Origin of the sequence: Cryobacterium sinapicolor, assembly GCF_004403465.1 — a bacterium.
GTDB lineage: Bacteria > Actinomycetota > Actinomycetes > Actinomycetales > Microbacteriaceae > Cryobacterium > Cryobacterium sinapicolor.
Genome location: NZ_SOGQ01000034.1, coordinates 114657 through 172327 on the forward strand (window position 1 = coordinate 114657; position 57671 = coordinate 172327).

At 70.2% G+C, this 57671-nt stretch carries 46 protein-coding genes and 1 tRNA gene (2 of these 47 cut by a window edge); 12 read left to right on the plus strand and 35 right to left on the minus strand.

Annotated features, from left to right (window positions below; translation table 11 throughout):
- Positions 1 to 385: the 3' portion of a 6,7-dimethyl-8-ribityllumazine synthase gene (gene ribH, locus E3T28_RS07715; RefSeq protein WP_134429477.1), read on the plus strand. It extends 98 nt beyond the left edge of the window; the window shows 385 of its 483 coding nt (coding positions 99-483); its start codon lies off the left edge, out of view; it ends in the stop codon at positions 383 to 385.
- 186 nt (positions 386 to 571) lie between these two features.
- Here the strand turns inward: ribH and E3T28_RS07720 are convergent, their stop codons facing one another.
- Genes E3T28_RS07720 through E3T28_RS07730 form a run of 3 tightly spaced genes read right to left on the minus strand, consistent with a single transcriptional unit; the run spans position 572 to position 3176 of the window.
- The gene (locus E3T28_RS07720; RefSeq protein WP_134429478.1) at positions 572 to 1396 is read right to left on the minus strand and encodes an ABC transporter permease; all 825 of its coding nucleotides are present in this window, start codon (positions 1394 to 1396) and stop codon (positions 572 to 574) included.
- Positions 1393 to 2253 carry an ABC transporter permease gene (locus E3T28_RS07725; protein ID WP_134429480.1) on the minus strand — a complete coding sequence of 287 codons (861 nt, stop codon included), beginning with the start codon at positions 2251 to 2253 and terminating at the stop codon, positions 1393 to 1395. Before E3T28_RS07725 ends, E3T28_RS07720 begins: the two co-directional genes overlap by 4 nt.
- Complete coding sequence (locus tag E3T28_RS07730; RefSeq protein WP_134429481.1) at positions 2250 to 3176, minus strand: ABC transporter ATP-binding protein; 927 nt, start codon at positions 3174 to 3176, stop codon at positions 2250 to 2252. Before E3T28_RS07730 ends, E3T28_RS07725 begins: the two co-directional genes overlap by 4 nt.
- Positions 3177 to 3333: 157 nt before the next feature.
- Here E3T28_RS07730 and E3T28_RS17320 point away from each other — a divergent pair, with 157 nt between their 5' ends.
- A complete protein-coding gene (locus E3T28_RS17320; protein WP_241979233.1) occupies positions 3334 to 5691 on the plus strand; it encodes an ABC transporter transmembrane domain-containing protein in 2358 nt (785 codons plus the stop codon).
- Between the two features lie 227 nt (positions 5692 to 5918).
- Here the strand turns inward: E3T28_RS17320 and E3T28_RS07750 are convergent, their stop codons facing one another.
- Together E3T28_RS07750 and E3T28_RS07755 are read right to left on the minus strand one after the other, a co-directional pair.
- On the minus strand, positions 5919 to 9044 hold the full coding sequence (locus E3T28_RS07750) for an alpha-mannosidase (RefSeq protein ID WP_134429482.1): 3126 nt from the start codon (positions 9042 to 9044) through the stop codon (positions 5919 to 5921).
- A 132-nt stretch (positions 9045 to 9176) separates the two neighbouring features.
- Positions 9177 to 11030, minus strand: a complete 1854-nt coding sequence (locus E3T28_RS07755; protein ID WP_134429483.1) for a phosphoenolpyruvate carboxykinase (GTP) — start codon at positions 11028 to 11030, stop codon at positions 9177 to 9179.
- A 154-nt stretch (positions 11031 to 11184) separates the two neighbouring features.
- Between E3T28_RS07755 and E3T28_RS07760 the strand changes: the two genes are divergently transcribed.
- From E3T28_RS07760 to E3T28_RS07775, 4 genes are all read left to right on the plus strand, one after another.
- Positions 11185 to 12627, plus strand: coding sequence for a helix-turn-helix domain-containing protein (locus tag E3T28_RS07760; RefSeq protein WP_134429484.1), 1443 nt, complete (start codon positions 11185 to 11187; stop codon positions 12625 to 12627).
- Between the two features lie 80 nt (positions 12628 to 12707).
- Entirely contained in the window at positions 12708 to 13076 is a 369-nt protein-coding gene (locus E3T28_RS07765) for a hypothetical protein (protein WP_134429485.1), read from the plus strand.
- 226 nt (positions 13077 to 13302) lie between these two features.
- A complete protein-coding gene (locus E3T28_RS07770) occupies positions 13303 to 13815 on the plus strand; it encodes a DUF1269 domain-containing protein (RefSeq protein ID WP_134429486.1) in 513 nt (170 codons plus the stop codon).
- A 3-nt stretch (positions 13816 to 13818) separates the two neighbouring features.
- Positions 13819 to 14964: an SUMF1/EgtB/PvdO family nonheme iron enzyme gene (locus E3T28_RS07775; protein WP_174844002.1), complete on the plus strand. Its 1146-nt coding sequence runs from the start codon at positions 13819 to 13821 to the stop codon at positions 14962 to 14964.
- A 200-nt stretch (positions 14965 to 15164) separates the two neighbouring features.
- Here E3T28_RS07775 and E3T28_RS07780 read toward each other — a convergent pair whose 3' ends face one another.
- The 7 genes from E3T28_RS07780 to E3T28_RS07815 all read right to left on the minus strand — a co-directional run bounded on the left by E3T28_RS07780 (position 15165) and on the right by E3T28_RS07815 (position 23635).
- Entirely contained in the window at positions 15165 to 16280 is a 1116-nt protein-coding gene (locus E3T28_RS07780; RefSeq protein WP_134429488.1) for an ABC transporter ATP-binding protein, read from the minus strand.
- Positions 16277 to 17854, minus strand: coding sequence for an ABC transporter permease (locus E3T28_RS07785; protein WP_134429572.1), 1578 nt, complete (start codon positions 17852 to 17854; stop codon positions 16277 to 16279). The genes E3T28_RS07780 and E3T28_RS07785 overlap by 4 nt, the downstream gene beginning before the upstream one ends.
- A 76-nt stretch (positions 17855 to 17930) precedes the next feature.
- Positions 17931 to 18980 (minus strand): iron ABC transporter substrate-binding protein, encoded by a 1050-nt coding sequence (locus E3T28_RS07790; protein ID WP_134429489.1) that lies wholly within the window; start codon positions 18978 to 18980, stop codon positions 17931 to 17933.
- Between the two features lie 113 nt (positions 18981 to 19093).
- Positions 19094 to 19969, minus strand: a complete 876-nt coding sequence (locus E3T28_RS07795; RefSeq protein WP_134429490.1) for an SDR family NAD(P)-dependent oxidoreductase — start codon at positions 19967 to 19969, stop codon at positions 19094 to 19096.
- A 1-nt stretch (position 19970) separates the two neighbouring features.
- On the minus strand, positions 19971 to 21176 hold the full coding sequence (locus E3T28_RS07800; RefSeq protein WP_134429491.1) for a thiolase family protein: 1206 nt from the start codon (positions 21174 to 21176) through the stop codon (positions 19971 to 19973).
- Positions 21177 to 21496: 320 nt separating this feature from the next.
- A complete protein-coding gene (locus E3T28_RS07810) occupies positions 21497 to 22294 on the minus strand; it encodes a TrmH family RNA methyltransferase (RefSeq protein ID WP_134429493.1) in 798 nt (265 codons plus the stop codon).
- 531 nt (positions 22295 to 22825) lie between these two features.
- Entirely contained in the window at positions 22826 to 23635 is an 810-nt protein-coding gene (locus E3T28_RS07815) for a hypothetical protein (protein WP_134429495.1), read from the minus strand.
- Between the two features lie 528 nt (positions 23636 to 24163).
- On the opposite strand from E3T28_RS07815, the gene E3T28_RS07820 reads away from it, so the two are divergent.
- The 4 genes from E3T28_RS07820 (at position 24164) to E3T28_RS07835 (ending at position 28945) form a co-directional block, all read left to right on the plus strand.
- On the plus strand, positions 24164 to 25045 hold the full coding sequence (locus E3T28_RS07820; RefSeq protein WP_134429574.1) for an IclR family transcriptional regulator: 882 nt from the start codon (positions 24164 to 24166) through the stop codon (positions 25043 to 25045).
- A gap of 247 nt (positions 25046 to 25292) precedes the next feature.
- Positions 25293 to 26648: an MFS transporter gene (locus E3T28_RS07825; protein ID WP_134429496.1), complete on the plus strand. Its 1356-nt coding sequence runs from the start codon at positions 25293 to 25295 to the stop codon at positions 26646 to 26648.
- Between the two features lie 15 nt (positions 26649 to 26663).
- Positions 26664 to 28193: a fumarylacetoacetate hydrolase family protein gene (locus E3T28_RS07830; protein ID WP_134429497.1), complete on the plus strand. Its 1530-nt coding sequence runs from the start codon at positions 26664 to 26666 to the stop codon at positions 28191 to 28193.
- Positions 28190 to 28945 (plus strand): GntR family transcriptional regulator, encoded by a 756-nt coding sequence (locus E3T28_RS07835; RefSeq protein ID WP_134429498.1) that lies wholly within the window; start codon positions 28190 to 28192, stop codon positions 28943 to 28945. The genes E3T28_RS07830 and E3T28_RS07835 overlap by 4 nt, the downstream gene beginning before the upstream one ends.
- A gap of 125 nt (positions 28946 to 29070) precedes the next feature.
- Here E3T28_RS07835 and E3T28_RS07840 read toward each other — a convergent pair whose 3' ends face one another.
- The 18 genes from E3T28_RS07840 to topA all read right to left on the minus strand — a co-directional run bounded on the left by E3T28_RS07840 (position 29071) and on the right by topA (position 51304).
- Complete coding sequence (locus tag E3T28_RS07840; protein WP_134429499.1) at positions 29071 to 29940, minus strand: anti-sigma factor domain-containing protein; 870 nt, start codon at positions 29938 to 29940, stop codon at positions 29071 to 29073.
- Positions 29927 to 30583 carry an RNA polymerase sigma factor gene (locus tag E3T28_RS07845; RefSeq protein WP_338145393.1) on the minus strand — a complete coding sequence of 219 codons (657 nt, stop codon included), beginning with the start codon at positions 30581 to 30583 and terminating at the stop codon, positions 29927 to 29929. The genes E3T28_RS07840 and E3T28_RS07845 overlap by 14 nt, the downstream gene beginning before the upstream one ends.
- 29 nt (positions 30584 to 30612) lie before the next feature.
- Positions 30613 to 31278 carry a class F sortase gene (locus tag E3T28_RS07850; RefSeq protein ID WP_134429500.1) on the minus strand — a complete coding sequence of 222 codons (666 nt, stop codon included), beginning with the start codon at positions 31276 to 31278 and terminating at the stop codon, positions 30613 to 30615.
- 18 nt (positions 31279 to 31296) lie between these two features.
- Positions 31297 to 32133, minus strand: a complete 837-nt coding sequence (locus E3T28_RS07855; RefSeq protein ID WP_134429502.1) for a DUF4397 domain-containing protein — start codon at positions 32131 to 32133, stop codon at positions 31297 to 31299.
- A gap of 155 nt (positions 32134 to 32288) precedes the next feature.
- On the minus strand, positions 32289 to 33710 hold the full coding sequence (locus tag E3T28_RS07860; protein WP_134429503.1) for an MFS transporter: 1422 nt from the start codon (positions 33708 to 33710) through the stop codon (positions 32289 to 32291).
- Between the two features lie 226 nt (positions 33711 to 33936).
- Positions 33937 to 34770, minus strand: coding sequence for an alpha/beta fold hydrolase (locus E3T28_RS07865; protein WP_241979225.1), 834 nt, complete (start codon positions 34768 to 34770; stop codon positions 33937 to 33939).
- Between the two features lie 2 nt (positions 34771 to 34772).
- A complete protein-coding gene (locus E3T28_RS07870; protein ID WP_134429504.1) occupies positions 34773 to 35363 on the minus strand; it encodes an isochorismatase family protein in 591 nt (196 codons plus the stop codon).
- 28 nt (positions 35364 to 35391) lie between these two features.
- The gene (locus E3T28_RS07875) at positions 35392 to 36810 is read right to left on the minus strand and encodes a D-alanyl-D-alanine carboxypeptidase/D-alanyl-D-alanine-endopeptidase (RefSeq protein WP_241979226.1); all 1419 of its coding nucleotides are present in this window, start codon (positions 36808 to 36810) and stop codon (positions 35392 to 35394) included.
- A gap of 146 nt (positions 36811 to 36956) precedes the next feature.
- The gene (locus tag E3T28_RS07880) at positions 36957 to 39251 is read right to left on the minus strand and encodes a putative bifunctional diguanylate cyclase/phosphodiesterase (RefSeq protein ID WP_166786957.1); all 2295 of its coding nucleotides are present in this window, start codon (positions 39249 to 39251) and stop codon (positions 36957 to 36959) included.
- Positions 39252 to 39339: 88 nt separating this feature from the next.
- Positions 39340 to 41655: a putative bifunctional diguanylate cyclase/phosphodiesterase gene (locus E3T28_RS07885; RefSeq protein ID WP_134429506.1), complete on the minus strand. Its 2316-nt coding sequence runs from the start codon at positions 41653 to 41655 to the stop codon at positions 39340 to 39342.
- Between the two features lie 141 nt (positions 41656 to 41796).
- The gene (locus tag E3T28_RS07890) at positions 41797 to 42795 is read right to left on the minus strand and encodes a Gfo/Idh/MocA family protein (protein WP_134429507.1); all 999 of its coding nucleotides are present in this window, start codon (positions 42793 to 42795) and stop codon (positions 41797 to 41799) included.
- Between the two features lie 51 nt (positions 42796 to 42846).
- Complete coding sequence (locus E3T28_RS07895) at positions 42847 to 43440, minus strand: nucleotidyltransferase family protein (protein ID WP_134429509.1); 594 nt, start codon at positions 43438 to 43440, stop codon at positions 42847 to 42849.
- Positions 43441 to 43736: 296 nt separating this feature from the next.
- Positions 43737 to 43812: transfer RNA gene (locus E3T28_RS07900), tRNA-Thr, on the minus strand.
- A 47-nt stretch (positions 43813 to 43859) separates the two neighbouring features.
- The gene (locus tag E3T28_RS07905) at positions 43860 to 44498 is read right to left on the minus strand and encodes a TetR/AcrR family transcriptional regulator (protein ID WP_134429510.1); all 639 of its coding nucleotides are present in this window, start codon (positions 44496 to 44498) and stop codon (positions 43860 to 43862) included.
- Between the two features lie 90 nt (positions 44499 to 44588).
- Entirely contained in the window at positions 44589 to 46142 is a 1554-nt protein-coding gene (locus E3T28_RS07910; protein WP_134429511.1) for an alpha/beta hydrolase, read from the minus strand.
- A gap of 61 nt (positions 46143 to 46203) precedes the next feature.
- Positions 46204 to 47367: a DNA polymerase III subunit delta' gene (locus tag E3T28_RS07915; RefSeq protein WP_134429512.1), complete on the minus strand. Its 1164-nt coding sequence runs from the start codon at positions 47365 to 47367 to the stop codon at positions 46204 to 46206.
- 164 nt (positions 47368 to 47531) lie between these two features.
- The gene (tmk, locus tag E3T28_RS07920; RefSeq protein WP_241979235.1) at positions 47532 to 48149 is read right to left on the minus strand and encodes a dTMP kinase; all 618 of its coding nucleotides are present in this window, start codon (positions 48147 to 48149) and stop codon (positions 47532 to 47534) included.
- A gap of 125 nt (positions 48150 to 48274) precedes the next feature.
- Positions 48275 to 51304: a type I DNA topoisomerase gene (gene topA, locus E3T28_RS07925; protein WP_134429515.1), complete on the minus strand. Its 3030-nt coding sequence runs from the start codon at positions 51302 to 51304 to the stop codon at positions 48275 to 48277.
- Positions 51305 to 51442: 138 nt separating this feature from the next.
- Here topA and E3T28_RS07930 point away from each other — a divergent pair, with 138 nt between their 5' ends.
- Positions 51443 to 51682, plus strand: a complete 240-nt coding sequence (locus E3T28_RS07930; protein WP_134429517.1) for a hypothetical protein — start codon at positions 51443 to 51445, stop codon at positions 51680 to 51682.
- A gap of 72 nt (positions 51683 to 51754) precedes the next feature.
- Here E3T28_RS07930 and E3T28_RS07935 read toward each other — a convergent pair whose 3' ends face one another.
- The 5 genes from E3T28_RS07935 to E3T28_RS07955 form a co-directional block, all read right to left on the minus strand.
- Complete coding sequence (locus E3T28_RS07935) at positions 51755 to 52126, minus strand: Rv3654c family TadE-like protein (RefSeq protein ID WP_241979227.1); 372 nt, start codon at positions 52124 to 52126, stop codon at positions 51755 to 51757.
- Positions 52123 to 52533, minus strand: coding sequence for a TadE family type IV pilus minor pilin (locus tag E3T28_RS07940; RefSeq protein WP_134429519.1), 411 nt, complete (start codon positions 52531 to 52533; stop codon positions 52123 to 52125). Before E3T28_RS07940 ends, E3T28_RS07935 begins: the two co-directional genes overlap by 4 nt.
- Complete coding sequence (locus E3T28_RS07945) at positions 52514 to 52702, minus strand: DUF4244 domain-containing protein (RefSeq protein ID WP_370259878.1); 189 nt, start codon at positions 52700 to 52702, stop codon at positions 52514 to 52516. The genes E3T28_RS07940 and E3T28_RS07945 overlap by 20 nt, the downstream gene beginning before the upstream one ends.
- Positions 52703 to 52961: 259 nt before the next feature.
- Positions 52962 to 54002 (minus strand): type II secretion system F family protein, encoded by a 1041-nt coding sequence (locus tag E3T28_RS07950; RefSeq protein ID WP_134429521.1) that lies wholly within the window; start codon positions 54000 to 54002, stop codon positions 52962 to 52964.
- Between the two features lie 77 nt (positions 54003 to 54079).
- Positions 54080 to 55393 (minus strand): TadA family conjugal transfer-associated ATPase, encoded by a 1314-nt coding sequence (locus E3T28_RS07955; RefSeq protein ID WP_134429523.1) that lies wholly within the window; start codon positions 55391 to 55393, stop codon positions 54080 to 54082.
- A 446-nt stretch (positions 55394 to 55839) separates the two neighbouring features.
- On the opposite strand from E3T28_RS07955, the gene acs reads away from it, so the two are divergent.
- Positions 55840 to 57671, plus strand: partial view of an acetate--CoA ligase gene (acs, locus tag E3T28_RS07960; RefSeq protein ID WP_134429525.1) — the 5' portion only. Its footprint extends 124 nt past the window's final position; 1832 of the gene's 1956 nt are visible here — the first part of the coding sequence; its start codon is at positions 55840 to 55842; the stop codon falls past the right edge of the window.

Genomic DNA, 57671 nt, shown 5'->3' on the forward strand with positions numbered 1-57671 from the left:
GATCGCCGGCGCGACCCGGGTGCTCGAGGCATCCGGTGCCCGGTACTCGCTCGTGCGGGTGCCCGGCAGCTTCGAGTTGCCGGTGGCGTGCAAGGTGGCCCTCGACAACGGCGCCGACGCGGTCGTCGCGCTCGGCGTGATCATTCGTGGCGGCACGCCGCACTTCGAGTACGTGTCGTCGGCGGCGACGGATGGCCTCACCCGGGTGGCGCTGGACACCGGCAAGCCGGTCGGTTTCGGCGTGCTCACCCTCGACGACGAGCAGCAGGGCCTGGACCGTGCCGGCCTGCCCGGTTCGAAGGAGGACAAGGGCGAGGAGGCGGCCGCGGCGGCGATCGCGACCGCTCAGCTGCTGCAGAAGCTGCGCGCGTGCACGTTCGAGTGATCCCATTCCGGCCGAGAGTGCCCGTTCCGCGGGTCACTCTCGACCGGAACGGGCACTGCGCGGCGGCATCCGTGTACCTGCGCAGGCAGATGTTGCCGCATCGGACAACAGTTGCCGGCGTGCCAGCAACAGTTGTCCGAACGGGCAACAGTTGCGTCGCGCACGGGAGCTAGTCGCGCACGGGAGCTAGTCGAGGAAGAGGGTGCGCAGGCGCCGGGTGGTGAAGATCAGGCCGAGCAGGATCATCACCAGATAGTAGAGCACGTGCCAGAGCATCCCGGCGTCGACTTGGCCGGTGGTCAGGCCGCGCACGAGCTCGACACCGTGCCAGAGCGGGAGCGCCTGGATCACGTACTGGATCGGCTGCGGGTAGACGCTGAGCGGGTAGAACGTGGCCGAGAACAGGAACATCGGTAGCAGCAGGAAGGTGATCCAGTCCATCTGCTGGAACGTCTTCATGAAGCTCGTGACGGCCATCCCCACGCTCGCGAAGCCGAACGCGATCAGGAGCACGGCCGGCAGGGCCAGCAGCGCCCACCAAGACAGGTTGAGCCCGAGCGCCTGCATCACGACCAGAAAACCGGTGGCGTAAAGCGCCCCACGGAGCAGTGCCAGCGAGATCTCGCCGAGCGCGACATCCAGCGGGCCGAGCGAGGTGGCCAGCATGCCCTCGTAGAGCTTGGCGAACTGCATCTTGAAGAACACGTTCCAGGTGGAGTCGTAGATGGCTCCGTTCATGGCGGCGACGGCGAGCAGCGCGGGTGCGATGAACGCCGCGTACGGCACCTCCTGGCCCGACTCGGTCGTGATCGTGCCGACCAGGGCGCCCAGGCCGAGGCCCATCGAGAGTAGGTAGAAGATCGGCTCGAAGAAGCCGCTGACCACGACCAGCCAGTTGGTGCTCCGGGTCGCCTGCCAGCCCCGGAGCATGACGCTGCGGGCGTTCCCGGCGTAGAACGCGCCGAGCGGGCCGGATGCCCGGGCACCCGTTCGCTGGTCGGTGCCGGTCATTTGTTCAGCCGCCTCGCCGTGATGCGGCGGGCCCAGGCCCAGCCGACAGCGAGCAGCACCGCCAGGTAGAGCACGTGCAGCACGCTCAGCCAGAGCGGTTCGCTCAGCCCGTAAGCGAAGACGCGGGCCAGCTCGGTGCCGTGCCAGAGCGGGGAGATCCAGCCGATCCACTGCAGCCAGACCGGCAGCACAGCAAGCGGGAAGAAGGTGCCGGAGAACAGGGTCATCGGCAGGATGACGAAGCGCATCACCATGGCCAGCTGGCCGGTGTCCTCGGTCAGGGTGGCCGTGTACGCCATCAGCAGCACGCCGAAACCGAGCCCGGTGAGCACGGCGACGAACACCGCGAGAAACCCGGTCGCCGAGGGGACCGCGCCGAACAGCAGCATGAAGGCGTAGAAGATGCCGCAGGTGACGAAGATGCGCACGAAGACCGCGATGACGATGCCGTTGATGATCTGGCCGGGCTGGATCGGGGCGGCGTTCATCGCGAAGAACACCGGGTTCCACTTGAAGCCGATCATGATCGGGTAGGTGAATTCGTCGCTGGCCACGGCGATCGCCGCGCTGCAGAGGAGGGCGGGAGCGACGAACGCCAGGTAGCTGACCCCGCCCACGGCATCCGTGCCCAGGTTGGCGTCGACGAGGGTGGCCAGGCCGACCCCCATCGCGTAGAGGTAGATGATCGGGTTGCCGATCGCGGTCACCGTGACCGTCTGGGCGTAGGCGCGCAGTGACAGGAAGCGGTGCTCGGCCACATACCAGGAGCCCCAGCGCCGGGTGCGCCGGGTGGAACGGATGGCCCGGTCGCCGACGGAGCCGGGCGGCGGGGCGGCGCCGGTGTGCTCGGCTGTCATTCGATCAGGGTCCGTCCGGTCAGCCGCAGGAACACGTCTTCCAGGCTGGAGCGGCGCACCAGGCTGGTGATCGGGGTGAGGCCGGCGTCCACGATGCGCACCAGCTCGGACTCGCCGTTCTCGCTGTAGATCAGGATGCGGTCGGGCAGCACCTCGATGCGGTCGCCCATGCCGGCGATCTGCGCCGCCACATCGGCGTTGAGGTCGGAGCCGAACCGCACCTCCAGCACCTCCCGGGAGGAGTAGGTGCGGATCAGCTGCGCCGGGGCACCCTCGGCCATGATCACACCGTTGTCGATCACAACCAGGCGGTCGCAGAGCTGCTCGGCCTCGTCCATGTAGTGGGTGGTGAGCAGCAGGGTCGTGCCTTGCTCCTTGAGCCGGAACAGGCGGTCCCAGAGGATGTGCCGGGCCTGCGGGTCGAGGCCCGTGGTCGGTTCGTCGAGCAGCAGGATGCTCGGGTCATTGATCAGGGCGCGCGCGATCGTGAGGCGTCGCTTCATGCCCCCGGATAGCGCGTCGACCTTCGACTTCGCCTTGTCCTCCAGCTGCGCGAACGCCAGCAGCTCGTCAGTACGCCGGGCCACCTGCGCCCGCGGCAGGCCGAAGTAGCGGCCGTAGACGAGCAGGTTCTCACGCACCCGCAGCTCGGTGTCGAGGTTGTCGGCCTGCGGCACCACGCCGAGGCGGGAGCGAATCTCCGGGCCGTACCGGTTCGGGTCGAGGCCCAGGACGCGCAGGTCGCCGCCGGTACGGGTGGAGACGGCCCCCACCAGGCGCATGGTGGTCGATTTGCCGGCCCCGTTCGGGCCGAGCAGTCCGAACGATTCGCCGGGTGCCACCTCGAAGGAGATGCCGTCGACGGCGGCGAAATCCTGGTACTTCTTGACGAGATTCTGGGCAACGATAACTGGCTCCGGCACAGTTCCTCACTGTAGACCGCCGGGCCGACACGCAGCGGGATGCGGTTAAGCTCATTCAGTGAGTACCCCCCGCAGCCCCCGTTCCACCGCCCGACCGACCGACCGACCGACCGCCGGCCCGACCGCTCATCCTGCCGCCCGTGGTCGCCTCGGCCGGATGGGGCGCCGCGGCGCCGATGCCGGCGGACCCCGCGCGACGTTCAGCCAGCTGGTCCCGTATCTGCTCGAGCACAAGAAGGTGCTCAGCTTCGTGGTCGTGCTCAGTATCCTCGGCGCCGCCGCCAGCCTCGCCCAGCCGCTCCTGGTCAGCCAGGTCATCACCATCGTGCAGGAGGGCGACGCGCTCGGCGGTCTGGTCTGGGCCCTGGTAGCGCTCGTCGTCATCTCCGCTCTGATCAGCGGTTACCAGCACTACTTGCTGCAGCGCACCGGCGAAGGGGTGGTGCTGTCCAGCCGCCGCAACCTGATCGGGCGGATGCTGCGCCTCCCGATCAGCGAATTCGATACCCGCCGCACGGGCGACCTGGTCTCCCGGGTGGGGTCGGACACCACGCTGCTGCGGGCCGTGCTCACTCAGGGTCTCGTCGAGGCGATCGGCGGGTCGCTGACGTTCGTCGGCGCGCTCATCGCCATGCTCGTGATCGATCCGGTGCTGCTCGGGCTGACCGTGCTGGTGATCGCCGTGTCGGTGGTCACCGTCACACTGCTGTCGCAGCGCATCCGGACCGCCAGCCTGGCCGCGCAGGCCAAGGTCGGCGACCTCGCCGCCAGCGTCGAACGCGCCATCAGCGCGGTGCGCACCGTGCGCGCCTCGAACGCCACCGACCGGGAGATCGCCGCGGTCGAGGAGGACGCCATGGGTGCCTGGCGGATGGGCATCCAGGTCGCGAAGATCTCGGCCCTCGTCGTGCCGATCGCCGGAATCGCCATGCAGGTGTCGTTCCTGGTCGTGCTCGGAGTGGGCGGATTCCGCGTGGCCAGCGACACCATCACGATCGCGGACCTGATCGCGTTCATCCTGTTCCTGTTCCTGATGATCGTGCCGCTCGGCCAGGCGTTCGGCGCGATCACCTCGGTGAACGCCGCGCTCGGTGCCCTCGGACGCATCCAGGAGATCATCGACCTGCCCGCCGAGGACCAGTTCGACCGCGACATCGCGCCGCTGGCCATCACGGTCGGCGCCGCGAACGAGTCGGTGCGGCCCGATGCCCCGGCGATTTCGTTCGAGAACGTTCAGTTCGGCTATTCGGTCGCCCCCTCGGCGACGGATGCCGCGAGCGCGGAGGCCGAGTCGGCCGCCGGCGATGATGCTGGTGCTGGTACTGGTGCTGGTGCTGGTGCTGGTGCTGGTGCTGGTGCTGGTGCTGGTGCTGGTGCTGGTGCTGGTGCTGGTGCTGGTGCTGGTGCTATCGGTTCTGCTGCCACCGTTCCGTCCGGTGCCGGTCGTTCCGCTCACACGGCTTCCGACGCCGAACTCGTCGCCGCGGAGAACGCGATGATCGAGACCGCCGTCGCGGCGCCGTTCGTGCTCGAGACCGCCATCGTGGTTCCGGCCGTGATGGAGGCCGCTCCGGCCGTGATGGAGGCTGCTCCGGCCGAACCCGATCTGGCCGAGGCCGATGTCGCGGCCGCGGACCGCGCCGACACGGCACGCGGCACCGCTCCCGATGCCACTGCCACTGCTGCTGCTGCCACCGACCGGATGGCCCCGCAGGCCGCCGAACGCGCCGCTGCCGCCACTGCCGACGCTTCCGACCGGGCCGTCGAGCAGGCGTCCGAGCAGGCCGCCGAACGCGCGACCGGGCGCAGCGACGCCGACGCCGCCGGTGAGCCGCGCCCGGTGCTCCGCGGGGTCACCTTCGACGCCCCGCGCGGCAAGCGCACCGCCCTGGTCGGCCCGTCCGGAGCCGGCAAGAGCACCATCCTGGCCCTGATCGAGCGGTTCTACGACCCGACCGACGGCGTTGTGCGCATGGGGGGACTGGATATCCGTACCCTCGATCGCACGGCCCTGCGCTCCCAGATCGGCTACGTCGAGCAGGACGCCCCCGTGCTGGCCGGTTCGCTGCGGGACAACCTGACCCTGTCCACGCCAGACGCCACCGACGAGGAATGCATCGCCGTGCTCCACGCCGTGAACCTCTCCGAGGTGCTCGAGCGCGACCCGGCCGGTCTCGGCGCGGCGGTCGGCGAGTCGGGTGTGATGCTCTCCGGCGGCGAACGCCAGCGGCTGGCGATCGCGCGAGCCCTGCTGGCCGCGCCGCCCATCCTGCTGCTGGACGAGTCCACCTCGAGCCTCGACGGCGTCAACGAGCAGAAGATGCGGGCCGCGATCGACGCGGTCGCCGTGGACCGCACCCTGATCGTGATCGCGCACCGGCTGTCAACCGTGGTCGACTCCGACCAGATCGTGGTGCTCGACCACGGGCAGGTCATCGGCACCGGAACCCACTCCGAACTGGTGGCCTCGACGCCGCTCTACCGCGAACTCGCCAAGCACCAGCTGCTCGTCTAGCCAGCTGCTCGTCTAGCCAGCTGCTCGTGAAGCCCGGGCTGCCGCCCCTGTGGCTAACTCAGGACATCCGTCGCCCCGGTTGCCCGGACGCCGCGGGCCAGTGCGGATCGAGTGCGGATGTCCAGACCGGCCGGACGGATCTCCTGAGTTAGCCACGCAACCCGCCGCCTGCGCGGCAGCGCTTCTCCGGTTCAGAATCAGAGGCGGACAGGGGCGGTCAGAGGCGGTCAGGGGCGGGTGAAGCGCAGGGTGACCAGTTGGAAGGGGCGCAGCTCGAGGGTCAGCGCGCGGCCCTCGGCGGCGAACGGCGCCCGCGAAGCGGCCAGGGGGCGTTCCAGCAAATCGGTTTCGGTGACATCCGTCGCCTCGAAGTGACGGATGACTCGCGCCCGCACCCGCGATCCGTGCGCCTCGTAGAGCCGCACGATCAAATCCCCGCTGCGGTCCTCGGCCAACTTGACCGCCTCGACCACGACCGCCGGGTGGTCGACCTCGATCAACGGCTCCACGCGGGGCGCACCGACGCCGGCCACCGTGCGCAGCGTCAGGTTCAGCCGGTAGCCCTCCGCGACCGCCTCCGGGATGCCGGCGCCCACCCGCAGCGACACCCGCAGCCCGTGCCGGCCCTGATCGGCCGTGGGGTCAGGGAACACCGCGGCGCGCAGCAGCGAGAGCCGCACGGTCGTGACGGAGCGGCCCGCCGCATCCGTCGCCCGGCCGATGTCATGGCCGTAGGTGGAGTCGTTGGCCACGGCCACCCCGTAGCCGGGCTCGCCCACGTGCACCCAGCGGTGCGCGACCGTTTCGAAGCGGGCGGCGTCCCAGGAGGTGTTGGTGTGGGTGGGCCGGAAGACGTGCCCGAACTGAATTTCGGATGCCGCCCGGTCGGCGTGCAGATCGAGCGGGAACGCCAGCTTGAGCAGCTTCTGCCGCTCGTGCCAGTCGATGTCGAGGTGCACGTCCACCGCCGACGACCCGGCCGCCAGGGTGATCTCCTCGACCACTCGGGAGGACCCGAAAGCACGCGTCACCCGCACCCCGACCTGTTCTGGGGTGTCCTGGCAGACCTCGACCGACTCGGCCGCCACCAGATCGACGGTGTTCCGCTTGTAGTGCTCGTCGATGTCCCAGGCGTCCCACTGGGTGGGGGTGTCCCGGTGCAACTGCAGCAGGTTGCCGCGGGCGCCGGCCGGGATCAGTTCGCGCCCGAAGACCAGGTCGCGCACCGAGGCGAAGAGCCCGTCGGCATCGATCGTGACGGCCACGAGGCCGTTGCCCAGCACAAGCCCGGCCGGTGTGCGGCGCACCGAGGCGCGCGGATGGCCCGACCCGGCGGCGGGACCGGCGTCACCGCCAGCCGAGACGCCAGGCGAGACGCCAGCCGAGACGCCAGCCGAGACCCCAACCGCAACCGGAACACCGACCGCGCCTCCACCCAACCCGGGTATGCCGGCAACGGCATACGGCCCTGCGTTGAGCGTGACCGCGTGCTCGCCCTCCCCGCAGAGCTGCCGCGCCGCCGCCTCGATCAGCCCCGTCAGGGTCTCGGCGACGGCGGCATAATTGCGCTCTGCCTCCTGATGCACCCATGCGATCGACGACCCCGGCAGAATGTCGTGGAACTGCTGCAGCAGCACCGTCTGCCAGGCCTGCTCCAGCGCCTCGTACGGGTAGTCCGCACCGTGTGAAACGGATGCCGCGCTCGCCCACAGCTCGGCCTCCCGCAGCAGGTGCTCGCTGCGCCGGTTGCCGCGCTTGGTGCGCGCCTGCGAGGTATACGTGCCGCGGTGGAACTCCAGGTAGAGCTCACCCGACCAGACCGGCGGCTCCGGGTACTCCGCCTCGGCGGCCTCGAAGAAGCGGCGTGGCGTGGACAGCTCCACCGTGGGCGAGCCCTCCAGCGACGCGGTGCGGAGGGCGGCCGCGATCATCTCACCGGTCGGGCCTCCCCCGCCGTCCCCCCAGCCGAACGGCACAAGCGAAGTGTTGGCCGCGCCCTTTTCGGCATACTGGCGCTCCGCCCGGGCCAGCTCCTCCCCCGACAGCTGTGCGTTGTAGGTGTCGACGGGAGGGAAGTGCGTGAAAATCTGCGTGCCGTCGATCCCCTCCCATCGGAAGGTGTGGTGCGGCATCAGGTTGGTCTCGTTCCACGAGGTCTTCTGGGTCAGGAACCAGCGCGACCCGGCTGCCTCCACGATCTGCGGCAGTGCTGCCGAGTAGCCGAACGAGTCCGGCAGCCATACCTCGAGCGGCTCCACCCCGAACTCTTCGAGGAAGAAACGCTTTCCGGCCACGAACTGCCGTGCCAGCGCCTCGCCGCCGGGCATATTGGTGTCGGACTCCACCCACATCCCGCCGACCGGCACAAAGCGGCCGGCCGCCACCTGCGCCTTCACCCGCGCGAACAGCTCCGGGTAGTGCTCCTTCAGCCAGGCGTACTGCTGGGCGGATGACGCGGCGAACGCGAAATCCGGATACTCGTCCATCAGGGCGAGCACGTTCGAGAACGTGCGGGCCACCTTGCGCACGGTCTCCCGTACCGGCCAGAGCCAGGCGCTGTCGATGTGAGCGTGCCCGACCGCATGCAGCCGGTGTGCGGTGGCATTGGCCGGGCGAGCGAGCACACCGGCCAGCGCCGCGCGGCCTCGCCCGGCGGTGCCGGCCACGTCATCGGGGTCCATCACGTCGAGGCAGCTCTCCAGCGCCCGCAGGATCTCCGCCCGGCGTGCCTGCCCGGCAGGCAGCTCGCGCATCAGCCCGGTCAAGGTCCAGACGTCCTGCACGAGTTCCCAGACGGTCTCGTCCCGCAGGGCGAGGTCCACCTGCCGCAGCCGGTAGATCGGCTCGGTGCCGGCCGTGGCCGGGTCGCCCTGACTGGTGGCCACGAACGTGAAACCGGTCGTCACGTCCGGATTGGCGGCCGCCTCGATATACAGCTCGACCTGCCCGCCGGGTGCGACCGGCAGCGGCACGCTGCGGTTGCGGGGCTCGACCGCCTTCAGCACCACGCCCTCCGGGGTCCAGACCAGTCCCTCGGCCTGGAAGCCGGGCGTCGCCCTGCTGAACCCCAGGTCGACGACCAGTTCGAGCCGGGTGCCGACCTCGGCGGCCCAGGCCGCGGGCACGGTCCCGGTCACGTGGAACCAGGTGGTTCCCCACGGATGACCCCAGGCGCGACCGATTCCGAACGGGGCATACGTCTGGCGCTTGGCCTCGCGAAACGGCACCGGGGCATCCGTCACCGACCAGGCCTCGACCCTCAACGGCGCGGATGTCCGGTGCACCGCCGGTCGCAGCCGTTCCCGAACGAACCGGTCGATGCGTTTCTCCACGAGCGCGCTGTTGTCATGCATGCCGGCATCCTACGACCCGATCCACCCTCACGGGAGCGTGCGGAATGACCGCCCCCCGGGAGTGCCGTGGGGGCATTCCGATCCACCCTCGCGGAACGGATCTTCGCGGGGCGGTGGCGCAGCGCGGCCGCGCTACGCGTTGCGCAGGTTGTAGCGTACGCTCGCGAGCTCGGAGAGCAGCGCCGGCGGCACCCGGTCGCCGAACTTGGCGAAGTACTCCTCGGTGAGGTCGCACTCGGCCAGCCAGGAGGCAGGGTCGATCGCGAAGAGCTGCTCGACATCGGTCGACGAGAGGTCAAGGCCCTTGAGGTCGAGCCCGCCCTCGACCGGGAGGTGCCCGATCGGGGTGTCCATGGCGCCCGCGGAGCCCTCGACGCGACGCACGATCCACTCGATCACGCGGGAGTTCTCGCCGAAACCGGGCCAGAGGAAGCTGCCGTCGGCGCCCTTGCGGAACCAGTTCACCTGGAAGATCTCCGGCGCCTTGCCGCCGAGGCCCCGGCCGACCTTGAGCCAGTGCGCCCAGTAGTCGGCCATGTTGTAGCCGCAGAACGGGAGCATCGCAAACGGGTCGCGGCGCAGTTCGCCGACGGTGCCCTCGGCGGCCGCGGTCTTCTCCGAGGAGATCGTCGCGCCCATGAACACGCCGTGCTTCCAGCTTCGGGCCTGCGCCACCAGCGGCACGTTCGTCGCGCGGCGTCCGCCGAAGAGGATGGCGTCGATCGGCACGCCACCGAAGGCCTCCCAGTCGTCGGCGATCGACGGGCACTGCGCGGCAGCGACCGTGAAGCGGGAGTTGGGGTGGGCGGCCGGGCGGCCGGAGGCGGGCGTCCAATCGTTGCCCTCCCAGTCGATCAGGTGGCTGGGGGTGGTCTCGGTCAGCCCCTCCCACCACACGTCGCCGTCGTCGCGCAGCGCGACGTTCGTGAAGATCGTATTGCCCCAGACGGTGGCCACGGCGGTCGGGTTGGTGACCTCGCCGGTTCCGGGGGCCACGCCGAAGAAGCCGGCCTCCGGGTTGATCGCGTAGAGGCGGCCGTCGGGGCCGGGGCGGAGCCAGGCGATGTCGTCGCCGATGGTCTCGACCTTCCACCCGGGGATGGTCGGGCGCAGCATCGACAGGTTCGTCTTGCCGCAGGCGGAAGGGAACGCGGCCGCCAGGTGCTTCACGCCGCCCTCCGGGGAGGTGACTTTGATCAGGAGCATGTGCTCGGCCAGCCAGCCCTCGTCACGGGCCATCACGGATGCGATCCGCAGCGCGAACGACTTCTTCGAGAGCAGCGCGTTGCCACCGTAGCCCGAGCCGAACGACCACACCTCCCGGGCCTCCGGGAACTGAACGACGTACTTGGTGTCGCTGCACGGCCAGGACACGTCCTTGCGGCGGCGTCCCTCGGCGTCGACCAGCGGGTAACCCACGCTGTGCACGGTGTGCACCCAGGGGGCTCCGGCCTCGATCATGTGCAGCACCTTCTGGCCCATGCGGGTCATGATGCCCATGTTCAGCACCACGTAGGGCGAGTCGGTGATCTCCACGCCGAGCTGGGAGATGGGGCCGCCGAGCGGGCCCATCGAGAACGGCACGATGTACATCGTGCGGCCGCGCATGCTGCCGGCGAAGACGCCCTGCAGCTCGCCCCGCATCGCAACCGGATCGGCCCAGTTGTTCGTGGGGCCGGCGTCTTCACGCTCGACCGAGCAGATGAAGGTGCGGTCCTCGACGCGCGCCACGTCCGACGGGCTCGTGCGGGCCAGGTAGCTGTTGGGGCGCCACTCCGGGTTCAGGTGGATGAGCTTGCCCTCGGCGACGAGCTGCTTCGCGAGCACGTCTGCCTCGCGCAACGACCCGTCGCACCAGACGACGGCGTCGGGCTGGGTCAGCCGCGTGATCTCGTCCACCCAGGCCTGAAGGTTGGGGTCGGTGGTGCCGGCAACATTGCGGGACTCGCCCCCGCCGGTCTCAACTCGGGAATTCGCGATGGTCATCTCCTGGCCTTTCGTGGTCAATCCGGCGTGAACCAGTGGTCTGCAGTCGTGGGGAGGCATAATTTCGGCCTCTAAATCCAGAATGATCCATCAATGGTGCCGGTGCGGAAGAAACGCGCGTTAAGAACAGCCGATCTTTCGCTATCGTTAAGGAATGTCGACACGCGCCGCTGATCTGATCACCCTGGGACTTCGCATCCGTCATTTCCGGGCCGAGCGCGGCTTCACCCTCGACCAGCTCGGCGAACGAGTCGGCATGGCCGGCAGCCAGCTCTCCCTGATCGAGAACGGGCGCCGTTCGCCCAAGCTCTCGACGCTGCAGGACATCGCCACCGCCGTCGACGTGGAGCTCACCGACCTGCTCAAGAACGAGGCACCCAACACGCGGGCCGCACTCGAGATCGAGCTGGAGCGCGCGCAGCGCAACCCGCTCTACGGCGCCCTCGGCCTGCCCCGGGTGAAGATGACCAAGGGAATGCCGATGGCGGCGCTCGAGTCCCTGCTCGGCCTGCACCGGGAGCTCGCCCGCCGCGCCAGCGAGGCCATCGCCACGCCGGAGGAGGCCCGCCGCGCGAACACGGAACTGCGTGAACGGATGCGCGAGCAGGACAATTTCATGCCCGACATCGAACAGCTCGCCGAGGACCGCGTGCGGGCATCCGGGCATGTGTCGGGCGCGCTCACCCACCGGGAGGTGAGCGTGATGGCCGAACAGCTCGGCTTCAACCTGATCTACGTCAACGACCTGCCCGGCTCGACCAGGTCGGTCACCGACCTGGTCAACCACCGGATCTACCTGCCACCGGCGTCCATCCCCGGCGGCCACGGCCTCCGCTCGATGGCGCTGCAGGCGATGGGGCACCGGTTGCTCGGCCATGAGCGGCCGAGCAGCTACGCCGAGTTCCTCTGGCAGCGGCTGCAGATCAACTACTTCGCGGCCGCCTGCCTGATGCCGCAGGCGGCATCCGTCGCGTTCCTCGCCCAAGCCAAGCGGGAACGCGAGCTCTCGGTCGAGGATTTCCGGGACGCCTTCGGGGTGACCCATGAGGCCGCGGCGCTGCGGCTGACGAACCTGGCCACCTCGCACCTGGACATGCCGCTGCACTTCCTGCGGGTCACCGGCGACGGCGCCCTGCAGAAGGGCTACGAGAACGACGACCTCCCGCTGCCCGCCGACGTGACGGGCTCGATCGAGGGCCAGTTCGTCTGCAAGCAGTGGAGCGCCCGCAGCGCCTTCACCCACACCAACCGCACCACCGAGTTCTACCAGTACACCGATACGCCGGCCGGCACCTTCTGGTGTGCCACCCAGACCGGGGCGACGGATGCCGGCGAGTTCTCGATCAGCGTCGGCGTGCCCTTCGTGCAAGCCAAGTGGTTCCGCGGCCGGGAGACCACCCAACGGGCGGTGTCCCGCTGCCCGGACGAGTCCTGCTGCCGCCGCCCGGCCTCGGAGGTCTCCTCCCGCTGGGCCGGCAGGGCCTGGCCGAGCGCCCGACTGCACGCGCACGTGCTGTCGCCGCTGCCCAGCGGCACCTTCCCCGGCGTCGACGACACCGAGGTCTACGAGTTCCTTGAGGCGCACGCGGCGGAGTAGTCGGTCGACAGGCACCGCGGTGCCGGCGCTACAGCGCTATCATCTGCTCGACATCGCACGCTGAGTCGAGGAGGACATGCATGGACATCTGGGACATCATCTGGCTTTTCTTCTGGAGTTACGTGTTCATCGCGTATCTCACCGTGCTGTTCTCGGTGCTGGCCGACATTTTCCGCGACCCGGGACTCTCGGGCTGGGCAAAGGCGCTCTGGGTGCTGTTCCTCGTCTTCGTGCCCATCATCACCGCGGTCGTCTACATCGGCACGCGCGGTTCCGATCGAGTCCAGTCGCTGCCGGCGACGGATGCCTCGGCGCCCCGGAATGCCGCCCGCTCGGCCGCGAGCATGGGGTCCGTCGACGAGATCGCGAAGGCCCAGAAGCTGCTCGACACCGGCTCGACCACCGCCGACGAATACGCCGCGCTCACGGTCAAGGCCCGCGGCTACTAGCGCCGCGGGATCGGTTGACAGTGCCGGGGAGCCTGAGTACTGTCCTTATCGTTCTGCCGGCCCGACCTCGACGTCACCTCGATCTCGGCGGGTCTCGGCGGGGTCTCGGCGTGATCTCGGCGGGGCGACGCTCCCGATCGGCGGGGCGACGCTCCCGATCTGCGATCTCCCCCGCACGCCTGTTCGCTGACTCATGTTCACTCGTCCACTCATGGAGGCATTCGACATGTCCAAAGAAAAAGAACCGGTCTTCCTGTTCCTCGGCACCTATGACGATCCCGACATCGCCCGCGCCGACCTGTCCATCGTGCGAGACCTGCACGAGGCCAAGATCATCGGCACCTACGACGCCGGAATCGCCACCAAGGATGCCTCCGGCGACATCAAGATCAACCGGGCCGGCAGCGGACACGGCGGCTGGACGGGCATTGCCGCCGGCGCGGTCGTGGGCCTGCTTTTCCCACCGTCCATCCTGGGCATGGCCGCCGTCGGCGGCGCGACGGGCGGTCTGATCGGCCACTTCACCCGCGGCCTGTCCCGCTCCGACGTGAAGGACCTGGGCGACCTCCTCGACGAGGGACAGGCAGCCCTCATCGTGCTCGGCAAGAACCGCCTCGTCGACGAACTGGACCGGGCCGGAATCCGGGCGGCGAAGCGCACCGAGCGCAAGCTGGAGGTCGATGCCTCCGACCTCGACACCCAGCTCGCTGCGGCCGCCGCGGAGCTCGACACGCACTGAGCCATGGCCGACGGCAGCCTCAGCAACGCCAGCCTCAGCAACGCCGACCCCGGCAACGCGGTCCTGAGCGCCACGATCGGACCCGCCCGGGCGCCCCTTTCGGAGCCACCCGGGCGGTGCTGCGCGCCGACACGGGACAACGGCAGCCCCGGCGATTCCGGGACGGCCGCGTCGGCGCATCCGCCGCCGGCATCCGTGCCCCCGCTCACATCCGGGGAAGCGCCGGCCTCCGGGAACCTGCCGGCCTTCGGGCACGTGCCCACATCCGGGAAAGCGCCGACATCCGGGCACGCGCCCGCCCGGCATCGGATCGGCCAAGTGTCCATTCCCCGGCAGACGTTTCTGATGGGCGACTCCCTCGGGGTGGGCAACCGCGGCGACGGGGAGACCCCGGCTCACCCGGTGTGGGTGGATGCCTTCCAGCTGGATGCGACGAGCGTCACCAACGCCGCGTTCGCCCGGTTCGTGGCTGACACCGGTTATCGCACCGAGGCGCAAACCTTCGGCTACTCCGCCGTGTTCCACCTGGCGCTGGAGGCCGACCTCGAGGACATCCTCGGCCAGCCGCCGCAGATCCCCTGGTGGCTGGGCGTGCTCGGCGCCGACTGGGCGCATCCCGGCGGCCCGCGATCGTCCCTGGCCGGGTTGGATGAGCATCCGGTGGTCCAGGTCAGCTGGAACGACACGCAGGCCTACTGCGCCTGGGCGGGCCGGCGGCTGCCCACCGAGGCGGAATGGGAATGCGCGTCGCGCGGCGGGCTCAGTGGACGCACCTTTCCCTGGGGCGACGAGTGGGGTGATCGGCACCGCTGCAACATCTGGCAGGGCGTGTTCCCCGCGGTGAACACCCGCGAGGACGGCTGGCTGACCACTGCCCCGGTGCGCACCTTCGAGCCGAACGCGTACGGCGTCTGGCAGAGCGTCGGCAATGTGTGGGAGTGGTGCTCCGACTGGTGGAGCGAGGCCTACTACGCGCACTCCCCCGCGCGGAACCCGGCGGGCCCGGGCACGGGCGACCAGCGCTCGATGCGTGGGGGCTCGTATCTGTGCCACGACTCGTATTGCAACCGCTACCGCAACTCGGCCCGCGCCGCGAACACGCCCGACTCCTCGGCGGCGAACATCGGCTTCCGCACGGTCGCCCTCTAGCAGGTCCGCCCCTCAAACACCTCTACCCCTCACGAATTCGACGGAGATTTTGCCAATATCGGCCTGGAACAGGCCGGAAAAGGCGTTTTTCGGGAGAATCTCCGTCGAATTCGTTCGATACCGGATGCGGGATGCCGGGTGCGGGATGCCGGGTGCGGGATGCCGGGTGCGGGTCCGTGGCCGGCCTGGTCAGGGGCAGGCTATGGGCGGGCGGCGAAGGCGGTGGCGGTGCCACGGGCGGTGAGACTGACCCGGCTGCCCACGATGGTGCCGATCGTGCCGTGCTGCCGCACGTGGACCAGCGTGCCTGCGTCGGCGGCAGACGGCGACGCTGCGGCGCCGCCGGAGAACAGGCGCACCGCCAGCTGCACTTCGGGGCCGTAGAAGTCGACCGCTTCGACCTGGCCGGTGCAGGATGCGACGGTGCCGGCATCCGCCCCGCCGGTTTCGCAATGCTCGACCATGATCTGCTCCGGGCGCAGCATGATGCACGCGTCGCCGCGCAGGCCGGTCGGGGCGACGGCGACCCTGCCGAGCGCGCAGGCGGCGAATCCGTCCGAGATGGTGGCCGGCAGCACCACCGCGTCGCCGAGGAACCGGGCCGTGAACAGGTCGACGGGGCGCCAGTAGACCTCGCGGGGCGGCCCCACCTGGCAGAGGTTGCCGTCGCGGAGCACCGCGAGTTGGTGGGCGAAGCTCATCGCCTCGGCCTGGTCGTGGGTGACGAGCACCGTGGTGATGCCGGCGCGCTCCAGGGTCTCGGCGACGATGTCCCGGGTGACCGCCCGGAGCCCGGCGTCGAGGGCGGAGAACGGTTCGTCGAGGAGCATCACTCGCGGCTGGCGGGCGAGGGCCCGGGCCAGGGCCACGCGCTGCTGCTGACCGCCGGAGAGTTCATCGGGACGGCGGGCGGCGAAGTCGGCCTTCAGCGACACCATCTCGAGCAGTTCGTCGACGGCCCGCGCCCGCTGCTTGCGGGTGCCGCCGCGGAGGGCCGGGCCCAGGCCGAACGCGATGTTCTGCCCCACCGTGAGGTGCGGGAACAGCGCCCCGTCCTGCGCCACGAAGCCGATCCCGCGCCGGTGTGCGGCCACGGCGATGCCCGGCCCCGCCACAGTGCGGCCGAGCACGGTGATGGTGCCCGAGTCGGGCAGCTCGAAGCCGCTGATCAGGCGCAACAGGGTGGTCTTGCCCGATCCGGACGAACCCACCACGACCGTGCGACTGCCCTCCGGCACCGAAAGCGCGATGTCCTCGAGGATGCGGGTGCTGCCGAAGCTCTTGTTGACCCCGGCGAGTTCGATGGCCGAGGTCATGACACGCTCGTCAGCCGGGAGCGGGCGAACAGCAGGTACGTGACCGGCAGGCTCAGCACGATCATCAGCAGGGCATAGGGGGCGGCGCCGACGTAGTTGATGTCATTCACTTTCGACCAGAACTGGATCGCGAGGGTGCGAGTGCCGCTGGGGGCCAGCAGCAGGGTGGCGGTGAGCTCGGTGACGATGCCGAGAAACACGAGGGCCCCGGCGGCCAGGGCGGACGGCGCGAAGAAACGGGTGGTGACACCGAGGAACGCGGCGAACGGATGCTTGCCGAGCGACCGCGCGGCCTCCTCCAGTCCGACCGGGACCTGCGCGAGCCCGGCCCGGAGGTTCACCAGCGCGCGCGGCAGGAACATCAGCAGGTAGGTCACGATCACCAGAACGGCGGTCTGGTAGAGCGGCTGCACGAAACGGATGCTGATGGTCACCAGCGCGAGGGCCGTGACGATCCCGGGCAGGGAACTGGTGAGATAGTTGACCGATTCGAGGCCGCGGGACAGCCGGCTCGGATAGCGCACGGCGAGGAACGCGATCGGGAACGCGAGCAGGCAGGTGACCACGGCACCGACCAGGCCGTAGCCCACGGTCTGTAGCAGGGACTGCACCAGCACGGGCTCGCTCCACACGCCTGCGCCGCCCTGGGCCAGCCAGCGGATGACGCTCCAGAACGGCACCCCGATCGCCAGTGCGAACAGCCCGCCGAGAAACAGGTAGCCGGCCGGCGTGAAGGCGCCGAGGGAGCGCCGAGGCGTGACCCGGGCCACGCCGGAGCCGAGGCGGGCGTACCGGGACCGGCCGCGGGCGCCGGACTCCCCGATCAGTAGGAACAGGCAAAGCAGCACGAGCACGCCGGCGAGGGCGTTGGCCGCGGGACCGTTGAACGTGGACCGGTACTGCTCGACGATGGCGGTGGTGAAGGTGTCGAATCGGATCATCGCAAAAGCGCCGTATTCGGAGAGCAGGTGCAGTCCCACCAGCAAGGCGCCGCCGAGGATCGGCAGCCGCAACTGCGGCAGGACGACCCGGAAGAAGACACCCCAGGCGCCGCTGCCGAGCGACTCGGCTGCTTCTTCGACGGTCGGGTCGAGCCGCCGGAGCGCGGCGGCGCAGGGCAGGTAGACCAGAGGGAAGTACGACAGGGTGGCGATCAGAACCCCCGACCAGAGGCCGTTCAGCGAGGGGACGGCGCTCACCCAGCCGTAGCTGTTGACGAAGGCCGGCACCGCAAGCGGCGTCGCCAGGAGCACGGCGAACACCCGGTGGCCGGGCAGGGACGTGCGGCCGACCAGCCAGGCGGCGGCCACCCCGATCACCGCGGTCAGCGGAACGGTGATCACGACCAGCCCGATCGTGTTCAGGAGCAACTCGCCGACCCGCGGCCGGAAAACGAGCGCGGACAGGGTCGGCCAGCCGGTCAGGATGCCGGTGACGATGACATAGCCCAGCGGCAGCAGCCCGAGCACGGACACGGTGACGGCAGCCGCCACGATGAACGGTGACGGGCGTTTACCGACCCGGACCGCGGCATCCGTGCGCCCCGCAGGCCCCGTGCCATCGGTTTCACCGATGGCTCCGCGACCGGTGTCCGACGGGTCGGGCGCCGGGTGCGCGGTCGAGGGGGCTGCAGGTATCACCAGTTGCAGCCTAGATGAAACCGGCCTCGGTCATCAGATCGGTGACCGTGGTGCTATTGAGTTCGGAGGGGTCGATGACGGGGGCATCGAGTTCGCTGAGCGGCACGAGCGCGGGGTTCGCGTCGACCGAGTCGGAGACGGGGTACTCGAACGAGGTGCCGGTCTTCAGGATCTCCTGGCCGCCCTTGCCGGTGATGTAGGCCAGGAACGCCTGCGCGGCCACGGGGTTGGCGCTGGTTTCCAGCACTCCGCCGCCGGAGACGCTGACGAACGCGCCGGGATCCTGGTTCTTGAAGTAGTGCATCTGGGTGCTGGCGCTGTTCTCGCCGGTGCCGGCCTGGTCGCCGAACCAGTAGTAGTGGTAGATCACGCCACCGGGGATTTCGCCCGCGTTGATGGCCTTCATCACGGTGCTGTTGCCCTTGTAGACGACCGCGTTCTCCTTCATGGCGGCGAGCCAGTCGCGCGTGGCCTCTTCACCCTTGAGTTCCAGGAAGGCGCTGACGATGGCCTGGAAGTCGGCGCCGGAGGGCGACGCGGCCCAGCGGCCCGCCCAGGCCGGGTCCGCGAGGTCGAGCAGAGAGGCGGGCAGTTCGCTCTCGCTGATCAGGCTCGGGTTGTAGGCGAAGACGGTGGAGCGGGCGGCGATGCCGGTCCACATACCGGTGGAGGGACGGTACTGCTCGGGAACCTGCTCGAGCGTGGCGTCGTCGACCGGGGCGAACAGGCCGGCCCGGTCGACCAGGCTGATCGCGGGCGAGTTCTCGGTGAGGAACACGTCGGCCTTGGAGGCGGTGCCCTCCTGCACGAGCTGGTTGCCGAGTTCGGAGTCGCTGCCGTTGCGCAGCGTGACGGTGACGCCGGTCTCCGCGGTGAACTCGTCGGCCCAAGCCTGGGTGAGTTCCTCGTGCTGAGCGTTGTAGACGGTGATCGAGCCTGAGGGAGCGGCTCCGTCGGAGGCGGCGGGAGCGGATTCCTCGGGCGCGCTGCACCCGGTTGCCCCGAGCAGGGTCACCGTTCCGATAGCGGCCAGCAGTGCCCAGCGGCGTGAGAAAATCATCGTGTTGCGTGTCCCTACTGTCGTGTGGGCATAGCCCACTGTGCTTTAGGTAAGCCTACCCTAAAAAAAGGTGGGCCGGCCGGGCCTGCGGGGAATGCACAGGCACGGGCTGACTAGCGGGGCGGCATCCGGATGGCGCCGTCGAGCCGGATGGTGTCGCCGTTGAGCATCGGGTTCTCCACGATGTGGCGCACGAGCGCGGCGAACGCGGCCGGGTCGCCGAGCCGGGCAGGGTGCGGCACCTGCGCCGCGAGGGATTCGCGCACGTTCTCGGGGAGGCCCTGCAGCAGCGGGGTGTCGAAGATGCCGGGCGCGATGGTCACCACCCGGATCAGCGACCGGGCGAATTCGCGGGCGAGCGGCAGGGTCATCGCGGTGACGCCGCCCTTCGACGCGGCGTAGGCCGCCTGGCCGATCTGCCCGTCGAAGGCGGCGACGGATGCCGTGTTCACGATCACGCCCCGCTCCGGAACCGTGCCGAGCGGATCCGTGCCGAGCGGATCCGTGCCGAGCGGATCCGTGCCGAGCGGATCGGTACCGACCGGGTCGGTGCCGACCGGATCCGTGCCGAGCGGATCCGTGCCGAGCGGGTCGGTCATCGCCATGGCGGCCGCGGCCAGCCGGATCACGTTGAACGTGCCGACAAGGTTGATGCGGATGACCCGATCGAAGTCGTCCAACGGCAGCGGGGCGCCATCGCGGTCGACGGTGCGCTGACCGGGGGCGATGCCGGCGCAGTTGACCACGATGCGCAGCGGGCCGAGCTCGGCGGCGGCGTCGACTGCAGCCTGCACGTCCTCGGGGCGGGTGACATCCCCGGGTACGAAGCGGGCTCGGCCACCGATCGCCGCGGCGGCCTGCTCCCCCGCGGCGCCCGGCAGGTCGAGGAGCACGACCGCTGCCCCGGCGTGGGCCAGGGCGGTGCTGGTGGCCAACCCGAGGCCGGAGGCGGCTCCGGTGACGAGGGCGGAGCATCCGTCGATGCGCATCTCAGAGCCGCTCGATGATGGTGGCGTTGGCCATGCCGCCGCCCTCGCACATGGTCTGCAGCCCCCAGCGACCGCCGGTCAATTCGAGGTGGTTCAGCAGGGTGCCGAGGAGCCGGGTGCCCGAGGAGCCGAGCGCGTGGCCGAGCGCGATGGCCCCGCCGCGCGGATTGAGCAGGGCCGGGTCGGCTCCCGTTTCGCGCAGCCAGACCAGCGGAACGGTGGCGAACGCCTCGTTCACCTCGTAGGCGTCGAGGTCGTCGATGCTGAGCCCGGAGCGCTCCAGGATGCGCCGGGTCGCCGGGACCACGCCGGTCAGCATCAGAAGCGGGTCGCTTCCGGTCACCGCGAAGCTGTGGAACCGGGCGCGCGGGTTGAGGCCGAGCTCTGCGGCCCGTTTCGCGCTCATGATCAGGGCGGCGGAGGCCCCGTCGGTCAGCGGCGACGAGTTGCCGGCGGTGAGGTGCCAGTCGAGCTTCGGGAAGCGGGCGGCGAGGGCGTCGGTGCGGAACGCCGGCGGCAGGGCGGCCAGAGACGCGAGGGTGGTGCCGGGCCGGATAGTCTCGTCGGCGTCCACGACCCGGCCGCCGGGCAGGGTCGTCGGCCGGAGTTCGCCGCCGAAGTCGCCGCGCTCGGCGGCGGCCGCGGCGAGGCGGTGCGAGCGGGCGGCGAAGGCATCCAGTTCGCCGCGGCCCAGCTTCCACTTCTGGTTCATCAGCTCGGCCGAGACGCCCTGGTTGACAAGGCCGTCGGGGTAGCGGTCGCGCATCCGGAGGCCGTGGGGGTCGTCCCGGGCCTCGTCGTTCTGGTTCGCACGGATGGAGCTGCCCAGCGGCACGCGGCTCATCGACTCGACGCCGCAGGCGATGACGATGTCGTAACTGCCGGCCATCACGCCCTGCGCGGCGAACGTGGCCGCCTGCTGGCTGGAGCCGCACTGCCGGTCGATGGTGGCTCCTGGCACCGAGTCGGGGAAGCCCGCGCTGAGTAGGGCGGTGCGGGTCACGTTGTAGCCCTGCTCGCCGACCTGGCTGACGCAGCCGCCGATCACGTCGTCGACGAGCGCGGGATCGAGCCCGTTGCGGGTGACCAACTCGCTCAGAACCCCGGCCAGCAGGTCCGCCGGATGCACGCCCGAGAGGGAACCGCCCGGCTTGCCTCGACCAGACGCGGTGCGCACGACATCGATGATGACAGCCTCATTGCTCATAGCCTCAGCCTAGGCTTCCCGGTCGCCGTGGCGCTGAACGGGTGCGGTGTGTGCACGGGGGCTAATTCAGGAGATCGGGCAAGGGGATCGTCGTCCGGAGCTTTCCGCCGCACTGGTCCGTGGCCCGGCGGTACGTGACGGGCGAATCTCCTGAGTTAGCCACACGGGGCGAGCCGGGCGGAGCGAACCGGGCGGAGCGAACCGGACGGGGCGAGCCGGGCGGAGCGAGCCGGGCGGAGCGAGCCGGACGGAGCGAGCCGGGCGGAGCGAGCCGGCCGGGGCGAGCCGGACGGGCCGAGCAAGACGCGGCCGGTGCCCGGCTAGCCCGAGAGTGCCCACATCGCGACGGCACTGGCGGCGGCCACGTTGAGGGAGTCGATGCCGTGCTTCATCGGAATCTGCACCACGGTGTCGGATGCCGCCAGCGCGTCGGGGGTGAGCCCCTCACCCTCCGCGCCGAGCAACAGAGCCAGCCGCTCATGCGCGTGCCCGGGGAAGTCGCGGAGGCTCACGGCATCCGTCGTCAGGGCGAGCGCGGCGAGGTGGAAACCGTGCCGGCTGAGCAGTGCGCGGGTGCTGGGCCAGTCGCCGACGCGGGTCCAGGGCACCTGCAGCACGGTGCCCATCGAGACGCGGATGGCGCGGCGATAGAAGGGGTCGGAGCAGCGCGGCGTGACCAGGATCGCGTCTGCGCCGATAGCCCCGGCGGAGCGGAAGATCGCCCCGACGTTCGTGGGGTCGGATACGTTTTCGAGGATCACGATGCGGCGGGCGCCGGCGAGCACCGCCTCCGGGGCGGGCAGCTCGGGCCGGTGCATCGAGGCGATCACGCCGCGGTGCAGCACGTATCCGGTGAGCTCCGCCAGCAACTTTCCCGGGCCGACGAAGACGGGCACGTCCTCGCCAACGAGGGCCCGGGCCTCCTCAGCGGTGTTGCCGAGGGCGAGGACCGAGCGCGGACGGTGTCCGGCGCGCAGAGCCCGCTCGAGAACCAATGCCGACTCGGCTATATACAGCCCGTGCTCGGTGCCCCGCGCCTTCTTGAGGGCCACATCGGTGAGGTGGGCATAGTCCACGAGTCGCGGATCGCTGAGGTCGCTGATCTCGATGACGGGCATCCGCTCAGTCTAATCGCGAGGGTGAGGGGCGGTGGAGGGGCGGGTGCCGGCGAGGCGGGGCGGGTGCCGGCGAGGCGAGGCGGGTGCCGGCGAGGCGAGGCGAGGCGAGGCGGGTGCCGGCGAGGCGAGGCGAGGCAGGTGCCGGCGAGGCGAGGCGGGTGCCGGCGAGGCGAGGCGGGGCGGGTAGGCGGCGGGCAAGCGGCGGGTCATCCTGGGGCCAACTCAGGAGACCCGGCCGGCGCTCGCATCTGGCGCCCGGACCAGTGGGACGGGCTACGGATACCTCGGCGCATCTCCTGAGTTAGCCACACAAACCGGGTCCAGCCGGGTCCCACCGGCGAGTCCGGACAACGGGGCCAACTGGGCAAGCCGGGTCAGGGCGCCCCGCCGGTTTGTGCATAACTCCTGCAATGTGGTCGGCGGCAGGTCTTCCGCGCCCGGAAACACGGGCAACGGCCATGGCCGGCCTGACAATGTGCAGGAGTTATGCACCGGAAGAATTCCGCCCGCATTCCAGCACGCGCTGATTCGTCAGCGACCGGCCAGCGGCAGGAACATACCCGCGGCCATCAACGTCATCGCCAGCGCCATGCTCAGGTGCTGGGCCGACTCCAACCGGTGGGTGCCCGGTGTGACCCCCAACCCGGCCTTGCGGCGCGCCGTCCGCACGGCGCTGGCCGCGAGGGCAACGGATGCCGCAGCCACCAGCACCACAAGCCCGGCCAGAAGCGTTCCGCCGTCGATGATCGCCAGCGCGTGCTCGGCATGCACGTTGTTCCCCGCGGCGGGCCCGGCTCCGGTCGCGGCGGTGGTATCGGCCGCGGCAGTGGCCCCGGCCCCAGCCCCGCCTGACGCCGCTGCCTCCGTCGACGCCCCCGCCCCGGCCCCAGCCCCGCCTGACGCCGCTGCCTCCGTCGACGCTGCGGCTCCGGCTGACGCTGCGGCGCCGGTCGCTGCCCAGGACCCGGACCCGACCACGCCGCCGGCGCCGCCCGCCGAAGCCTGAGCAGAAGACGACGCGGACGCCGCCGGCAGCATCGCGACCCACATCACCGCCATCAGCAGCAGCGCTGCGGCGTGGTGCGCGGCGGGCATCCGATGCCGCCGGTCGAGCAGGGCCAGCAGTGCCGCCCCGACCAGCAGCCCGGCCCAGGACAACGGCCCGAGCAGTTGCACACCCGGCAACACCATGTCGGCGCACGTGACGGCCATGACGACCATGGCGGGCGCCGCGACCAGGGTGCGGCCCGGCATCCGGAGCCCGGCGAACGCGCATGCCGCACCCAGGCCGGCCGCCGCGACGGCGGCAAGCAGGCACGCAGACACCCAGATCTCAGTCATTTCGGCTCACGATAGGCCGGTCTCCCTTGCTCGGCTTGCCGAACGGCGCACGGATGCGCGGCAGCAGCGCACGGATGCGCGGCAGCAGCGCACGGATGCACACGCCGAGGCTGCCGCGCTCAACGTGGCCAACTCAGGAGATTCACGGCGGCAAGTGTCCCGTGCGCGCACTCTGCCGCATTGGTCCGCACTCGTCCGTGTCGAAACGGCCGGTCCAAAGCCGGATCTCCTGAGTTGGCCACCGGAATCGGCGCCACGAAGACGGTCGGCCACCGCGAGCACGGCATAGCTCCTGCACTCCGGTGCCGCCGCCGGCACGCACCCCCGAATTTCCGCGGCGACGCAACCCGGCCCGCACAATATGCCGGCGTTATGCACGGCAAGGGTCCAGGCCCGGATGCGGCGCGGCACCCGGACCTCCTGAGTCAGCCACGCACTCCGGCGGATCGATCCTGCGGCGACCGTCCTCCGGCGCATCATGGATGCGAGAATGGCACCGTGTCGACGTCAACGAGCCGGAAGAGCGGAATGAGCGAGCCGAGCCAGCCCGGCGTACTCGGCGCGAATGGCGGGATTGCCACACTCGGCGCGAACGGCGCGAACGGCGCGAACGGCGGGAACGCCACACTCGGCGCGAATGGCGGGATTGCCACACTCGGCGCGAACGGCGTAGATAGCACGAACGGCATAGACGGCGCGAAGAGCACGAACGGCGCGCCCGGCGCGCCGCATTCGCAGACCCTGTCCCGGGGCATCCGCGTGCTCGAGATCCTCGCCGACGCCGACGCGGCCCTGACCATCGCTGACGTGGCCGCCGCCCTCGGCGTGCACCGCTCGAACGCCTACCGAATCCTGCGCACGCTGGAGGACCACCGGGTCGTGATCCGGGATGCCGCGGGCGCCGTGCGCCTCGGCCCACGGATGGCTGCACTCGCCCGCGGTGTCTCCCGCGGCCTGCAAACCGCGGCGCTGCCCGAGCTGACGAGCGTCGCGAACGAGCTGGGGATGACTGCTTTCGTGACCGTCCTGGACCGGGCGGAGGTCGTCACCCTGGTCAGCGTGGAACCGCGCCAGGCGCACGCCACGGTCGCGCAGCGCCCCGGCACACGGCATCCGCTCGGCCGGGGCGCCCCCGGAATCGCCATCCAGTCCCTGCTCACGACTGCCCACTGGGCGCAGCTCGGCGAGGACGCGCGCCGCGGCGAGGCCGCCGAGGTGCGCACGCACGGCTTCGCCACCAGTCATGACGAGGTCGTGCCGGGGCTGGCGTCCGTGGCGGTGCCGCTGGTCGTGCCCGGTGAGGCGCCGGCGGCGCTGGCGGTCGTCTACCTCGGCAGCGGCCAGAGTGCCGCCCAGATCGGCGCTCGACTCGTGACGGCCGCCGCCGCGATCGCAGCCGAGCTGCGTTAGCCGCCGCCTCCGAGCACAGCCGCCGGCATCCGCAGCGCCCGGGCCCCGGGCGCGGGGGCAGCTCCATGCACCCGGCGGCATCCGCAGCGCCTCGGCGCGGTCGCGGGGCAGCCTCAGGTGACCCGCCGGCATCCGCAGGGCCCAGGCACACCTCACCTGGCCTGTTGATAATATACGATCTGTGATACCGTTTCGGAATCGCGTGACATCGCGCGGCAACTCACCGGGAAATACAAAGGGGTATTCCATGGCAATCACGACAACCCAAGCGGACGCCGCGAAAGCGGACGCCGCGAAGCGACACGAAGAACGCCGGGTCCTCGCCGGAACCATGGTGGGTACCACCATCGAGTGGTACGACTTCTTCATCTACGCGCAGGCCGCCGGCCTCGTGCTGGCCGGGCTGTATTTCGCCCCGCTCGCCAACGACAACGCCGGGCTGGCTCAGCTCGTCGCCTGGGCCTCTCTCGGCATCAGCTTCCTGTTCCGGCCGTTGGGCGCGATCGTGGCCGGCCACCTCGGTGACCGTCTCGGCCGCAAGGCCATGCTCGTGCTGACCCTCGTCATCATGGGCGCGGCCACCGCACTGATCGGACTCCTGCCGACTTTCGAGCAGATCGGCATCTGGGCACCCATCCTGCTCATCGTGCTGCGCATCCTGCAGGGTTTCTCGGCCGGCGGGGAATGGGGCGGGGCCGCCCTGATGTCCGTCGAACACGCCCCCGTGAACAAACGCGGATTCTTCGGTGCCTACCCGCAGATCGGCGTGCCGACCGGGCTCATCCTGGCCACCGGCGTCATGCTCCTCGTCACCAGCACGATGAGCGAGGAGGCCTTCCTCGCCTGGGGCTGGCGCGTCCCGTTCCTCTTCTCGGTGCTGCTCATCGTGGTCGGCTTCATCATTCGCCGCTCGGTCGACGAGAGCCCCGTCTTCAAGGAGATGCAGGACCGCAAGAAGGAATCGGCCGCCCCGCTCCGCCAGCTCTTCAGCGGCCACTGGCGCCAGGTCATCCTGACCGCCCTGATCTTCATCGCCAACAACGCCGCCGGCTACCTGCTGATCGCATTCTTCTCCTCCTACGCCACGAAGCCGGTCGAGGCCGGCGGCTTGGGCATGGAACGCTCCCCCGTGCTGCTCGCCAGCACCATCGCCGCCGTGTTCTGGCTCGCGTCGACGATGATCGGCGGCATCCTCTCCGACCGAATCGGGCGCATCCGCACCTTCCAGTTCGGTTATGCCTGGCTCTTTCTCTGGGCGATCCCGATGTTCCTGCTGATCGACACTGGTGAGATCCTCTGGTTCACGGTGGCGCTCGTCGTGCTGGCGAGCGGACTGGGCTTCTCGTACGGCCCGCAGGCGGCGCTCTACGCGGAGATGTTCCCGGCTCAGGTACGCTACTCGGGCGTGTCCATCGGCTACGCGATGGGCGCCATCCTCGGCGGTGCGTTCGCTCCGCTGATCGCACAACTGCTCCTGGACGAGACCGCCTGGTCCCCGTCGATCGGCATCTATATCATGGTGCTGGCCACGATCTCCTTCATCGCGGTCTCCGTGGTGAAGGAAACCCGCGGAGTCCCGCTCGGGATCTCCCAGCACGACTAGAAAGCCGTAAAAAACATGCCGACCACGACCTCTGGTGGTGCCGCCGACGCCGGCACCACCCCTGCGCTCGCAACGCCGGGCAAGATCATCGCCGTGCACCTCAACTACCCGAGCCGGGCCGCCCAGCGCGGCCGCACGCCCGAGCAGCCGTCGTACTTCCTCAAGCCGGCGTCGTCGCTGAGTTCCAGCGGAACGCCGGTCGACCGGCCCGACGGATGCGAGTTGCTGGTCTTCGAGGGAGAGATCGCCCTGGTGATCGGGCGCCGCACCCGGGGCGTCTCGCCCGCGGACGGCTGGGCGGCTGTCTCGCACGTGACCTGCGCCAACGACTTCGGTGTCTACGACCTGCGCTACGCCGACAAGGGCTCGAACCTGCGCTCGAAGGGGGCCGACGGCTTCACCCCGGTCGGGCCAACACTGCTTCCGACTGCCGGTCTCGACCCGGCGGCCCTGCGCATCCGCACCTGGGTGAACGGCACGCTGGCGCAGGAGGACACGACCGCCGACTTGCTCTTCGGCTTCGGCCGGCTCGTGGCCGACCTCTCCCAGCTGATCACGCTCGAGCCCGGCGACCTGATCCTCACCGGCACGCCGGCCGGATCGTCGGTCGTCGGGCCCGGCGACACCGTCGAGGTCGAAGTGGATGCCCCGGGCGCCCCCGGCGCGCCCCGCACCGGCCGCCTCGTCAGCCCGATTCGGCAGGGCACGGTGCCGTTCGGCGCGTTCGGGGCCGGCCCGCGGGTCGACGACCTGCAGCGCACCGAGGCCTGGGGTTCGGCGGAGGCGGCCGGACTGGCGCCGGCATCCGCCGCGACACCGGAACCCGCACCGGCAGCGGCACCCTTCGACCTCACCTCCGAACTGAAGGCGCAGATCAACGGCGTCGGCACCGCCACCCTCAGCGCCCAGCTGCGGAAGCGCGGACTCAACGCCGTGTCGATCGACGGCCTCGGCTCGACCCGCCCCGGCGCCCGCCTCGTCGGCCGGGCGCGCACCCTGCGCTACATCCCGGCCCGGGAGGACCTGTTCGAGTCGCACGGCGGCGGTTACAACGCCCAGAAACGCGCCTTCGACTCGCTCGGGCCGGGCGACGTGCTCGTGATCGAGGCCCGCGGCGAGCGCGGCACGGGCACGGTCGGCGACATCCTCGCCCTGCGCGCCCAGGTGCGCGGCGCGGCGGGCATCGTGACGGATGGCGGTGTGCGCGACCTCGCGGCCGTCGCCGCCCTGGATATCCCTACCTACCACGCCGGCCCGCACCCTGCCGTGCTGGGACGCCGCCACGTCCCGTGGGACACGGACCTGACCGTCGCCTGCGGCGGGGCATCCGTGCAGCCCGGCGACGTGATCGTCGGGGACGCCGACGGGCTTATCGTGATCCCGCCGCACCTGGTCGAGGAGGTGGTCGCCTCCGCCATCGTGCAGGAGCGCGAGGAAACCTTCATAGCCGCCATGGTTGCGGCCGGGCACGGCGTCGACGGGCTCTACCCGATGAACGCCGAGTGGAGAGCCAGCTACCGGGTCTGGCAGGAGGAGCAGGCATGACGGTCCCGACCGGGGTGTCGACAGGAGGCTCGACCACCGGCGGCTCGATCACCGGGGGCTCGACCACCGGCGACTCGATCACCGGGGGCGCGGACGCGTCGCTGAGCAAGGCGCAGCTCGCCCACCAGTGGATCCGGGCTCGCATCTCCGACGGCAGCTTCAGCCCGGGCTACCGCCTGGTGCTCGGGCAGATCGCCCGGGAGATCGGTGTCAGCACCGTGCCGGTGCGGGAGGCCATCCGTCTGCTGGAGGCGGAGGGTCTGGTCACGTTCGAGCGCAACATCGGCGCCCAGGTGGCCATGCTCGACGCCACTGAGTACACCCACACGATGCAGACGCTGGCCCTCGTCGAGGGTTACGCCACGGCCCTGTCGGCGCCGCGGCTCGACCCGGATATTCTGCTGCGCGCGCGGGCGATCAACGCGGAGATGGCCGACTGCCTGCACCACTTCGACCCGGTGCGCTTCACCAGCCTGAACCGGGACTTCCACTCGGCCCTGTTCGAGGCCTGCACCAATGCGCACATCCTCGACCTCGTGCAGCGGGGCTGGAGCCGGCTCGGCACTCTGCGGGAGTCCACGTTCAGTTTCGTGCCCGGGCGGGCGCACGAGTCCGTCGCCGAGCACACCGCACTGCTCGACCTGATCGAGGACGGCGCCGATCCCCTTCAGATCGAACTGGCCGCGCGCGACCACCGGCTCGGCACCCTCGACGCCTTCCTCGCCCAGCAGCACGCCACCCCCTCCGCCTAACCTCCGTTCCCGTCGAGAGTGCCTGTTCCGCCGGTCACTCTCGACCGGAACGGGCGCTCTGACGGGGGCCGGTGCCCGCGGAGGCCAGAGCCCGCGGGGCCGGAGCCTGAGGGGGCCGGCCGAGATCAGACCGTGCGGAGTTCGCCGCGCAGGATCGAGTCGCCGGAGTGCTGCGGGTCGCCGTCGCCGGGTTCCGCGGACACGTCCACGAGCGGGTACTGCGACAGGTCGACGCCGTCGGGGATGACGTAACGCCCGGACTCGCCGTCGAGCAGTCCGATGCTGATCAGCCCGGATGCATCCGCCTTGATCAACCAGACCTCGCGCAGATCGGAGTCGGCGGCGACCCCGGTGACGTCGAGCACGACTTCCCGGTGGCCGTCGGCCGTCTTCGCCACGTAGGCACTGCCTTCGGCCTCCCAGCCGGGGAACGGGTCGAGCCGCGCCTGGGCGAGAAGCACCGGCGCGGGTTCCTGCTGCTGGACGGACTGCCACCAGATGCCGCCGCCCAGGCCGCCGAGCAACCCGGCGAGGCCTGCGGCCACGGCAACCGGCATCCAGTTGCGGGGCCGACGGCGGGGGCGCAGGCCGGGGCCGATGTCGGTGATGGTGGCGGACGGGGTTGAGGACGAGGGCAAGGACGAGGTCGGGGTCAAAGTCGAGGACGAGTCAGGCTCGACCGCCGGGTCAGACTCGGGCACCAAAACGGGGGTCGGGGCAGGCTCGGTCGCCGCTACCATGAAGTCATTCCGACGGGGAGTCTCCGCAACGGCGCCGGACAGGCCGAGGGCGGAGTGGACGCCGGCCCAGACCCGATCTCCGGGCTCCACGAGCTCGACGCTGCGCGCGGACCGGCCGACGGCGACGGTGTGCTGCAGGGCGATGAGCTCCAGGGAGCACTCGGGGCACTCCGACAGGTGTTGCCGTTCAGGGTCGGTGAGGTCGAACTCTGCCATGGCTATGAGAGCGAGATTTTCCCGGTCAATGTGTGTCATCGTTCGCCTCCAATCTGGTGCGCAGTCTCGAAAGACTTCGACGGATGTGACTCTTCACGGTGCCGAGCGGCAGTCCGAGGCTATCGGCGATTTGAGAGTGGGTGAGATCGTCGTAGAAGGCCAACTGCATCACCTGCTGCGGAACAGGTCCGAGCCGGCGGAGTTCGTCGCTCATCAGCACCCGATCCGCGATGTCGGCGGATTCGTCGGCCTGGCTGAGCTCGGTGTCGACGATGACGGCCTCTTCGACGCGACGCCGACGCGTGCGGGCCTCGTGGGCATCCGCCACGGTGTGCCGGGTGATCCCGACGAGCCAGGCCGGCAGTCGCGACCGCGAGGCATCGAAGCCGTCCCGTCCGCGCCAGGCGGAGATGAAGACCTTCTGCGTGACGTCTTCGGCTTCGCCCGGATCGCCGAGCGAGCGAACGGCGATCGTGTAGACGAGGGAAGACCAACGGGCGTAGGCCTCGGCCAGCGCACGTTCGTCGCCGGCCCGGAACGCGAGACCGAGTTGGGCATGGTCCTCTTCGTCGGTGAGTGCCGTCACGTCGTATCGGTGTCCCCCGGTTGGTGAGCGCATCGGGAGGTCGTACACGTCAGCGCCCGCCGGAGTGCGGGTCTCGACCACCGTGATGCCCAGCATAGTCACCCCTCTGTCTCTTCATGCCTGGGTCAGGCCATCGGAGTCGCAGAGACGATGACGTTCGACAGGTAGGTCTTGGCGTCATAGTCGAATTCGCCGCCGCAGGTCACAAGGGTGAGCCGGTTGGGACCGGACCGGTCGAAGATCGATCCCCAAGGCACGTCCTGTTTGGTCACGGTTTGAACGGATTCCACGGCGTAGCGACGCTCCTGACCGTCTGCGGTGGTCACTACGATCTCGGTGCCCACTGTGGCCGTGGCCAGCTGGGCGAACGGCCCGATGTCGTAGACCAGGGAGTCGACATGGGCGGCGATGACGGTGGCCCCTGCCGCGCTGGCCGGTGACGGTCCGAAGCGGTACCAGGCGGCGAGCGACGGGTCTTGAGGAAGTTCCATCGCCCCGTCCTCGGCCAGGCCGACGGATTCGATCGCCATGTCGATTCCGAGGGAGTCGACCCGGATGCTCTGGGGCGGCAGGGCCGCCGGGACCTGGTTCTGGTCCAGCGAAGAACTGGTGGTCGGCACCTCGACCTCGGCGGTGGGCGGCGAGGCCGCCGGCGTCGGGGTCGTGGTCGGCGCCGCGTTCGTCGGGGGAACGTAAGCCGTGGAAGAGGCTGTGCTCGGGGCGCTGCTGCATCCCGTGAGCAGGGCGAGAGCCACAGCGAGCGCTGTGAAAGTGCCCGCTGTGGCTCTCATCGTGAATTCCTCTTCCTGCTAGCGGCGAGCCGCGGACAAGCGACGCATGCCGACGACGGCAGCGGCGACCAGACCCATCAGCACGGCGGCGCCACCGACCAGAAGGCCCGTGGAGTCGTTCGCCTGGTTGGTGGCGACGAGACCGGCCTCACCGGCGGGGATGCTGTCCGGGTTGGAGTGGAGCCCCTCGATGGTCTGAACGGCCAGAGCGAGGTTCTTGTCGGTCAGGCTGCCCCACGCGTAGACGATCGTGTTCGTGCCCTCTGCGACGTTCACGTCTGCCGGGCCGATGACCGGGTCAGTCGTTCCGGTCGCGGCGACGGCGGCCGAGATGGTGCCGGCCGGCAACGTGAGAACGGACTCGTTCGGGTTGGTCAGGGCGGTGATCGCGACGGCTCCGTTGGCGAGGACATCGACCGCCGGGGCGGCCGCCACGTGGCGGACCGTCAGACGGCCCTCGCCGGCGGCGAGCTGCGAGATGTCGTTGGTGAACAGCGTCGCCGTGGGCTTGCCGTCCGCGTCGAGGTTGGCGGTGGCGGTGTAGTTCTTGCCGGCCTCGAGCGGTAGGTCGACCGGACCGATGGCGGGTGCGCTGGCATCCGTTGCGTCCGACGCGGTGATGGCCACCTTGTAGGTGCCGGGTGCGAGTTCGAGCGGGCCAGCGAGGTCGCCCGGCTTGAAGTCGTCCAGGGTCAGCTTGTCGTTCACGTAGACGTCGACGGTGAGGCCCGGAACTGCGTGAAGCACAGACAGCTTCGCGACGTCTTCGGCCGCCTGCGCCGGGGCGAGGCCGCCGAGGGCGACGAGAGCGCCGAGAGCGCTGGCCGTCATTCCGATCTTGAGGGACTTGTGCATCGTTTCCTCCTGTTTAATGGCTCTGTGAGTGGGTCACTCTGAAGAGGGACTTACTGCCTCTCTTACACTTACTTCTCCCAGAAGCCGGAAAACGGATGCACCTGCATGGAAATCTTGGGGAACTTTTTTTGCGGGGTGCGCGGCCGATCACCGCGTCATCGGCTCGCGGCGGCGCGATGCAGGGAGATGTCCCGGCGGAAGACCAGCATCACCACCACCAGCGACACGGCCGAGAACGCCGCCCCGCCCGCGAACATCGCCGGGTAGCCGAGCCACGGCTCGAGCAGGGACAGCGCCAGTGGCACGAAGAACCCCAGGTAGGTGATGCCGTAGTAGATCGCGGTCAGCCGGGCAAGGTGGTCGGGCGGCGCGATCCGCTGCACCTCCTGCAGCCCCGATACCATCAGCAGGCCGTAGGCGGCGCCGAGCAGGGCGGCCGCCGGCAGGATCAGCCAGAGCACAGGCGGGCTCACGGCGACGGATGCGAGCAGCAGCGACCCGACGGTCAGCATCAGCGCGAACATGATTCCTCGAGCATTGTGCCCGGCGGTGATGCGGTGGCTGAAAAGTTGCAGCGACGCCCCGGCGACGAGTGCCACCACGCAGAGCAGGGCCGCGAACGCCACCGGCGCGGACGGGATCTCGGACGCGGCGAGCGCAGGCAGGATGGCGTAGGCGGTCGTGGCCGTGCCGAAGACCCACGGCGCCACCGGCACGATCAGGAGCAGGAACCGCGGGTACGGGGAGGTGGCGGGATGGGCGGCCGGCAGGGCCCCGGCCGCAATGTTGCGGCCCTGGGACTCCGGGGTGCGCAGCAGCAGCAGGCCGAACACCACGGCGATGACCGTGTGCGCCGCGTAGGGCAGCACGCCGGGGAAGGGTGCCCACTGAGCCAGCGCTCCGGAGCTCGCCGCACCGAGGGCGAACCCGAGGGACAGGGCGATGGTCGCCCTCCGTGCCCCCGAGGCCCGGTCTGCCCTGAAATCGAACGGCTTTGCGGAGAGTTCCTTCACCCAGCTGGTGCCTACGGCCATGGCCAGGCCGAGGGCCACGCCGGAGAGGATGCGACCGCCAAGCAGCATCGGCACATTCCCCGCGGACAGGGCCAGCAGCACGCTCCCCGCTATCGCGACCCAGGGGGCCGGCAGCATCAGTGGCCGGCGACCGAACCGGTCCGACAGCGGGCCGGCGATCAGCAGCGCCGGGATGATGCCGAGCACGTAGGCGCCGAGCAGCAGGTTCGCCAGTTGGTTCGAGAACCCGTCGGCCTGCCGGTACATCACCAGCAGCGGGGTGAATTCGTTGCCGCCCCAGGCGACGGCGAAGATCGCGCCGGCCGGCGCCAGCCAGTGCTTCCTGCCCCGGGCGCCGGTGGTCGAGACTGTCCCGGTGCTCGAGCCCGTCGAAACCGAGCCTGTCGAGCCCGGACCGGTGGTCGAGCCTGTCGAGACCGAGCCGGTGGTCGAGCCTGTCGAGCCCGGACCGGTGGTCGAGCCTGTCGAGACCGATCCGGTGGTCGAACCTGTCGAGACCGAGCCGGTACCCGCACCAGTCGCATCCTGGATGTCGGTTGTCATGACGGTCCCCCCGGTCGACATTCGGCGGCCTCGCCAGTGAGGCTCGCTCTTGTTCAGCCTACGGGAGGCGGCACGCCTCACTCCCCCGGCCGACGGCGAACGAATTCGACGGAGATTTTGAGAGAAATGCGTCTTTCCGGAGGGGTTGAGGGCGTTACGGGCAAAATCTCCGTCGAATTCGTCAGGGGCCAGGCGACACCGGGGCGGAACGTCGGGGGCGGGGCGCTCAGGCCAGGAAGCGCAGTGCGGCGCGCTTGAACTCGCGGGAGGTGAGCGTGTTGACGTGGTCCCGGCCCGCCAGCTCGAGGTACTCGGAACCGCGGGCGCGGGCGAGGTCGGCGACCCCGGCCGGGATGGAGTCGGCGCCACCCGCGACGTAGAGCACGGGGATCTCGGCCGGCACGTCCAACGAGGAGCCGGCCACTCCGCCGACGCAGGCCACGAGGGCCTCCCGGTCGGCGCCGGCGGTGATCGCGGCGCCCAGCACCGCCATGATGGACGGGTCAGCGGAGACGGTGCCGTCGGTCACGAAGCGGCGCACGGCATCCGGATGCCAGGTCTCGAACAGTTCGTCCGGCCCGGCTCCGCCGAGAACCAGCCGCCGCACCCGCTCCGGTGCCAGCCGCGCGAACGCCGCCGCCACCCGCGATCCCATCGAATAGGCGACCACGTCGACCTGTTCCAGCCCGAGGGTGTCGAGCACGACCACGAGGTCGGCGGCGAGCTGCCGGGGCAGATAGTCGATGCTGCGGTGCGGCTTGTCGCTGCGGCCGTGACCGCGGAGGTCGACGGTGATCACGCCCCGCCCGGCGTCCTGCAGGGCTCGCACCCAGCCGGTGCCGACCCAGGTGACGTGGCCCGTCGAGGCGAACCCGTGCACGAGCAGGATCGGGCGATCCCCGGGCACGACGTCGTAGGCGATCCGCACACCGTCGAGACGCCGCGCGAAGAGCATCTCGCCCGCAGAGACCGCCGAGCCCGCCGAGCCCGCGGCGTCGGTCGCCCGAGCGGACCCGGCCGAAGGCGGACCGGTCGGATCGGTCAGATCGGTCGCACCCACGCTCAGTCGACCACGTCGGAGGTGACGAGCAGGGCGCCGGCGTAGGCCAGTTCACCCAGAGCCGCGTCGCTCGTGTCCGGGGCGACGCCGGCGACCAGGTCGGTCAGCACCCGCACGTGCTGGCCGTGCTCGAGGGCGTCGAGCCCCGACGCGCGCACGCAGTGGTCGGTGGCGAGGCCGACCAGGTCAATGTCGGTGACGCCGTTGGCGATAAGCAGTTCGCCGGTCCTCTCCCCGCCCTCCGAGACGCCGTCGAAGATGGAGTAGCCGGCTGCGCCCTGCCCCTTGCGAATGTGGATGGCCGTGTCCGGCAGCAGAAGCGACGAGTGGTACTCGGCGCCGGGAGTGCCCGCCACGCCGTGCACGGGCCAGGAGTCCTTCGAGTCGGGTTCCCCGGCCGTGGCGAAGTGGCCGCCGTTGTCACTGTCGGGATCGTGCCAGTCGCGGGACGCGAAAATCACGTCATAGGCATCCGGATGCGCCAGCAGCAGAGCGCTCACCCCCGCGGCCACCGCAGACCCACCCTTGACGGCGAGGGCCCCGCCCTCGGTGAAGTCGTTCTGAACGTCGATGATGAACAGGGCCCTGGTCACGGATTACTCCTTCTGTCGCCGAGTGAAGTCAGGAGTTCGACAGGTTGTCTCCGCAGCGGAAGAACCCGGCGGTGATGGTGTCGAGCGCCTGCTTCGCATTATCGCTCACATCCCCGAGCGCGTAAACGGCGAAGGTGAGCGGCGTGCCGTCGGCCGCCCGGATGATGCCGGAGAGTGTGTAGCCGGTGTCGATCCAGCCGGTCTTGGCGAAGACGGCCCCGTCGGCGATGGCGTTCTCCCCCGTGAACCGGTCGCTGTAGGACAGCGAACCGGTGGGTCCGCCGGCGATCGGGAGCCCGTCGAAGATGACGCCGAGGTCGCCCTCCCGGTCGTTGATCTTGACAAACAGCCGGGTGAGGTAGGACGGCGGCACGGCGTTGTTGTCGCTCAGACCCGAGCCGTCGGCGATCAGGATGCCGGTGGTGTCGATTCCGTAGGTGTCGAGTGCGGCGACGACGGACTGCTGCAGGGCGCCGAACGTGTTACCGGCGCCCGACTCCACCGCGATGAGCCGGGCGAGCATCTCGGCGAGCGCGTTGTCCGACACGATCAGAGCCTGCCCGATCAGCACGGACACCGGCTGGGACCGGGCGACCGCGAGCTGCTCGGCCCCGGCCGGCGCGGCGCCGAGGCTGACGCTCACACCGCCGCCGAGCGCGTCGGCGAAGGCCGCCCCGGCTCGGCCGATTGGGTCGATGCCGCGGGCGGAGGTGTGACGGGTCGGGTCGTCACGGTCGCCGTCGACCTGCAGGGCGGTCACGTCCGGCATCGACCCGGCGTTGCGTTCCAATTCGTCCCAGCTCGGTTCCCAGCCGGGTCCGCCGAAGAACGAGGCGTCCAGCACGAGGGAGGTGATCGGCGGGTTCGCCGGGTTCGCCTGCCAGGCGGCGAGGGTCTGACGGGCCAGTTCGTCGATGTGCGCGGCCCCGGAGTAGACGGATTCCATTCCGGTGGGCAGGCGCGTCAGGGTGAGGTCTCCTCCGCCGACTAGCACGACCGACCCCGGCGTGCTGCCGGCCACGACGGTGGTCGTGGCCCGGTAGTCCGGTCCGAGCACCTCGAGGGCGGCGGCGCTGGTCAGCACCTTGAGCACGCTGGCGGTGCGCGAGGAGGTGTCGCCGCCGCGGTCGAAGAGCACCTCGCCGGTGCGGGCGTTGACCACCTGGGCCTGGAAATCGGCCAGCCGCGGGTCGGCGGCGAGCGCGGCGACCGAGCAGGTGCGCAGGGTTCTGGCGTCGGCGGCGGTGGCGGGAACCGGGCGGGCCGGAACGGGTGCCGCCGTCGGCAGGTTCAGGTTCGCATCGGCGGTCGCGGCGGAGAGGGAGGCGGTGGCCGCGGCATCCGGGGTCCGGGTCGACGCCCCGACCAACACGGCTCCCGCGCCGAGAATCGCCACCACGGCGATGGAGACGGCCGCGAGGCGTTTGCGAGGCTTTAGTTCTTCCACCCGTGAACCCTACCCGCCGGGCATGTGAGTCGCCCTCGGCTTCGCACCCGCTCAGCCCCCGCGGAGCGACGACGGAGCGACGACGGAGCGACGACGGAGCGACGACGGAGCGACGATGAAGGGACGTCGGCGCGACGACGGCAGGACTACGGCGTTGCCGCGAGCTCCTGCCGGGCGGTGAGCCAGGCATCCAGTGCCGCAGCCGGCAGCGGGCGGGACATGTGGAAGCCCTGAGCCTCGTCGCAGCCGTACCGGATCAGCGCGGCATACGCGACGGCGTCCTCGACGCCCTCCGCCACCATGCGCACGCCGAGGCTGTGGGCGAGCTCGATGATCGAGGCCACCAGCGCCGCGGCCCGGGCGTCGTCGGCCATCGGGAACACGAAGGACTTGTCGAGTTTGAGTTCGTCGATCGGCAGGTCCCGGAGATAGGCCAGGGAGCTGTAGCCGGTGCCGAAATCGTCCACGGCGATCCGGATGCCGCTCTCCCGCAGGCGCATCAGGATGTCCCGGGCCCGGGCCCGGTCCTCCATCAAAAAGTCCTCGGTGATCTCCAGCATCAGGTCCGCGGCCGACAGCCCGCGGACCTGGATCATGGTGGCGAGGCGTTCGGGCAGGTCGGCCTCGATCAGGGTGCTGGGCGACATGTTGACGGCGACGGTCAGGGGCGTGCCCTGAGCCTGCCAGAGCGCGGCCTGGTCGAGAGCCTTCCCCAGCACGATCCAGGTCAGGTCGCGCATGAGCCCGACGTCTTCGGCCAGGGTCAGGAACGCGTCCGGCGGAAGCAGTCCCCGGCTCGGATGCTGCCAGCGCACCAGCGCCTCCACGCCGTGCACGAGGCCGGTGCCCAGTTCGATCTTGGGCTGGTAATGCAGCACGAGTTCGTCGCCGGCGAGGGCGCCGCGCAGGTCTTCCATCATCCGGAGCCGGGAGTCGCCGTGGTCGTCGTCGGCGCCGACGAAGACGTGGTGCCCGCTGCGGGAGGTTTTCGCCTTGTACATGGCCATGTCGGCCTTCCGCAGCAGCGCCTTGAGGGTGTCACCCTGGTCGGGGAAGAGGGCGATGCCGATGCTGACGTCGGTCTCGATCGCGATACCCTCCAGCGTGAACGGCCGGGCCAGAACCGCCTGCAGCGCCGCCGCCGCCGCCGTCACGGCTTCGTCGTGCCCTGCGCCCTGGATCAGGAGGGCGAACTCGTCGCCGCCCAACCGGGCGAGCAGGTCGCCGGGGCGTCGCTCGCCGAACAGACGCGAACCGACCTGCACCAGCAGCAGATCGCCGACGTCGTGGCCGAGACTGTCGTTCACCTCTTTGAACCGGTCGAGATCCAGCAGCAGCAGGGCTCCCCGGCGACCGTCCCCCGGCATGAGATGAGCGGATGCCTCGGCGTAGAGGGCGCGCCGGTTCGGCAGCCCGGTCAGGTCGTCGGTGCTCGCCTGGCGGCGCAGGTCGGCCATCCGCCCGATCTGCCGGGAGGCGAGCTGGGTGCGCACGGTTCCGAGCACCAGGGTCACGCCCGCGAGGACCACGGCGGGGGTGGAGATCGTCACCTGCGTGCCCAGGACGAGCACCGCCATCCCGGCCACCGTGGCCACCCCGGGCACCGCGAGGGTCCACACGCCGCTGAGCGGGTGGCGGGCGGTGGCGCCGGGCGTGGTGAGGTCCCAGGCCCAGACCGCGACGAGGGTCAGGCCCAGCGCCCAGCCCGCATCCAGAGGCTGCCCGAAGGCGTAGGTTCCGGCGGCCACCTGGAAGGCATAGGCGGCGTCGGTCGCCGCGAAGATCAGAAGTCCGAGCACCAGCAGGGCCCACCGCCGGCCCACGTCGAGCCCGCGGGCGGCGGCGATCCCCGTGATGACCGATACGAGCAACAGGTCGAGCAGAGGGTACGCGGCCGACACGAAAGCGGCCGGGGAGGGTGGCCAGGCCCCCGCCGAGGCGATCACCGGGCTGAGCAGCACGGCCAGCACGGATGCCGCGCCGAGCGACCCGATGGCGCCGTCCACCAGCACGGTCCGGGGCACCTGCCGGTGCTGACGGCGGGCCAGAACGGCCAGTCCCCCCAGGATCAGCGGGTAGAAGAGCGTGTAGCCGATGTCGGCCAGCGACGGGAATGGAAGCGCTCCGGCACCCGCCAGCACGAAGTAGATGTTGCCGAGCGCGAAAGTCGTCATCGCGGCGGACACCAGGATCAGCTCAGGGCGCCCACGCTCCGCGCAGAGTACGGCAGCCCAGCAGAGCAGGGCGGGAAGCCCCGCGGTGACCAGCGACAGGGAACCGATGACAACCGGGCCGGAGCCGACGAGCAGGCCGATCACGTAACCGGCGAGCAGAACCCACATCAGCAAGAGGAACCAGCGGCCGATCCGGGTGTGGCGATTGAAGCGGGTAGGGCGGATGAAGCGGGTGCCTGGGTGACCCGCGTGCGCGTCGGCGTGCATCGGAACCCCCGCTTCCCTTGCATCCACGCTAGCCGACAAGCCGACGGGCCGGCGACCCGAAGCAGGGCCACCCCGGAACGTGGTGGCGTCATCCGGCGGGCGGAACGACCTCGAGCGGCTCGCCGTGGTGCCGCCAGAGCGCCATCGCCTCCGGGTGGCGGCGGGCGAGCCAGACGTCGAAGTCGGCCGCCGGGACCGGCCTCGACATGTAGTAGCCCTGGCCCTGATCGCAGCCGTAGCGCGCCAGTGCCGCATAGGACTCACCGTCTTCGATGCCCTCGGCGACCATCGTCAGGCCGAGGCTGTGCGCCAGGATCACGGTCGAGGAGACCAGCGCGGCGGCTCGCGCATCGCTCGTCATCGGCACCACGAACGACCGGTCCAGCTTGAGCTGGTCGATGGGCAGGTCCCTCAGGTAGGCGAGCGAGCTGTACCCGGTGCCGAAATCGTCCACCGCGATGCGCACGCCTCGGGCGCGCAGCCGGCTCAGGATGTCGTGGGCTCGGGCCCGATCGGCCATCAGGAAGTCCTCGGTCACCTCGACCTGCAGCGACGTGGCCGGCAGCCCGCGGGCCCCGAGCATCGCCCCGATTCGTTCGGGCAGCCCCTCGTCGACGAGGGAACTGCCGGAGACGTTGACCGCCACCGACAACGGCTGCCCGCTCGCGTGCCATCGGGCCGCCTGGTCGAGGGCCTGGGCCAGCACCACCTGGGTGAGGTCAGGCATGAGGCCGGATTCCTCGGCCAGGGCGAGGAAGGCATCCGGAAACAGCAGGCCCCGCACCGGGTGCTGCCAGCGCACGAGCGCCTCCACCCCGTGCACGGCACCACTGGCCAGCTCGATCTTGGGCTGGTAGTGCAGCACCAGCTCGTGGCCGGTGAGCGCGTTGCGCAGTTCCTCCAGGGTGCGCAGGCGAGTGTCGCCGTGGCTGTCGTCGGAGGTGCGGTACACGTGGTGGCCGCTGCGGGCCGCTTTGGCCTTGTACATGGCCATATCCGATTTGCGCAGCAGCACCCTGAGGTCGCCGCCCTGGGCCGGGTAGAGCGCGATCCCGACGCTGGCCGTGGTCGTCAGGGCGATCCCGGCCAGGGTGAACGGCACCGCCAGCGCGTCCAGCAGCGTGACCGCCGCGGCCTCGGCCTCCACCGCGCCCGCCTCGGCGAGGAGGATCGCGAACTCGTCGCCGCCGAGCCGGGCCAGGAGGTCGTCGGGCCCCAACTGGGCGGCGAGCCGCTCGCCGACCTGCACGAGGAGGCGGTCCCCGGCGTCATGGCCGAGGCTGTCGTTGACCTCCTTGAAGCGGTCCAGGTCCAGCACCAGCAGTGCCCGGCGGTGTCCGCCGGAGAGCAGGCCGGGCACGTCGGCGTAGAGCGCCCGCCGGTTGGGCAGACCCGTCAGGTCGTCGGTGCGGGTCTGGGTGCGCAGATTGACCATACGGCCCAGCTCCCGGAACGCGAGGATGGTGCGAATCGTCGCCCCGACGAGGGCCAGGCTGGCGAGGAAGACGGCGGTGACCGGCACCGGAATCTGGCTGGCCGTGACCAGCACCACCAGCCCGCAGACCATGGCGATCGACGGCACCACCATGGCCCAGGCTCCGCGCACCGGTCGAGTCGGCGTTCCCGGCTGGAGGGTGGAGCTGCGCAGCCAGACGGCCATGAGCGCCAAGCCGACCGTCCAGCCCAGGTCCAGTGGGGTGCCGATCGTGTAGCCCGGGCCGGTCACCTGGAAAGCGAATACGGTGTCGGTGACGGTGAAGCTCAGCAGGCCCAGGATCAGCAGGTTCCAGTTGCGGCCGACGCTGAGCCCGCGGGCGGCGGCGATTCCGGCGACGACGGCCATCATGGTGAGATCCCAGGACGAATAGGCCACGGCGACCAGGGAGCCCACCGACGGCAGGCCGCCGTCCGTTTCCAGCACCGGGCCGAGCACCACCGACAACACGGCGGCGGCGCCGAACACCCCCACGGCGCTGTCCAGCGTCACCGCCCAGGACAGGGTGCGCAGCTGCCGGTAGACCAGCACGAACAACGCGGCCAGGATCAGCGGGTTGAACAGGAGGTGTCCCGCATCCGCCACCGACGGGAACGGGAGCGCCGGGCCCGCCAGGGTCACGAGGTAGGCGGTGTAGCCGGCCGCGAACGCGGTGACCGCGGCGGCCACGAGTAGTTCCAGGTAGCGTCCTAAACCCACCCGCCGCACTTCCACCCAGCACAGCAGCACCGTGACCCACTGGGCCAGCACGTTGGTGCCGGCGCTCACCGCGAGGGGCACGCCGAGACCGGTCAGGAGCGATGCGGCGACGGAGCACGCGACCAGGGCGCCAAGGAGCCACAGCAGCCAGGTGTGGGCGCGGAGCGACCGGTTCGTGCGGGACTGACCGCGGGCTGCACGCAGCTCCATCGAGCCCCCTCCCACTCCTACTGGTCAGATTATCGGTGCATGCCCCGAGCCAACGCACTGTGAACCCGTGTCACAGCGCCGTCAGCCCCCCACAACGAGGTACAGCATCTGCTCCCCGAGGTGCCGGTCACCGGGTCGTGCTCACTCCCCGGGGTACCGCAGCCCGATCTGCGCGCGCACCAGGTCGAGCGTTTCCATGATCGCCACCAACTCCTCGACAGGCAGGATCTCGCTCGAGATCTTGCCGGCCCGGATCAGCTGTTCCGCCTCGGCCGCCTGGTAGTGCATGCCGCGTCCGTTGATCTCGGCGGTGAAGGTCTCGATGACCTCGTTGGCGCTGTTCCGCACCCTGAACTCCGTCGGCGAATACCAGACCCGGTCGATATCGATGCGGCCCAGCGTGCCGAGGATGGTAGCCGTGTTCGGGCCGGTCGTGTCACTGGCCGACAGGGTCTGGGCGATCTGGCCGCCCGCGTAGCGGAAGGTCGTGGCGACCTGAGCGTCGGCGCCGGTGGCCTTGAAGGTCGCGCTCGCGTGGATCGTCTCGGGGCGCCCGAACAATTCGGAGGCGAAGGTGAGCGGGTAGATCCCGAGGTCGAGGAGCGCCCCGCCGCCCAGGTGCATGGCGTTCAGCCGGTGCGCCGGGTCATCCGGCAGATCCTGGGTGTGATCGGCGATCAGGGAGCGCACGTCACCGAGGGTTCCCTCGGCGAGGATCTCACGGATACGCACCATGTGCGGCAGGAACCGGGTCCACATGCCCTCGAGCACCAGCAGTCCGAGGTCCCGACCGAGGTCGACGATCTCGCGGGCCTCGGCGCCGTTCAGGGTGATCGGCTTCTCGATCAGCACATGCTTGCCGGCATTCAGGGCGAGCCGGGCGTTCTCGGCGTGGAACGGATGCGGGGTCGAGATGTAGATGATGTCGACATCCGGGTCCGCGGCCAGGGCCTCGTAGCTCGCATGAGCCGTGGGGATGTCGAACTCGGCCGCGAAGGCATCCGCCGAGGCCTGCGAGCGGGATCCGACCGCCTGCACGTGGAAACCGTTCAGAACCAGGTCATTGGTGAATGCGTGGGCGATGCCGCCCGTGGCCAGGATTCCCCAGCGAATGGCGTCGGTGCGGGTTGCGTCGGTCATGGGATCAGCCTACTGAGTGCATCTCGGCTCGGCCACGATCCCAACGATCGATCATGCGGGCGCCCCCGTCACATCCAGGTGCACGAGGGGACGTTCGCGGAGGGTGCGGAGGAATTGATCGGTGTCCGCGGCCTCCCACGCGGCGGCGCTGACGATGCGCGGGTTCACTTCGCGCACGAGGACCAGGCCGGCGGTGCGGGCCGCCTCGTGGACCTCCCCCCGTGGCGGGTTGCCCACGATGAGGAGGTCGATGTCGCGGGGGGTGTCGCCGGGCTCGCCTTCGCGTCGTGCGGCCCACGAACCGTAGATGTACGCCGCGTCGATTCCGGCGATTCCGGCGAGGTGCTTGGGGATCACGACGGCGGGTCCGTAGGTGAGGCCGAGCAGCTCGGCCAGCGGACGAAAAGCCGGCGTATCGCACCGGACGCGCACCTCGACGGCTTGACCGCGCTTACGGGTGGTCGCCAGGCCCATTTGCGCGATCCGGGTCACTTCGCGGTGTGCGCTCGCGTACGGTGTGTGGGCGGCGCGGGCCAGGTCAGAGATCGTGAACGAACGGTCCGGGTTCAGGAAGAGCCGGGCGAGGATCTCGCCCTGGGTGTCTGACCGGAAGAGCGGCGCGAGAGTCGGTGCTTTTGTATTCACATACGCGATAATACTATCGCTTATCTGGATAGACACGAGTGGATCGGGCGACGGTGCCGCACCGTTCCTCGCCGTGGCCACTCCGGTCCGGTCGCACTGGCACCGCCCCGTCATGCTCTCCGCCCCGTAACGCGTGCCGCCCCGTGACGCGTGCCGCCCCGTGACGCGCGCGGCCCCGTGTCCTGGCTCGGGACATCCGTGGTGCAGCGCACGGCGAACGAGGGGTGACCGACGTCGAGCCCGGGCCAGATGACGGATGTCCGCAGCCACCGATGATCTCGGCTGCCTGCGTTAGATGGAGCCGCCTATCAGAATCGAACTGATGACCTTCTCATTACGAGTGAGACGCTCTACCGACTGAGCTAAGGCGGCGTCACGATTCTTCCTCGCGGAAAACCTCGGTGACACAGCAACAAAGCTTAGCGGGTCTTGAAGGTCATCTCGTACAGGTCCGCAAAGGACGCCGCGACGTGCTCGGCCAGGGGGCGGGCCGCGTCGGAGTCGGCCCAGCACCGCCAGGCGTGGCGCAGAGAAGCCACGGCCACCAGGGTGAACAGGAGCGCCCGCTGCTGCAACTGCACCGAGTCGGGGCCCAGCTCGGGGTGGTCGGCGACGAAGCGCCGGGTGATGATCTCCTGCAACCGGCCCTCGAAGGTGCGCAGCGTGGCCATCCGCATCCCGAACAGGTACGGGTTCTCCTTCATCACCTGCCGCCGCAGCTGGTGGATCTCCCGGTCGCCCTCGGTGTTCCTGAGGCTCTCGGAGAGCAGCGCGGCCAGCTGGGCCAGGATGTCCCCGTCGGGTCCGCCATGCACAAAGCCCTCAATCTGCTCCTCGGACGCGAGGTCGAGTTCGTCGCCGACCAGCGCGGCATCCTTCGAGGGAAAGTAGTTGAAGAAGGTGCGCGGCGACACGTCGGCGTGCCGGCTGATGTCCTCGACGGTGACCTTCTCGATCCCCCGGTCACAGGTGAGCGTCAGCACGGCCCGCTGGAGGGCACGCCTCGTCGCGAGCCGTTTGCGTTCGCGCAGGCCCGGTTCCTCGTGTTGCGGCGACATGCCTCAATTCTTACACAGCGCGCAAATCTGCAACCAGACGGATGCTCAGCACACCGGTTCTCAGCACATTGGTTCTCAGCACACCGGTTCTCAGCACATTGGGTCTTCGGCCGGCACCGTGCCCTTCAGCAGGTAGTCGTCGACGGCGGAGTTCACGCAGGCGTTCGACTTGTTGTAGGCGGTGTGCCCCTCCCCGGTGAAGGTGACGAGGTGGCCGCTCTCGAGCTGCTCCGACAGGTTCTCGGCCCAGACATAGGGCGTGGCCGGGTCGTTGGTAGTGCCGACGACCAGGATCGGGTCGGCCCCCTCGGCGGCGATCTCGGACCGTTCCCCGTCGAACTGGTGCGGCCAGTTGGCGCAGCCGATGTCACCGAACGCCATGTACTTGCCGATCGTCGGGGCGGCCTGTTCGATCTCGGCGGCCTGCGCGCGCATCGAGGCGGGATCGTCGTTGTAGGAGTAATCGATGCAGTTGATGGCCAGGAACGCCTCGGTCGCGTTGTCGCGGTAGGTGCCGTCGTCGGACCGGCCGTTGTAGCCATCCGCGAACTGGAAGGCCAGGTCGGCGTCGCCGCGCAGGACACTGGCGAACATCTCGCTCAGGTTCGGCCACGCGGTGGCCTGATAGAGCGGGTAGATGATGGCGGTCAGCAGCGTGTTCGCACCGAGTTGACGGCCGTCGGCGGCCGTGATCGGGCTGACGTCGACCGACGCGAGCAGCGCGCCGATGGTGGCCATGGCCTCGTCGACGGTGCCATTGAACGGGCACTCCTCGCCGGCCAGGCAGTCGGCCAGGTAGGAGCGCAACGCGTTCTCGAACCCGGTGGCCTGCACCCGGGTCACCTCGGCGTTGCTGGTGGACGGGTCGAGGGCGCCGTCGAGGGCGAGGCGGCCGACCCGCTCCGGGTAGAGGTCCGCGTAGGTCGCGCCCAGGAACGTGCCATAGGAGTACCCGAGGAAGTTGAGCTTCTCGTCGCCGAGCGCGGCGCGCAGCAGGTCGAGGTCGCGGGCGGCGCTCAGACTGTCGACGTGTTCGAGCAGGGCTCCGGTGTTCTCCTGGCAGGCGGCGCCGAAGTCGACGGCCGCCGCCGACAGCTCCTGGATCCAGGCGTCGCTCCCCCGCGGCGCGGTGGCGAGACCGTAGAGGTACTCGTCCATCTCGGCCGGTTCGTAACAGCTCACCGCGGAGGAACGGCCGACCCCGCGCGGGTCGAAGCCGACGACGTCGAAACCGGCCTGCAGCTTCGCATCCGTGGCGTAGTCGAGGGAATCCTTCACGAACTCGTAGCCGGAGCCGCCGGGACCGCCGGGGTTGACGAGCAGGGAGCCCACCCGGGTTCCCGTGGCCGGATGCCGCACCAGCGCCAGGTCGACCGTCTCGCCGCTGCCCGGGTCGGCCCAGTCGAGCGGCGCCGAGGCCGTGGTGCACTGCAGGCCGTCGTCGCAGTCGGACCATTTCAACACCTGGTTGTAGAACGGTTCAAGGTCGGCGTCGACCTTCTCCCCGGTCGGGACCGACGTGGTGGGCGCCTGCTCCGGCAGGAACAGCGGCACGCAGCCGCTGAGTCCCAGGGTGAGCACCAGGGCCAGAGCGGTGGCCCTGGCGCGCACCGACAGGGTGCGCACGCGAGTTCGTCTGGTCAACGGATTCCCCTTTTCTGGGACACTGATTGCTGGGACATCGATTTCTGGGACCTCGTCTCGGTCATCGGCGGATCGCCGACACGAGCATGGCTTCGAGGGCCAGCGCCGGCGCCACGTTCGATTCGATCCGCTGCCGGGCCTGCGCGATCGCGTCCAGGGTGAACAGCGTCGCCGCGGGCGCACAGGCGGATCCCGCCGCCCGCACCTCGGTCAGGAGTGCCCGGTTGATGACGCTGGTCTCCCGACCGAGCTGCACCATGATCACGTCGCGGTACAGCGAGGTGAGGTCGACCAGGATGCGGTCGATCCCGTCGCGGAGGCTGCGCGTGGCCCGCCGCTTCTGGTCGTCTTCGAGCGCCTTGATCTGGCTGCGCAGGCCGGGCGGCACCGACTGTCCCGGTTCGACGCCCAGGGAGCGCAGCACGCCCTCGCGCTCGGCGGCGTCGCGTTCGAGGGTGATCGCCTTCGCGTCGTCGCCGGCGATGGCGAGCAGCCGGGCGGCCGCGTTCACGGCCGCCGACACCCCACGGATGCCAAGGGCCGCCCGCAGGGTCTCCTCGCGCCGCGCCCGCGCCTCGGGGTTCGTCGCCAGGCGGCGGGCCATGCCGATGTGGCTCTGCGCCTCCCGCGCCGCCCGTTCGGCGGTGGCCCGGTCGACGCCGTCCCGGGTCACGAGCAGCTCGGCGACGTCGTCGACGCTCGGCACGCGCAGCCGCACCGACCGCACCCGGGACCGGATCGTGGGCAGCAGGTCGGCCTCGCTGGGGGCGCAGAGGATCCACACGGTGCGCTCCGGCGGTTCCTCCAGGGCCTTGAGCAGAACGTTCGAGGTGCGCTCGACCATGCGGTCGGCGTCTTCGACGACGACCACCCGGTAGCGGCCCACCGACGGCGAGTATTGCGAGCGCTTCACGGCCTCTTTGACCGCGTCCATCTTGATGATGACGCCCTCGGTGGAGAGCACGGTCAGGTCGGGATGCGTGCGGGCGTCGACCAGGCGGCGGGCGTTCTCGTCGCCGGCTCCGGTGCCGGGGCTGAGCAGGGCGGTCGCGAAGGCGAACGCGAGGTTGGAACGGCCCGAGCCGGGCGGCCCGGTGATCAACCAGGCGTGCGTCATGGCCGACCCGGCGCGCGCCTCGGCGTCTCCCCCACCCGGACGTTCGGCCGCGGCGCGGAAGATCGCGATCGCATCCGCCTGACCCGTCAGGCCATCCCATACAGTCATCGGACCAGAGTACCTTTCGTCGGTGACAGCGGGCTTAGAGCCCGTGCATCTCCGCCGGCGGAGCGCCGTGCCCGGGATTAGAACCAATTCGACGGAGATTTTGCCGAAATCGTCCGGTTTAGAGCCGAAAACGGGATCGAAGGGCAAAATCTCCGTCGAATTCGTTAGGGACGCCGTCTCTCGAGCAGTGCGGCGACCCGGTCCCGGATGACGGCGGCGATCTCCGCCACCGGCCGTGCGGCGTCCACGACCAGGAACCGCTCCGGCTCGGCGGCGGCCAGGGCGAGGAACGCGGCGCGCACCCGGCGGTGGAAGTCGTTCTTCTCCGCCTCGAGCCGGTCGAAGGGTTTGTTCTCGGCGTCGAGCCGACCGCGCGCCACGGCCTCGTCGAGGTCGAGCAACACGGTCAGCGCGGGCAGCAGCCCCTCCGCCGCCCAGAGCGACAGATCGCGCACCTCGGTGGCGTCGAGCACCCGCCCGGCGCCCTGGTAGGCGACGGATGAGTCCAGGTAGCGGTCCTGGATCACCACGTCGCCGCGGGCGAGCGCCGGCCGCACCGCGGTGGCGATGTGCTGGGCCCGATCGGCGGCGTAGAGGAGCGCCTCGGCGCGAGGCGCGATCTCACCGCGGTGGTGCAGCACGATCTCCCGGATGGCGACGCCGACCTCCGTGCCGCCGGGCTCGCGGGTGCGCAGCACCCTGCGCCCGCGCTGCTCGAGCCAATCGGAGAGGAGCTGCGACTGGGTCGTCTTGCCGCACCCGTCACCGCCCTCGAGGGTGATGAAGACCCCGGCCGGAACGTCTCCGCCGACCGCCTCGGGGACGTCGGCGGACGTGGGTTCACCGGGCGTTGGTTGTGCGGTCACTACTTGTGCATTCACTGGTTCGGCGGGCACTGGTTCTGCGGTCACGACTGCGAGGAGCGCTGTGCAGCCGCCTTCGCGGCCGCGGTGGCAGCCCGGGTCGCCGCAGCCTTGGCCGCGGTCGCGGCCTTCTGGGCCGGGGTGCGCTGGGCCCGCACCGTCGTGGTGGCGCCCGACGGGGTCGGCTTCTTGGCGGCCGTCTTCCGGGCCGGGGCCTTCTTCACCGCCGCCTTCTTCACGGGCGCCTTCTTCACCGCCGCCTTCTTCGCCGGGGCCTTCTTCGCGGGGCCCTTCTTCACGGCCGGACCCTTGGCGCGCTTGTCGGCGAGCAGCTGCACGGCACGGTCGTAGTCGACCTCCTCCACCGTCTCGGCCTTCGGGATGGTGGCGTTGGTCTCGCCGTCGGTGACGTAGGCGCCGAACCGGCCGTCCTTGATCTTGATCGCCTTGCCGCTCTCGGGGTCGGGCGTCTCGAACTCCTTGAGCGCGCTCGACGCCCGCCGGGCGCCGTACTTGGGCTGGGCATACAGCTCGATCGCGCCGGGCAGGTCGATCTCGAAGATCTGGTCTTCGCTGGTCAGCGACCGGGTGTCGACGCCCTTCTTGAGGTACGGGCCGAACTTGCCGTTCTGGGCCGTGATCTCCGCGCCAGTCTCCGGGTCGATGCCGACCACGCGCGGTAGGGCGAGCAGGTGCAGCGCGGTATCGAGGTCGATCGTGGCCAGGTCCATCGTCTTGAACAGCGAAGCCGTGCGGGGTTTCACCGCGGCGACCTTCTTCGCCGGGGTCTTGCGCTTGGGCTTCGCGGCCACGGCCGTGGCCGTCGCCTTCGTCGTGGAGGCGGCCTCGGCGGCGGCCGAATCGGCGAGCAGGGTGACCTCGCCGGTGACCGGGTCGATGGTCTCGCCTGGTTCGACGACCTCGGGCTCGGGCTCCAGCTCGGTGACGTAGGGGCCGAACCGGCCGTCCTTGGCCACGATGCGCTTGCCGTTCTCCGGGTTCTCGCCGATGACGCGGTCGGTGATGACCGGCGCGTCGATGAGTTCGCGGGCCTTCGCCGGGGTCAGTTCGTCGGGGGCCAGGTCCGGCGGGATGTTCACCCGGCGCGGCGGGGCATCCGGTGCCGCATCAGGGTCCTGGACCTCGAGGTAGGGACCGTACTTGCCGATGCGCAGGGTGATGTCGTCGCCGATGGGCATCGAGTTGACCTGGCGGGCGTCGATCTCACCGAGGTTGTCGATGACCTGCCGCAGGCCGCGGTGCTTGTCGGAGCCGAAGTAGAAGCTGGTCAACCAGTCCACCCGGTCGGCCTTGCCGTCGGCGATGCGGTCGAGGTCGTCTTCCATCTCGGCCGTGAAGTCGTACTCGACCAGGTCGGAGAAGTATTCCTCGAGCAGGCGAACAACGGAGAAGGCGATCCAGTTGGGCACCAGCGACTGGCCGCGCGGGGTGACGTAGCCGCGCTCGGTGATCGTGGAGATGATCGACGCGTAGGTCGAGGGGCGGCCGATGCCGAGCTCCTCGAGCTTCTTGACCAGGCTCGCCTCGGTGTAGCGGGCGGCCGGAGTGGTCTCGTGGCCCTTGGCCTCCACCTCGAGGAGGGTCAGCTTCTGACCCTCCTCGAGCGGCGGCAGCTTGGATTCGGTGGCGTCGGTGGGCGCGTTGCGCTCCTCGTCACGGGACTCCTCGTAGGCCAGCATGAAGCCGCGGAACGTGATCACGGTGCCGCTGGCGGCGAACTCGGCGAGCGCCCCGGATGCGGCGGGGTGCGTCGACGCGCCGGTCGGTCCGGCCGCGATGGTGACCGACGCCGTCGAACCGGTCGCGTCCGCCATCTGCGAGGCGACGGTGCGCTTCCAGATCAGGTCGTACAGCTTGAAGTCGTTGCCGCGCAGAGTGGAGGCGAGCGACGGAGGGGTGCGGAACGTGTCGCCGGACGGGCGGATGGCCTCGTGCGCCTCCTGCGCGTTCTTACTCTTGCCCTTGTACAGGCGGGGCTTGTCGGGCACGGTCTCAGGGCCGTAGAGCGCCGACGCCTGGGTGCGTGCGGCCGTGATCGCCTGCTGCGACAGCGACGGCGAGTCGGTTCGCATATAGGTGATGTACCCGTTTTCGTAGAGCGACTGGGCCACGCTCATGGTCTGGCGGGCGGTAAAGCGTAGCTTGCGGGCGGCTTCCTGCTGCAGGGTCGAGGTGGTGAAGGGCGCGGCTGGGCTGCGACGGTAAGGCTTGGCGGCCACCTTGGTCACGGTCAGGGCGACCGACGGTTCCTTCAGGGCGGTCGCCAAGGCGAGGGCGGATGCCTCGTCGAGCGTGACCGCCGTCACCTTCGGCTTGAGCCGGCCGAGGTCGTCGAAGTCGCCGCCGGAGGCGATGCGCTCGCCGTTCAGGCGCACGAGCTTGGACTGGAACGCGGCATCGGTCGTCGAGGTTCCGGGGGCGAGCTGTGCGATCAAGTCCCAGTAGCCGGCGGACACGAACGCGAGGCGCTCGCGTTCGCGCTCGACGACGAGGCGGGTCGCCGCGGACTGGACGCGTCCGGCGGACAGTCCGGGGCCGACCTTGCGCCAGAGCACCGGGGAGATCTCGTAGCCATAGATTCGGTCGAGGATGCGCCGGGTCTCCTGCGCGTCGACGAGGGCGGTGTCGAGGTCGCGGGTGTTGTCCTTCGCCCGAAGGATCGCTTCCTTGGTGATCTCGTGGAAGACCATGCGCTTGACCGGGACCTTGGGCTGCAGGACCTGCAGCAGATGCCAGGCGATGGCCTCGCCTTCGCGGTCCTCATCAGTTGCGAGCAGGAGTTCGTCGGCGTTCTTCATGGCCCGTTTGAGTTCGGCCACAGTCTTCTTCTTTGCGTCGGACACGACGTAGTACGGCTCGAAGCCGTTCTCCACGTCGACCGAGAACTTGCCGAGCGGGCCCTTTTTCAATTCGGGCGGCAGGTTCTTGGGCTCGATCAAGTCGCGAATGTGGCCGACCGAGGACAAGACCTCGTAGCCGTCGCCCAGATAGGCGGCGATCGACTTCATCTTCGTCGGCGATTCGACAATGACCAGCTTCTTAGTGCCTGGCACCAGACTCCTCTTTATAGGTACGGGTCCAAGTGGGCCATGGCACACCATACACACTGCAATATGGTGCCTGCCTAATCGAGCGCGCCGGGCGGGTCCATGGGGGGTTGCCACGCCTGCGCTGGTGGAGACAATTGGAGCATGGCTAATTCAGCGACGGGCACGTACACCGCGAAGCTCACGGACGGCCCCCTTCAAGGCAAGACAGTCACCACAGAATTCCTGGAATCCGGCGATCCGCGGCCGCGACTCGAGATCCCCGCCGACGGCAACAAGCGCTACCTTTATCTGCGCGGCTCCGGCCTCGAATTCGACTCTACCGAATCCCCGGAGCGGCCCACTGCCGTCGACTACCGGTATGTTGAGGCCCTCTTCGGCTGAGCCGCCTCTCCCCACCTTCCCGACGAGACCTCCCGTCGGTGCTGTCAGTCTCCCCGCCCGGCTGAAACGTGGTCAGCCGGCGGGGCCGCCGGGCGAGTCGGGCGGCCCCGCCCGCGCCTGGGCGACCAGTTCGAACCCGAGGTAGCCGCGCATCGCCGTCACGGACGAGATCAGCCCCTCCACCGTGCAGACGGTGACAGATGCCCCGTTCAACTTCGCGGCCTCGGCCGCTGCCGCGCACGGCACCCCGGCCACGGCGCCCGAGGCGGTGTCGGCGGCGGCGAGCGCCGCGGCATCCGCTGCCCCCTGCACCATCTGGCCGACCGCCAGGGCGGCGAACAGCGGCAGCAGCACCGCCGTCAGGAGCACGACCGCACCCAGCACGCCGAGCATGAGCACCGTGCCCGAGCCGCGCTCGGGTGCTGACGCGCGCCGGGGCCTCACAGGCCGCCGCCCAGCGCGCAGGACCCGGCCCGGAGCGTGAGGCCGAAGGCCGCGAACGCGGCGAACGAGCTCGGTGCGCTCAGGTTCACGCAGACGAACTCGCCTCGGCGCTCGGGGGTCATCGAGGCCCCCTGCACCGCCTGCTGCACCAGCCCCGCGGCCCGGCCGACGCTGTCGCCGCGGGCGAGGGACCGGGCGGCGTCGGCCGCGGCATCCGTGAGGCGCACCTGCTGGCCGACCACCTGCAGGGCGCCCAGGCAGATGGCGAGTACCAGCAGCACGGCGGGAACGACCGTCGCGAACTCGGCGGTGACGCTGCCGCGGTCGCAGTCGCAGTCGCAGTGGCCCGGGTCAGGGTCAGGGCCGGGGCCGGGGTCAGGCCGACGGCTACCCCACGGAGAGCGCACTGCGCACCAGCTCGGTGAGGATGCCGCGCACCTCGTCGCCGCGCAGGATGACGATCAGCAGGCCGGCGAATCCGACAGCGGCCATGGTGGCGACGGCGTATTCGGCGGTGGCCGCGCCCGTCTCGGCCCGCAGGCCGCACGGCAGCCTGAACCGGCCGGGACGAGGCAGCCGGGGTGCCGGCACCGCCCCGTGCAGGAAGTCGTGGCCGAACCCGGGAGAGTGGGCCGGTTGGGCGATCGGGTCGGCGGCAGAATCGGCGATCGGGTGGGTGGTCGGTTCCGGGGCGGAATCGGTGGTCGGTTCGATAGCGGGCATTCGTTCGTCTCCTTCTGGCGTCGAGCGACGCGGTGTGTGGGCGGCACGAGTGGTCTCAGACTGGCGCGGGCGAGGGCCGGATCACCGGGGCCCGGCGCACCGGTGCACAACTTCAGAAAACGAGCACTGTGGACGAGAGGACGGTCATCAGCAGAGGCAGGACTCCGATCAGCATGAACGCCGGCAGCACGCACACCCCGAGCGGGATCATCAGCGTGACCGCGAGGGTGGCGGCCCGGTGCTGGCCGTCGCTCCGGGCCTGCCGGCGCAGCTGGTCGGCCTCACTGCGCAACAGCTCCGCGGCGGGAACGCCGGCCCGCACCGACAGCGCGAGCACCCGGTCGATGGTGGCCGCCGAGTCCGCTCGGTGCAGGGCGAACCGCTGAGCCGCCGTATCGACCAGGGCCCGGGCGCGGTCGACCGAGCCGCCGCCGGTCATAGCGATGGCGGTGAGGTCCAGTTCGAGCCCGGGGGTCGGATCCCGCGCCCGGGCGGAGTGCACGAGCCGCCGGTTCCACTGGTCCGCCGCGAGCATCAGGGCGGCGCCGACGGCCAGGCAGGCCCAGCCGGGCGCGGTGAGGAACAGCGTCTGCAGCGTGTTGAAACCCAGCAGGCTGCCGAACAGCACCCCGACCACCGGCAGGAACGCGACCATCCGTGCCGTGGCACTCGGCCCGGCGAGCGCCACGGCAAGGTCGGCGTGTAGCTCGCCGAGTTGCCGGAAGGAGGACGCCAGTTGCCGCAGACAGCCGGCCAGCGGCGCCCCGGCCTGCGTCGCCACCTGCCAGGCCGCGGCGAGGCCCAGCCAGGCCGCGCCGATCTGGCCGCCGAGCGCGCGCGCCTCGACAGCCACGGCGTCGGCGATGTTGTCGCCGCGGCGGCCGGCGTCGGCCGCTGCCCGGATGATCCGCGACGCCGGGGAGGGCTGAGGCGGCGGGGTTGACCACGGCTTCGACTTCGACTTCGACTTCGACGCGCGATTCGACGCGAGATTCGACGCGAGATTCGACAGGAGATTCGACGCGAACGCCAACCCCGACGTCGGTGGTTGCGACTCCTCGCCGCCGGGGTACGGGTCACCGGGTTCGAGGTAGGCCCACGCGGACGCCGGGGAGACGCCGGCGGCGAGAAGAACAGCGATGCGCTGCGTCACCTGCGCCACCTCCTCGATCGCCGGACTGGCCGGACCGTGCCCCCGCCCCCGCCTCACGCCGAGCCATCTGCCGCGTCTCAACCCGGACCTCCGGGCTCTCCGGTCTCGGCGGGCGCTGCGGCCCGCCGCCCACGGGCGCGGACCGGCGCGCCGGAGTCTTCCGGGGACGAGTTCCCCGCGCCGGAGTCTTCCCGCCCCGAGTCCTCCGGGGCCGCGGGTACCACCAGCAGCCGGTCCCGGGCGTCCAGCGCGAACCGGCCGAGCGGGGCGAGCCGGCGGCGGCCGTCGCGGCGCTCGAGGTGCAGCACCAGCCCGATCGCGCTGACCGCCTGTCGGGCCACGGCTTCCGGGCTCAGGCCGGCGAGGGCGCCGAGGGCCTCGAGCCGGGCAGGAACGTCCTGCAGGGAGTTCGCGTGCAGGGTACCGGCACCGCCGTCGTGGCCGGTGTTGAGGGCGGACAGCAGCTCCCGGATCTCGGCCCCCCGGCATTCGCCGAGCACGAGCCGGTCGGGGCGCATCCGTAGCGCCTCGCGCAGCAGGCTCTCCAGGCCGATCCGGCCGGCACCCTCGAGGTTGGGTTGCCGAGCCTCGAGCGCCACGACGTGGGGGTGGTCGATGCGCAGTTCGGCGACGTCCTCGATGGCCACGATGCGCTCGCCCGGCGGCGCTTCGCCCAGCAGCGCCGCGAGAAGGGTGGTCTTGCCGCTGCCGGCGGCGCCGGTGATGAGCAGGTTCTCACGCCGGTGCACGGCCGCGCGCAGTCGGTCGGCGACGGCGACGGATGCCTCCCCCACCCCGAACAGACCCGCGGCGTCGAGCGCGGCGAGGCTCAGTCGCTCGGCGCGAGGCAGCCGGATGGACAGCAGCGTGCCCGTGCTCGACGCCGGCGGCAGCACCGCATGCACCCGGATGCCGTCGGACAGTCGCACATCGACGCAGGGACTGGCCTCGTCGATGTGGCGCCCGCCGAGGGCGATCAGGCGCACCGCCAGCTCCCGCACGGCCGGTTCGGGGCAACTCCACCCCTGCTCGGGCAGCAGACCACAGCCGGCATCCACCCACAGCCCGGCGGCCCCGTTGACGAACAGGTCGGTGACCTCGCCGTCGGCGGCGAACGCGGCGAGCGGGCCCAGCCCGGACACGTCGAGAGGCCGGGCCGGCGGGGCACCCGGCGGGAGGACGCCGGGCGGGAGGGCACCCGACGGGAGGGCACCCGGCGGGAGGGCACCCGACGGGAGGGCACCCGGCGGGAGGGCACCCGGCGGGAGGGCACCCGGCGGGAGGGCACCCGGCGGGAGGAGGCCCGGCGGGAGGACGCCCGGCGGAGGGGCATCCGTTCGGGTGGACGCAGGCGCGCGATAGGAGGGGACGGCGACGAACGGCTCGGGCATGCGCCGACGTTAGACCGGTGGTGTGGGCGGAAACCGCGGCGCGCGAGAGCCGAACGGAGTCCGGGCCACCGCTCGGCTGGGGAGGAGAGGCACAACACCCAACGACCGCCGGGCGAACCACCGGTTAAAAAAAGGGGGGCGGCACCTATTGGGGGGAACAGGTGCCGCCTCGGCAGTGCGCTGATTGGGGGGAACCAAACACACCGCAGGTCAAAACTTTCGTTCGGACGAGAGTCAATCTACAAGGGGAATTACAGATGCGCAAGTCCCCTATGTCCTCATAAATGAGGACACAGAACCGTCGGGCCTGATGAGACCACAATTGGGGGTGTGAACGCGCCGCAATTTCGCGCAACCTGAGCGGCGCATGCCGCCCTGTAGGGTTCAAGAGGGGGCTGGGTTAACGCGCCCGATACACGCAGCGATCGCAAAGGAGCGACATACGTATGAGCGTCAAGATCGATAACCTTCTCCACGAATCCCGCAGATTCCCGCCGACGCCGGAGTTTGCCGCACAGTCCATCGCCAAGCCACAGATCTATCAGGATGCCGCGGACGACCGCCTGAAATTCTGGGCTGATCAGGCTCGCGAGCTGCTGCACTGGCACAAGCCGTTCACCAAAACGCTGGACTGGACGAACCCGCCGTTCGCGAAATGGTTCGAAGACGGCGAACTCAACGTGGCCTGGAACTGCCTCGACCGGCACGTGCTCGCCGGCAACGGCGACCGCGTCGCGCTGCACTTCGAGGGCGAGCCCGGCGACTCCCGCGACATCACGTATGCCGAACTCACTGCCGAAGTGAAGCGTGCTGCGAATGTGCTGATAAAGCTCGGCGTCAACGCCGGAGACCGGGTCGCGATCTACCTGCCGATGATCCCGGAAGCGGTCATCTCGATGCTCGCCGTGGCCCGCATCGGCGCCGTGCACTCGGTCATCTTCGGCGGATTCAGCGCCGAGAGCCTCCGGTCGCGCATCGACGACGCCAGCGCCGTGCTCGTGATCACCGCCGACGGCGGCTACCGCAAGGGCAAGGCCTCCGCGTTGAAGCCGGCCGTCGACGCGGCCCTGGAGAGCGGCGAGACGACCGTGCGCAACGTGCTCGTGGTCAAGCGCACCGAGGGTTTCGTGGAGTGGTTCGACCGCGACCTGTGGTGGCATGACGAGCTCGCGTCGGTCGAAGCCGAGCACGAGGCGCTGGGCTTCCCGGCCGAGAACCCGCTGTTCATCCTCTACACGTCCGGCACCACCGGCAAGCCCAAGGGCATCCTGCACACCACCGGCGGCTACCTCACCCAGGCGGCCTTCACCCACAAGAACGTGTTCGACCTGCACCCCGAGACGGATGTCTACTGGTGCACCGCCGACGTCGGCTGGATCACCGGCCACAGCTACGTGGTCTACGGCCCGCTCGCCAACGGCGCCACCCAGGTGCTCTTCGAGGGCACCCCGGATTCCCCGCACCCCGGCCGGTGGTGGGAAATCGTCGAGAAGTACAAGGTGAGCATCCTGTACACGGCGCCCACGGCCATCCGTACCTTCATGAAGCTGGGACGCCAGATTCCGCAGGGCTTCGACCTGACCAGCCTGCGCCTGCTCGGTTCGGTGGGCGAGCCCATCAACCCGGAGGCGTGGATGTGGTACCGCGAGGTCATCGGCGGCAACGTCGCGCCCGTGGTCGACACCTGGTGGCAGACCGAGACCGGGGCGATCATGATCTCCGCCCTGCCCGGTGTGACCACAACCAAGCCCGGGTCGGCGCAGAGCCCGATCCCCGGCGTCGTGATCGACGTGCTCGACGACGAGGGCAACCACGTGGGCCGCGACAACGGTGGCCTCCTCGTAGTGACCGAACCGTGGCCGTCGATGCTGCGCGGCATCTGGGGTGACCCGGAGCGCTTCAAGGAGACGTACTGGGAGAAGTTCGGTTCGGAGAACCCGCGCTACTTCGCCGGCGATGGCGCCCGCCTCGACCGTGACGGCGAGATCTGGCTGCTCGGCCGGGTCGACGACGTGATGAACGTGTCAGGACACCGCCTGTCGACGGCCGAGATCGAGTCGTCGCTCGTGGCGCACCCGATGACCGCCGAGGCGGCCGTCGTCGGGGCGCACGACGACATGACCGGCCAGGCCGTGGTGGCGTTCGTCATCATCAAGTACAGCCACCTGGAGGAGTCCTCGCACGAGGACATCCAGACCGTGCTGCGGGCGCACGTGTCCCAGCAGATCGGTGCCATCGCCCGGCCCCGGCAGATCTACATCGTGAGCGAGCTGCCGAA

Excerpts from the sequence above, each read along its gene's own strand:
- E3T28_RS07720 (WP_134429478.1), bottom strand. The coding sequence starts at position 1,396 with ATGACCGGCACCGACCAGCGAACGGGTGCCCGGGCATCCGGCCCGCTC.
- E3T28_RS07725 (WP_134429480.1), bottom strand. The coding sequence starts at position 2,253 with ATGACAGCCGAGCACACCGGCGCCGCCCCGCCGCCCGGCTCCGTCGGC.
- E3T28_RS17320 (WP_241979233.1), top strand. The coding sequence starts at position 3,334 with ATGGGGCGCCGCGGCGCCGATGCCGGCGGACCCCGCGCGACGTTCAGC.
- E3T28_RS07750 (WP_134429482.1), bottom strand. The coding sequence starts at position 9,044 with ATGCATGACAACAGCGCGCTCGTGGAGAAACGCATCGACCGGTTCGTT.
- E3T28_RS07755 (WP_134429483.1), bottom strand. The coding sequence starts at position 11,030 with ATGACCATCGCGAATTCCCGAGTTGAGACCGGCGGGGGCGAGTCCCGC.
- E3T28_RS07760 (WP_134429484.1), top strand. The coding sequence starts at position 11,185 with ATGTCGACACGCGCCGCTGATCTGATCACCCTGGGACTTCGCATCCGT.
- E3T28_RS07765 (WP_134429485.1), top strand. The coding sequence starts at position 12,708 with ATGGACATCTGGGACATCATCTGGCTTTTCTTCTGGAGTTACGTGTTC.
- E3T28_RS07770 (WP_134429486.1), top strand. The coding sequence starts at position 13,303 with ATGTCCAAAGAAAAAGAACCGGTCTTCCTGTTCCTCGGCACCTATGAC.
- E3T28_RS07775 (WP_174844002.1), top strand. The coding sequence starts at position 13,819 with ATGGCCGACGGCAGCCTCAGCAACGCCAGCCTCAGCAACGCCGACCCC.
- E3T28_RS07780 (WP_134429488.1), bottom strand. The coding sequence starts at position 16,280 with ATGACCTCGGCCATCGAACTCGCCGGGGTCAACAAGAGCTTCGGCAGC.
- E3T28_RS07790 (WP_134429489.1), bottom strand. The coding sequence starts at position 18,980 with ATGATTTTCTCACGCCGCTGGGCACTGCTGGCCGCTATCGGAACGGTG.
- E3T28_RS07795 (WP_134429490.1), bottom strand. The coding sequence starts at position 19,969 with ATGCGCATCGACGGATGCTCCGCCCTCGTCACCGGAGCCGCCTCCGGC.
- E3T28_RS07800 (WP_134429491.1), bottom strand. The coding sequence starts at position 21,176 with ATGAGCAATGAGGCTGTCATCATCGATGTCGTGCGCACCGCGTCTGGT.
- E3T28_RS07810 (WP_134429493.1), bottom strand. The coding sequence starts at position 22,294 with ATGCCCGTCATCGAGATCAGCGACCTCAGCGATCCGCGACTCGTGGAC.
- E3T28_RS07815 (WP_134429495.1), bottom strand. The coding sequence starts at position 23,635 with ATGACTGAGATCTGGGTGTCTGCGTGCCTGCTTGCCGCCGTCGCGGCG.
- E3T28_RS07820 (WP_134429574.1), top strand. The coding sequence starts at position 24,164 with ATGAGCGAGCCGAGCCAGCCCGGCGTACTCGGCGCGAATGGCGGGATT.
- E3T28_RS07825 (WP_134429496.1), top strand. The coding sequence starts at position 25,293 with ATGGCAATCACGACAACCCAAGCGGACGCCGCGAAAGCGGACGCCGCG.
- E3T28_RS07830 (WP_134429497.1), top strand. The coding sequence starts at position 26,664 with ATGCCGACCACGACCTCTGGTGGTGCCGCCGACGCCGGCACCACCCCT.
- E3T28_RS07835 (WP_134429498.1), top strand. The coding sequence starts at position 28,190 with ATGACGGTCCCGACCGGGGTGTCGACAGGAGGCTCGACCACCGGCGGC.
- E3T28_RS07840 (WP_134429499.1), bottom strand. The coding sequence starts at position 29,940 with ATGACACACATTGACCGGGAAAATCTCGCTCTCATAGCCATGGCAGAG.
- E3T28_RS07845 (WP_338145393.1), bottom strand. The coding sequence starts at position 30,583 with ATGCTGGGCATCACGGTGGTCGAGACCCGCACTCCGGCGGGCGCTGAC.
- E3T28_RS07850 (WP_134429500.1), bottom strand. The coding sequence starts at position 31,278 with ATGAGAGCCACAGCGGGCACTTTCACAGCGCTCGCTGTGGCTCTCGCC.
- E3T28_RS07855 (WP_134429502.1), bottom strand. The coding sequence starts at position 32,133 with ATGCACAAGTCCCTCAAGATCGGAATGACGGCCAGCGCTCTCGGCGCT.
- E3T28_RS07860 (WP_134429503.1), bottom strand. The coding sequence starts at position 33,710 with ATGACAACCGACATCCAGGATGCGACTGGTGCGGGTACCGGCTCGGTC.
- E3T28_RS07880 (WP_166786957.1), bottom strand. The coding sequence starts at position 39,251 with ATGCACGCCGACGCGCACGCGGGTCACCCAGGCACCCGCTTCATCCGC.
- E3T28_RS07885 (WP_134429506.1), bottom strand. The coding sequence starts at position 41,655 with ATGGAGCTGCGTGCAGCCCGCGGTCAGTCCCGCACGAACCGGTCGCTC.
- E3T28_RS07890 (WP_134429507.1), bottom strand. The coding sequence starts at position 42,795 with ATGACCGACGCAACCCGCACCGACGCCATTCGCTGGGGAATCCTGGCC.
- E3T28_RS07905 (WP_134429510.1), bottom strand. The coding sequence starts at position 44,498 with ATGTCGCCGCAACACGAGGAACCGGGCCTGCGCGAACGCAAACGGCTC.
- E3T28_RS07915 (WP_134429512.1), bottom strand. The coding sequence starts at position 47,367 with ATGACTGTATGGGATGGCCTGACGGGTCAGGCGGATGCGATCGCGATC.
- E3T28_RS07930 (WP_134429517.1), top strand. The coding sequence starts at position 51,443 with ATGGCTAATTCAGCGACGGGCACGTACACCGCGAAGCTCACGGACGGC.
- E3T28_RS07955 (WP_134429523.1), bottom strand. The coding sequence starts at position 55,393 with ATGCCCGAGCCGTTCGTCGCCGTCCCCTCCTATCGCGCGCCTGCGTCC.